57 protein-coding genes and 1 pseudogene (1 of these 58 only partly in view) are annotated in these 55,002 nt (G+C 65.9%); 24 read left to right on the top strand and 34 right to left on the bottom strand.

Annotation, left to right across the window (positions count from 1 at the left end; genetic code table 11):
* Window positions 1–567: the 5' portion of a HAMP domain-containing protein gene (locus RPC_RS01330; RefSeq protein WP_011470746.1), read on the bottom strand. Its footprint begins 213 nt before the window's first position; only the first 567 of its 780 coding nucleotides appear in the window; it begins with the start codon at window positions 565–567; its stop codon lies beyond the left edge, outside the window.
* A 797-nt stretch (window positions 568–1,364) separates the two neighbouring features.
* On the opposite strand from RPC_RS01330, the gene RPC_RS01325 reads away from it, so the two are divergent.
* Together RPC_RS01325 and RPC_RS01320 are read left to right on the top strand one after the other, a co-directional pair.
* A complete protein-coding gene (locus RPC_RS01325) occupies window positions 1,365–2,147 on the top strand; it encodes a photosynthesis regulator (protein WP_415914785.1) in 783 nt (260 codons plus the stop codon).
* A 296-nt stretch (window positions 2,148–2,443) separates the two neighbouring features.
* Entirely contained in the window at window positions 2,444–3,535 is a 1,092-nt protein-coding gene (locus RPC_RS01320) for a hypothetical protein (RefSeq protein WP_011470744.1), read from the top strand.
* Between the two features lie 323 nt (window positions 3,536–3,858).
* Here RPC_RS01320 and RPC_RS01315 read toward each other — a convergent pair whose 3' ends face one another.
* A complete protein-coding gene (locus RPC_RS01315) occupies window positions 3,859–5,112 on the bottom strand; it encodes an Hsp70 family protein (RefSeq protein ID WP_011470743.1) in 1,254 nt (417 codons plus the stop codon).
* A gap of 229 nt (window positions 5,113–5,341) precedes the next feature.
* Here RPC_RS01315 and RPC_RS01310 point away from each other — a divergent pair, with 229 nt between their 5' ends.
* From RPC_RS01310 to RPC_RS01280, 7 genes are all read left to right on the top strand, one after another.
* A complete protein-coding gene (locus tag RPC_RS01310) occupies window positions 5,342–7,690 on the top strand; it encodes a Tex family protein (RefSeq protein WP_011470742.1) in 2,349 nt (782 codons plus the stop codon).
* 291 nt (window positions 7,691–7,981) lie between these two features.
* The gene (locus RPC_RS01305) at window positions 7,982–8,971 is read left to right on the top strand and encodes an alpha/beta fold hydrolase (RefSeq protein WP_011470741.1); all 990 of its coding nucleotides are present in this window, start codon (window positions 7,982–7,984) and stop codon (window positions 8,969–8,971) included.
* Between the two features lie 170 nt (window positions 8,972–9,141).
* Complete coding sequence (locus RPC_RS01300) at window positions 9,142–10,290, top strand: hypothetical protein (protein WP_011470740.1); 1,149 nt, start codon at window positions 9,142–9,144, stop codon at window positions 10,288–10,290.
* Window positions 10,280–11,386 (top strand): AAA family ATPase, encoded by a 1,107-nt coding sequence (locus RPC_RS01295; RefSeq protein ID WP_011470739.1) that lies wholly within the window; start codon window positions 10,280–10,282, stop codon window positions 11,384–11,386. The genes RPC_RS01300 and RPC_RS01295 overlap by 11 nt, the downstream gene beginning before the upstream one ends.
* Window positions 11,379–12,749: a DUF2201 family putative metallopeptidase gene (locus RPC_RS01290; protein ID WP_011470738.1), complete on the top strand. Its 1,371-nt coding sequence runs from the start codon at window positions 11,379–11,381 to the stop codon at window positions 12,747–12,749. The genes RPC_RS01295 and RPC_RS01290 overlap by 8 nt, the downstream gene beginning before the upstream one ends.
* Before the next feature lie 194 nt (window positions 12,750–12,943).
* Window positions 12,944–14,443, top strand: coding sequence for an acetyl-CoA hydrolase/transferase family protein (locus RPC_RS01285; protein ID WP_011470737.1), 1,500 nt, complete (start codon window positions 12,944–12,946; stop codon window positions 14,441–14,443).
* Window positions 14,444–14,551: 108 nt separating this feature from the next.
* Complete coding sequence (locus RPC_RS01280) at window positions 14,552–14,863, top strand: hypothetical protein (protein ID WP_011470736.1); 312 nt, start codon at window positions 14,552–14,554, stop codon at window positions 14,861–14,863.
* A 111-nt stretch (window positions 14,864–14,974) separates the two neighbouring features.
* On the opposite strand, the gene RPC_RS01275 is transcribed toward RPC_RS01280, so the two are convergent.
* From RPC_RS01275 to RPC_RS01240, 8 genes and pseudogenes are all read right to left on the bottom strand, one after another.
* Entirely contained in the window at window positions 14,975–16,276 is a 1,302-nt protein-coding gene (locus tag RPC_RS01275; RefSeq protein ID WP_011470735.1) for a RuBisCO large subunit C-terminal-like domain-containing protein, read from the bottom strand.
* A gap of 3 nt (window positions 16,277–16,279) precedes the next feature.
* Window positions 16,280–16,708, bottom strand: coding sequence for a secondary thiamine-phosphate synthase enzyme YjbQ (locus RPC_RS01270; protein WP_011470734.1), 429 nt, complete (start codon window positions 16,706–16,708; stop codon window positions 16,280–16,282).
* 161 nt (window positions 16,709–16,869) lie between these two features.
* A pseudogene (locus RPC_RS01265) lies at window positions 16,870–17,193 on the bottom strand (hypothetical protein); the annotation flags it as partial.
* 29 nt (window positions 17,194–17,222) lie between these two features.
* Window positions 17,223–18,068: an ABC transporter permease gene (locus RPC_RS01260; RefSeq protein ID WP_011470732.1), complete on the bottom strand. Its 846-nt coding sequence runs from the start codon at window positions 18,066–18,068 to the stop codon at window positions 17,223–17,225.
* Window positions 18,065–18,874 (bottom strand): ABC transporter ATP-binding protein, encoded by an 810-nt coding sequence (locus RPC_RS01255; RefSeq protein ID WP_011470731.1) that lies wholly within the window; start codon window positions 18,872–18,874, stop codon window positions 18,065–18,067. Before RPC_RS01255 ends, RPC_RS01260 begins: the two co-directional genes overlap by 4 nt.
* Complete coding sequence (locus tag RPC_RS26600) at window positions 18,871–19,491, bottom strand: YncE family protein (protein WP_041801257.1); 621 nt, start codon at window positions 19,489–19,491, stop codon at window positions 18,871–18,873. Before RPC_RS26600 ends, RPC_RS01255 begins: the two co-directional genes overlap by 4 nt.
* 263 nt (window positions 19,492–19,754) lie before the next feature.
* Window positions 19,755–20,561 carry an SDR family oxidoreductase gene (locus RPC_RS01245; RefSeq protein ID WP_011470729.1) on the bottom strand — a complete coding sequence of 269 codons (807 nt, stop codon included), beginning with the start codon at window positions 20,559–20,561 and terminating at the stop codon, window positions 19,755–19,757.
* Between the two features lie 94 nt (window positions 20,562–20,655).
* On the bottom strand, window positions 20,656–22,170 hold the full coding sequence (locus tag RPC_RS01240; protein ID WP_011470728.1) for a malonate--CoA ligase: 1,515 nt from the start codon (window positions 22,168–22,170) through the stop codon (window positions 20,656–20,658).
* A gap of 484 nt (window positions 22,171–22,654) precedes the next feature.
* Here RPC_RS01240 and RPC_RS01235 point away from each other — a divergent pair, with 484 nt between their 5' ends.
* The 3 genes from RPC_RS01235 to RPC_RS01225 all read left to right on the top strand — a co-directional run bounded on the left by RPC_RS01235 (window position 22,655) and on the right by RPC_RS01225 (window position 24,887).
* On the top strand, window positions 22,655–23,242 hold the full coding sequence (locus RPC_RS01235; protein ID WP_011470727.1) for a fasciclin domain-containing protein: 588 nt from the start codon (window positions 22,655–22,657) through the stop codon (window positions 23,240–23,242).
* Between the two features lie 223 nt (window positions 23,243–23,465).
* Window positions 23,466–24,095 carry a cytochrome b/b6 domain-containing protein gene (locus RPC_RS01230; protein WP_011470726.1) on the top strand — a complete coding sequence of 210 codons (630 nt, stop codon included), beginning with the start codon at window positions 23,466–23,468 and terminating at the stop codon, window positions 24,093–24,095.
* 12 nt (window positions 24,096–24,107) lie between these two features.
* On the top strand, window positions 24,108–24,887 hold the full coding sequence (locus RPC_RS01225; protein WP_011470725.1) for a molybdopterin-dependent oxidoreductase: 780 nt from the start codon (window positions 24,108–24,110) through the stop codon (window positions 24,885–24,887).
* A gap of 120 nt (window positions 24,888–25,007) precedes the next feature.
* On the opposite strand, the gene RPC_RS01220 is transcribed toward RPC_RS01225, so the two are convergent.
* Window positions 25,008–26,189: a YbfB/YjiJ family MFS transporter gene (locus RPC_RS01220; protein WP_011470724.1), complete on the bottom strand. Its 1,182-nt coding sequence runs from the start codon at window positions 26,187–26,189 to the stop codon at window positions 25,008–25,010.
* Window positions 26,190–26,417: 228 nt separating this feature from the next.
* Here RPC_RS01220 and leuB point away from each other — a divergent pair, with 228 nt between their 5' ends.
* A complete protein-coding gene (gene leuB / locus RPC_RS01215; RefSeq protein ID WP_041802283.1) occupies window positions 26,418–27,530 on the top strand; it encodes a 3-isopropylmalate dehydrogenase in 1,113 nt (370 codons plus the stop codon).
* Between the two features lie 286 nt (window positions 27,531–27,816).
* Here leuB and RPC_RS01210 read toward each other — a convergent pair whose 3' ends face one another.
* Together RPC_RS01210 and RPC_RS01205 are read right to left on the bottom strand one after the other, a co-directional pair.
* Entirely contained in the window at window positions 27,817–28,191 is a 375-nt protein-coding gene (locus RPC_RS01210) for a hypothetical protein (RefSeq protein WP_011470722.1), read from the bottom strand.
* A gap of 166 nt (window positions 28,192–28,357) precedes the next feature.
* Window positions 28,358–29,170 (bottom strand): hypothetical protein, encoded by an 813-nt coding sequence (locus RPC_RS01205; RefSeq protein WP_011470721.1) that lies wholly within the window; start codon window positions 29,168–29,170, stop codon window positions 28,358–28,360.
* Window positions 29,171–29,294: 124 nt separating this feature from the next.
* Between RPC_RS01205 and RPC_RS01200 the strand changes: the two genes are divergently transcribed.
* Both RPC_RS01200 and RPC_RS01195 read left to right on the top strand, forming a co-directional pair.
* Entirely contained in the window at window positions 29,295–30,329 is a 1,035-nt protein-coding gene (locus RPC_RS01200; RefSeq protein WP_011470720.1) for an aspartate-semialdehyde dehydrogenase, read from the top strand.
* A 231-nt stretch (window positions 30,330–30,560) separates the two neighbouring features.
* On the top strand, window positions 30,561–31,115 hold the full coding sequence (locus RPC_RS01195; RefSeq protein WP_011470719.1) for a TIGR00645 family protein: 555 nt from the start codon (window positions 30,561–30,563) through the stop codon (window positions 31,113–31,115).
* 14 nt (window positions 31,116–31,129) lie between these two features.
* Here the strand turns inward: RPC_RS01195 and RPC_RS01190 are convergent, their stop codons facing one another.
* Window positions 31,130–31,345, bottom strand: a complete 216-nt coding sequence (locus RPC_RS01190) for a DUF3072 domain-containing protein (protein WP_011470718.1) — start codon at window positions 31,343–31,345, stop codon at window positions 31,130–31,132.
* A 90-nt stretch (window positions 31,346–31,435) separates the two neighbouring features.
* Window positions 31,436–32,086, bottom strand: coding sequence for a carbonic anhydrase (locus RPC_RS01185; protein ID WP_011470717.1), 651 nt, complete (start codon window positions 32,084–32,086; stop codon window positions 31,436–31,438).
* Window positions 32,087–32,205: 119 nt separating this feature from the next.
* Here RPC_RS01185 and RPC_RS01180 point away from each other — a divergent pair, with 119 nt between their 5' ends.
* From RPC_RS01180 to RPC_RS01170, 3 genes are all read left to right on the top strand, one after another.
* Window positions 32,206–33,084, top strand: coding sequence for an HpcH/HpaI aldolase/citrate lyase family protein (locus RPC_RS01180; RefSeq protein WP_011470716.1), 879 nt, complete (start codon window positions 32,206–32,208; stop codon window positions 33,082–33,084).
* Window positions 33,085–33,163: 79 nt separating this feature from the next.
* On the top strand, window positions 33,164–33,505 hold the full coding sequence (locus tag RPC_RS01175) for a type II toxin-antitoxin system HigB family toxin (protein ID WP_011470715.1): 342 nt from the start codon (window positions 33,164–33,166) through the stop codon (window positions 33,503–33,505).
* Window positions 33,495–33,875, top strand: coding sequence for a helix-turn-helix domain-containing protein (locus RPC_RS01170; RefSeq protein ID WP_011470714.1), 381 nt, complete (start codon window positions 33,495–33,497; stop codon window positions 33,873–33,875). The genes RPC_RS01175 and RPC_RS01170 overlap by 11 nt, the downstream gene beginning before the upstream one ends.
* A 90-nt stretch (window positions 33,876–33,965) precedes the next feature.
* Here the strand turns inward: RPC_RS01170 and leuD are convergent, their stop codons facing one another.
* A complete protein-coding gene (leuD, locus tag RPC_RS01165; RefSeq protein ID WP_011470713.1) occupies window positions 33,966–34,571 on the bottom strand; it encodes a 3-isopropylmalate dehydratase small subunit in 606 nt (201 codons plus the stop codon).
* Window positions 34,572–34,645: 74 nt separating this feature from the next.
* Complete coding sequence (locus RPC_RS01160; protein ID WP_011470712.1) at window positions 34,646–35,047, bottom strand: metallopeptidase family protein; 402 nt, start codon at window positions 35,045–35,047, stop codon at window positions 34,646–34,648.
* A gap of 113 nt (window positions 35,048–35,160) precedes the next feature.
* On the opposite strand from RPC_RS01160, the gene RPC_RS01155 reads away from it, so the two are divergent.
* The gene (locus RPC_RS01155; protein WP_041802281.1) at window positions 35,161–35,493 is read left to right on the top strand and encodes a hypothetical protein; all 333 of its coding nucleotides are present in this window, start codon (window positions 35,161–35,163) and stop codon (window positions 35,491–35,493) included.
* 276 nt (window positions 35,494–35,769) lie between these two features.
* Here RPC_RS01155 and leuC read toward each other — a convergent pair whose 3' ends face one another.
* The 8 genes from leuC to pufB all read right to left on the bottom strand — a co-directional run bounded on the left by leuC (window position 35,770) and on the right by pufB (window position 42,762).
* Window positions 35,770–37,191, bottom strand: a complete 1,422-nt coding sequence (gene leuC, locus RPC_RS01150; RefSeq protein WP_011470710.1) for a 3-isopropylmalate dehydratase large subunit — start codon at window positions 37,189–37,191, stop codon at window positions 35,770–35,772.
* 457 nt (window positions 37,192–37,648) lie between these two features.
* Window positions 37,649–38,044: a 50S ribosomal protein L19 gene (gene rplS / locus RPC_RS01145; RefSeq protein WP_011470708.1), complete on the bottom strand. Its 396-nt coding sequence runs from the start codon at window positions 38,042–38,044 to the stop codon at window positions 37,649–37,651.
* Window positions 38,045–38,157: 113 nt separating this feature from the next.
* Entirely contained in the window at window positions 38,158–38,913 is a 756-nt protein-coding gene (gene trmD, locus RPC_RS01140; protein WP_011470707.1) for a tRNA (guanosine(37)-N1)-methyltransferase TrmD, read from the bottom strand.
* A gap of 197 nt (window positions 38,914–39,110) precedes the next feature.
* A complete protein-coding gene (gene rimM, locus RPC_RS01135) occupies window positions 39,111–39,641 on the bottom strand; it encodes a ribosome maturation factor RimM (RefSeq protein ID WP_011470706.1) in 531 nt (176 codons plus the stop codon).
* Window positions 39,642–39,882: 241 nt separating this feature from the next.
* Entirely contained in the window at window positions 39,883–40,215 is a 333-nt protein-coding gene (rpsP, locus tag RPC_RS01130) for a 30S ribosomal protein S16 (RefSeq protein ID WP_011470705.1), read from the bottom strand.
* A gap of 110 nt (window positions 40,216–40,325) precedes the next feature.
* On the bottom strand, window positions 40,326–41,870 hold the full coding sequence (ffh, locus tag RPC_RS01125) for a signal recognition particle protein (protein ID WP_011470704.1): 1,545 nt from the start codon (window positions 41,868–41,870) through the stop codon (window positions 40,326–40,328).
* A gap of 516 nt (window positions 41,871–42,386) precedes the next feature.
* Entirely contained in the window at window positions 42,387–42,590 is a 204-nt protein-coding gene (locus tag RPC_RS01120) for a light-harvesting protein (protein ID WP_011470703.1), read from the bottom strand.
* 16 nt (window positions 42,591–42,606) lie between these two features.
* A complete protein-coding gene (gene pufB / locus RPC_RS01115) occupies window positions 42,607–42,762 on the bottom strand; it encodes a light-harvesting antenna LH1, beta subunit (RefSeq protein WP_011470702.1) in 156 nt (51 codons plus the stop codon).
* 431 nt (window positions 42,763–43,193) lie between these two features.
* On the opposite strand from pufB, the gene RPC_RS01110 reads away from it, so the two are divergent.
* Entirely contained in the window at window positions 43,194–44,249 is a 1,056-nt protein-coding gene (locus RPC_RS01110; protein WP_011470701.1) for an MBL fold metallo-hydrolase, read from the top strand.
* Window positions 44,250–44,486: 237 nt separating this feature from the next.
* Here RPC_RS01110 and RPC_RS01105 read toward each other — a convergent pair whose 3' ends face one another.
* Together RPC_RS01105 and RPC_RS01100 are read right to left on the bottom strand one after the other, a co-directional pair.
* Window positions 44,487–45,200, bottom strand: coding sequence for an SIMPL domain-containing protein (locus RPC_RS01105; protein ID WP_011470700.1), 714 nt, complete (start codon window positions 45,198–45,200; stop codon window positions 44,487–44,489).
* Window positions 45,197–45,955 (bottom strand): GyrI-like domain-containing protein, encoded by a 759-nt coding sequence (locus RPC_RS01100; protein ID WP_011470699.1) that lies wholly within the window; start codon window positions 45,953–45,955, stop codon window positions 45,197–45,199. The genes RPC_RS01105 and RPC_RS01100 overlap by 4 nt, the downstream gene beginning before the upstream one ends.
* Window positions 45,956–46,181: 226 nt before the next feature.
* Between RPC_RS01100 and dapF the strand changes: the two genes are divergently transcribed.
* The gene (dapF, locus tag RPC_RS01095; RefSeq protein WP_011470698.1) at window positions 46,182–47,048 is read left to right on the top strand and encodes a diaminopimelate epimerase; all 867 of its coding nucleotides are present in this window, start codon (window positions 46,182–46,184) and stop codon (window positions 47,046–47,048) included.
* Complete coding sequence (gene mtaB / locus RPC_RS01090) at window positions 47,045–48,307, top strand: tRNA (N(6)-L-threonylcarbamoyladenosine(37)-C(2))-methylthiotransferase MtaB (RefSeq protein ID WP_011470697.1); 1,263 nt, start codon at window positions 47,045–47,047, stop codon at window positions 48,305–48,307. The genes dapF and mtaB overlap by 4 nt, the downstream gene beginning before the upstream one ends.
* A gap of 207 nt (window positions 48,308–48,514) precedes the next feature.
* On the opposite strand, the gene RPC_RS01085 is transcribed toward mtaB, so the two are convergent.
* Window positions 48,515–49,237 (bottom strand): RluA family pseudouridine synthase, encoded by a 723-nt coding sequence (locus RPC_RS01085; RefSeq protein ID WP_011470696.1) that lies wholly within the window; start codon window positions 49,235–49,237, stop codon window positions 48,515–48,517.
* 28 nt (window positions 49,238–49,265) lie between these two features.
* Here RPC_RS01085 and ftsY point away from each other — a divergent pair, with 28 nt between their 5' ends.
* Together ftsY and RPC_RS01075 are read left to right on the top strand one after the other, a co-directional pair.
* Complete coding sequence (ftsY, locus tag RPC_RS01080) at window positions 49,266–50,216, top strand: signal recognition particle-docking protein FtsY (RefSeq protein ID WP_011470695.1); 951 nt, start codon at window positions 49,266–49,268, stop codon at window positions 50,214–50,216.
* A 7-nt stretch (window positions 50,217–50,223) separates the two neighbouring features.
* Complete coding sequence (locus RPC_RS01075; protein ID WP_011470694.1) at window positions 50,224–50,844, top strand: septation protein A; 621 nt, start codon at window positions 50,224–50,226, stop codon at window positions 50,842–50,844.
* A 221-nt stretch (window positions 50,845–51,065) separates the two neighbouring features.
* On the opposite strand, the gene RPC_RS01070 is transcribed toward RPC_RS01075, so the two are convergent.
* From RPC_RS01070 to ccmA, 6 genes are all read right to left on the bottom strand, one after another.
* Window positions 51,066–51,437, bottom strand: a complete 372-nt coding sequence (locus RPC_RS01070; protein WP_011470693.1) for a ComEA family DNA-binding protein — start codon at window positions 51,435–51,437, stop codon at window positions 51,066–51,068.
* 249 nt (window positions 51,438–51,686) lie between these two features.
* Complete coding sequence (locus RPC_RS01065; protein ID WP_011470692.1) at window positions 51,687–52,280, bottom strand: DsbE family thiol:disulfide interchange protein; 594 nt, start codon at window positions 52,278–52,280, stop codon at window positions 51,687–51,689.
* Window positions 52,277–52,456: a heme exporter protein CcmD gene (gene ccmD / locus RPC_RS01060; protein ID WP_041801252.1), complete on the bottom strand. Its 180-nt coding sequence runs from the start codon at window positions 52,454–52,456 to the stop codon at window positions 52,277–52,279. Before ccmD ends, RPC_RS01065 begins: the two co-directional genes overlap by 4 nt.
* Window positions 52,456–53,208, bottom strand: coding sequence for a heme ABC transporter permease (locus RPC_RS01055; protein ID WP_011470690.1), 753 nt, complete (start codon window positions 53,206–53,208; stop codon window positions 52,456–52,458). The genes ccmD and RPC_RS01055 overlap by 1 nt, the downstream gene beginning before the upstream one ends.
* Before the next feature lie 106 nt (window positions 53,209–53,314).
* A complete protein-coding gene (gene ccmB, locus RPC_RS01050; RefSeq protein WP_011470689.1) occupies window positions 53,315–53,983 on the bottom strand; it encodes a heme exporter protein CcmB in 669 nt (222 codons plus the stop codon).
* A 313-nt stretch (window positions 53,984–54,296) separates the two neighbouring features.
* Window positions 54,297–54,899 (bottom strand): heme ABC exporter ATP-binding protein CcmA, encoded by a 603-nt coding sequence (gene ccmA, locus RPC_RS01045; protein ID WP_041802278.1) that lies wholly within the window; start codon window positions 54,897–54,899, stop codon window positions 54,297–54,299.
* Between the last annotated feature and the right edge of the window lie 103 nt (window positions 54,900–55,002).

Genomic DNA, 55,002 nt, shown 5'->3' with positions numbered 1-55,002 from the left:
CGATTCCTGGATCTTGGCGATCGAACGGGCAATCCGGCCGATCTCGTCGGTGCGGCTCAGGGCGTGCAGGCGAACCTGGGTGTTGCCCTTGGCCAACTGGTCGATGTCCTTTTCAAGCTGGCCGAGCGGCTCGAGCAGGCCACGGGCGATCCGGGTTCCGACGAAACCGACGATCGCAAACACCGCGATGCCGGCCAGCAGCAGCAGCGTGTTCGCCGCACCGAGGCCGTATTGCGGATCGGAGGTCACCACCGAATCGGCGGTCTGGATCACCATGCTGCCGTCAAACGACGCCGGCATCACCGCGGCGCCGGCATCCTTGCTCATCACCAGCATGCCGACGACCCTTCCATCGGCGCCCGTGACGGGCGATAGCACCGCGCCGCCCTGGTCCACCAACCGGCCGAGCGAGGCGACGCTGTTCGAGTTCTTCGCTTTCTCGGCGCTGACCTTCTGCAACGCCATTTGACCAACGCCGCTGATCGTCAGCGTTACGAACAGAGTGATACCCAAAACCAGAATTGAGATCTTTTGGGCGAGGCTGCGATTTGAGAGATCGAAATTCATCGTCTTTCTCCAACTTTCTTCGATTTGCGGGCGGCTTGCCCCTCTAAGGTGACAGGCGTGATTTGACGCATAGCCTTCATGGTTAATTAAAAGGTTAACTTCGGCATAAACTTTTCGTTAAAAACGCCGAATACACATCACACGCCACATAGCGAACACGACGCAGTTGTGAGCAAGCAGGACTCGTCCACCGAATCACTCAGAGCCAAAACACGACTAAGTTGTTCTTCAACCTAGATTTGTCGCCCCAGCAAAGGTCGGTCGCCGATTCAATCTTGCGCTGATTCGCACACTAGTAAACATACTACGCGGTTTCTCCCGAGATTTGATCCAAAACAAAGACGCCACAAGGGTTTGTCGCTCTCCGGATACCGTCGCGGGGAGCGACGCGGCGGTGTTTGCGAATGCGCGGAGTAAGCGCGCGCACCGCCGAAGTACCGTCCGCCGGACTGCAGCCCGACGCCATCAGCCGGGCGTCGCCGGTTCCGGTGCCAGGGGGCCGACGCGGCATGGATCGCGCGGTCGCGGTGCCATCGCTTTGGCGGTATCAATATACGCCGCGCGTAGTCCGGCCGTTGCAAAATTTACCGCACCGCAGCCGACGGTTTGATCCAGAGCAAAGACTCCTCGCGCGATTGGCGTTTCCTTGCCCTACTGCCCCGCAAACTGAAAACTTCGCTACGGCTTTCTTGAGGCGGAACCGGATGATCGTCGCTGATCACCCTCCGATAGCCTTGATACCGACGCACCCGACGCATGTCCCCCTTGACCAAGGGCAACCTGATCGTGCTGGCATCGTGAATATCGAAAACATCGTTCCGACCATCATCCCGCGGCTGTTCGTCAAGCCATCGGCAGCGCGGCTGGCGGCGTCCAGAGAAACCAACCCGCGCGCCGCCGAACTGGCGCGGCTGCTGCTCTCGCCGCAGCCCGACGACGCCCTGGCTTTGCTCGATCAGAGCTTCGCCCTGGAAAAATCGCCGAGCCAGCTGTTCACCTCGCTGTTCGAACCGGCCGCGCGTTGCCTCGGCGATCTGTGGAGCGCCGATCATTGCAGCGAATTCGAAGTGACGATCGCGCTGTGCCATCTGCAGAGCGCGATGCGGCGCATCAGCTTCGATCGGATGGCGCCTCCGGTGGCCAACGCCGCGCAACGCGCCGTATTGGTGGTGCCGCAACCCGGCGAGCCGCATCTGTTCTGCGCGGCGCTGAACGCCGAATTGCTGCGGCAGGCCGGTTGGGCCGCCACCTGCGAGTTTCCGGACTCCGATCAGGCGCTGAAGCAATTGGTCGCCCAGAGCTGGTTCGACGCCATCGATCTGTCGCTCAGTCCGGCCTTGCGCCGCGAACATTGGCTGCCGCGGCTGACCGAAACCGTGCGGCAGGCCCGCCGGGCCTCGCGCAATCCGGCGATCACCATCATCGTCAGCGGGCGGGTGTTCGCCGAGCGTCCCGAGATCGGCGAACAGGTCGGCGCCGATGCGGCATGCGAGTCCGCCGTGCAGATCGAACAATTGATCCAACGCCTGTTGCTGGCGCGCTATGCGTCGCGGCGTCCGGCAAATCTGGCCTGGATCTGAGCCGGCGATCCGAGTAGCCCCCGGCGGCTGCAACTGCCAACGCCAGGCGCTGCCGCGCGCCCGCCGCGCCGCCGAACGGCGCGTCATCAACAGTCTTGACGCGTCCGATTTGACGCACGTCAATGCGATGAATCGCGTTCAGACCTCGCATTGCGCCCGCTGCGTCAAACGCGGCGGTGGGCGGCGCGTTCAGCGGACAGGAACCGCACGCCATTGTACGACGTGACATAGCCCCACCACATCCATCATATTGTGTGTGCTGAACGGCACCCGCTTGGATTCAAAAGGGGCGACGAATGCGATCCGAAGCAAAATCCTATCAGTTCGACCAACTTCCGGTCATCGACTACGACAAGCACCCCGCCTATGGCCGGGTGTTGCCGATGGCCCAGCTCGGCTCCCGCCTCAAGGCGGTGACGTATTTTGCTTACGGGTTGGTGCTGGCCACCGCGCGGCGGCTGATCGATGTCGAGAATCTGCCGCGTCCGGCCGCCGGCGAGCCGAAGCTCGGCTCGGTGCTGCGCCATCTGCCGGTCTATCTGCGGCTGATCATGCTGCAGCGGCTGAGCCGGCTCGCCGCCGGCAACGCCTATCAGCCGAAGACCGAGCGCGGCGACAATCTGCTGGCGCCGCTGCAGCGCGACGGCGTCGCCGGCGTCCGGCTGCCGCCCGACAAGCTCTTTGAAATCCGCAACCTCCTGGCGCCGCAGCTCAAGATCCTGGAACAGCAGCTGGCGTTGAAGCCGGCGCTTTCCGCCGACGCCGAAGAAACCCGGCTCTGGCTCGATCCCGCAACCAATGCCGAGATTTACAAGGCCTTCAACCAGACCGCCGCCGATCTCGGCGTGCTGGAGGCGGCGAGCGCCTATCTGAAGCGCCCGGTCGGGGTCGGTCAGCTGGCGGTGCAGATCAACGATCCCGTCGAAGGCCCTTCGGAATTCGCCGATGTCGGGGTGGATTCCTCGGCCACCAAGCATTTCCACATCGACACCAGCGGCAACCTCTTAAAGCTCGTGATCTATCTCGGCGACGTCGGCCCCGCCAACGGGCCGCTCGCTTACGTGCCCGGCAGCCAGCGCGCCGCCAAGGGGATCTGGGACGGGCTGGTCCGCCGCGCCAACGACCTCGCCGGCCTGTCGTCGACCACGCCGAGCTCGCGCGAACTGTTCTTCGCGTTGCCGGAGGGTTGGCGGCGCAAGGCTTCGTTCGGCGCCGATCTGGTGGTCGAAAACGACTACGCCCGCTCGATCCTCGACGACCAGTGGCGCGTCACCAGCGACGACGAAACCGCGGTGCTGTACGATCCCAACGGCATCCATCGCGACGGCATCGTCAGCACCGGGCGCCGCGTCGCGGTCGTGCTCAAGCTGACCGAACTGCCGCGCTGACTCGTTCGACACTGCATTTCAGCGACAACGGACAGGCCGCCGGCCTGTCCGTTTTTTTGTCTTCGCGCGCGGCGCAAATAAAACCACCGGATGCGGCATAAGAGAGGTTTCGAGCGCGATTGATGCGCTTCAAGCATCCGAGGCCGTCATTCCGGGGCGCACGCCGCGTCAGCGGCGCGCGACCCCGGAATCTCACAACATGCGGCGGAGTCTCGCGCCCGCGTCAGATTCCGGGTTCGCTCGTTCTGCCGAACTCGCGCCCCGGAATGACGACATAGTATGCATGAGGCGCAGCGCCACGATGCGTCTTCGATCGAGCAAAGCTAACCCGGCCCGTAGCGCCGCCCCGCCTCGATGGTCAGCCCCTTGCCGACCGCGCCGAAGGTGTCGCCCTCGACGATGCGGGCGTCCGGCAGCACCTTGGTCATCGCCTTGCGGACATGGGCGAGCCGCACCGAGCCGCCGGTGAGGAACACCGCGTCGATCGCGCTCGCATCGAGCTGCGCGTGCGATAGGCACAGCTTGATCCGCGAGGCGATCCGCTCCGCCAGCAATCTTGTGTGCTGCACCAGCTGCGGCCGGCCGATTGCGACATTGAGATCCGGCTCGACCCATTGCAGCGGAATTTCGGCCTGCGTCGCGCCCGCTAACGCGATCTTGGCGGCCTCGACCTCCATCGCCAAAGTATGGCCGCGCTGCTCGTCGACCACCCGCATCAGCCGATCCAGCAGCTCCGGCTGTTTGGCCTCGCGGCGGATCTGCCGCAGTTCGGTCAGCACCTTCGGATCGTACATCTTGTTGATGTCGGACCAGGTCGACAGCTCGTGAAAATAGCGCGACGGCACGTCGAGCCCGGCGCGCAGCATCGGGCTGCGATAGCCGAACAGCGGCATGATCACGCCGAGCGACAGCTGGCGATCGAAATCGGTGCCGCCGATCCGCACGCCATCATTGGCCAGAATGTCCGCCTTGCGGTCGGTCTTCAGGTGGCGCTGCGGGCTCAGTCGCACGATCGAAAAATCCGAGGTGCCGCCGCCGATGTCGGCGATCAGCGCGATCTGTTCGCCCGTCACCTGGCGTTCGTAATCCAGCGCCGCGGCGATCGGTTCGAACTGGAAGGTGACGTCGTCGAAGCCGAGTTCGCGGGCGATGTCGCGCAAGGTGGCCTCGGCGCGGCGATCGGCGTCGGGCGAATTGTCGACGAAATGCACCGGGCGGCCGTGCACCAGGTTGCGCAGATTGCGGCCGGTGGCCTGTTCGGCGCGCCGCTTCACCGCGCCGAGATAGTAGCCGATGACGTCGCGGAAACTGCGGCGCTGCCGGCCCACCATGGTGGTCTCGTCGATCAGCGAAGTGCCGAGCACGGACTTCAGGCTGCGCATCAGCCGGCCGTGCGTGCCCTCCACATAGGCGTCGATCGCGCGGCGTCCGATCAGCACGCTGCGGTCGCTGCCATAGAAGATCGCGCTCGGAATCGTGGTGTGGTCGGCTTCCAGCGCGCAGAGCACCGGAACCTGGTCGATCATGGTGCCGAGCGTCGTGTTCGACGTTCCAAAGTCAAGTCCGCACGCCGACATCACCGCTCCTGAAAAGGAACGTCCGTCTACACAGTTCGGCCGCGTCGATCTAGCATTATCTTTTGCCGCAATGCTGCGATCATCGCGTGATCAAATCGCGGGCATGCCGCGCGCGGCGTCGCGCCGTCCACAGCGGGCGGGACGACGCGGCGGCATGGCTTGAAGTCAGAACCGGCCTCGGTCCATAAGCGGCCCCTGGCAAACGACCCTCTCGAAGAAAGATTCGCCCGTGGCAAATATCAGTCGACAGATCGCGGAAGAGCTCGGCGTGCGCGAGCAGCAAGTGCAGGCCGCGGTCGACCTGCTCGACGGCGGCGCCACCGTGCCGTTCGTCGCGCGCTATCGCAAGGAAGCCACCGGCGCGCTCGACGACGCGCAATTGCGCACGCTTGAGGAACGGCTGAACTATCTGCGCGAATTGGAAGAACGCCGAAGTGCTATTCTCAATTCGGTGCGCGAACAGGGCAAGCTCGACGCGACGCTCGAAGCCGCGATCATGGCCGCCGACAGCAAGGGCCGGCTCGAAGATATCTATCTGCCGTTCAAGCCGAAGCGCCGCACCAAGGCCGAGATCGCCCGCGAGGCTGGCCTCGCGCCGCTCGCCGAGATGCTGCTGACGCAGCCGGACAATGATCCGCAGGCTGTTGCCGCGCCGTTCGTCGACGCCGACAAGCAGGTCGCCGATGTCGCAGCCGCGCTTGACGGCGCGCGCGCGATTCTGGTCGAGCGCTTCGCCGAAGACGCCGACCTGATCGGCTCGTTGCGCGAGCTGATGTGGTCGAACGGCGTGATGCTGTCGAAGCAGCGCGACAACAAGAAGGACGACGGCGCGAAATTCTCCGATTACTTCGATTTCTCCGAGCCGTTGCACAAATTGCCGTCGCACCGGATTCTGGCGATGTTCCGCGGCGAAAAGGAAGAAGTGCTCGACCTCTCGATCCAGCCCGAGGTGGTGCCCGCGGGGACCGCGCCGGCGCCGGTCGGCTCTTACGAACTACGCATCATGAATCGATTCGCGGTGAGCGATCGCGGCCGCCCCGGCGACCGCTGGCTGATCGACACCGTGCGCTGGGCCTGGCGCACCAAGATTCAGGTGCATCTCAACATCGACCTGCGGATGCGGCTGTGGACCGCCGCCGAGCAGGAAGCGGTGCGGGTGTTCGCCTCCAATCTGCGCGATCTGTTGCTGGCGGCGCCGGCCGGCGCGCGTACCACGATGGGGCTCGATCCGGGCTTCCGCACCGGCGTCAAGGTCGCGGTGGTCGACGCCACCGGCAAGGTGGTGGCTACCACGGCGATCTTCCCGCACGAGCCGCAGCGACGTTGGGACGAAGCCTTGGCGATCCTCGGCAAGCTCGCCCGCGAGCACCGCGTCGAACTGATCTCGATCGGCAACGGCACCGCCTCGCGCGAGACCGACAAGCTCGCCACCGAACTGGTGAAGCTCTTGCCGGAACTGAAAATGTCCAAGATCGTGGTGTCGGAAGCCGGCGCCTCGGTGTATTCGGCCTCCGCCTTTGCCTCGGAGGAATTGCCCGAGCTCGACGTCACGCTGCGCGGCGCGGTGTCGATCGCCCGCCGGCTGCAGGATCCGCTCGCTGAACTCGTCAAGATCGATCCGAAGTCGATCGGGGTGGGCCAATATCAGCACGACCTCGGCGAGGCGAAACTGTCGCGCTCGCTGGATGCCGTGGTGGAAGACTGCGTCAACGCGGTCGGCGTCGACGCCAACACCGCCTCGGCGCCGCTGCTGGCGCGCGTCTCGGGCATCGGTGCCGGATTGGCGCAATCCATCGTGCAGCATCGCGACGCCAACGGCCCGTTCGATTCGCGCAGCGCCTTGAAGAAGGTGCCGCGGCTCGGCCCGAAGGCGTTCGAGCAATGCGCGGGCTTCCTGCGCATTCAGAATGGCAAGGACCCGCTCGATGCGTCGGGCGTGCATCCGGAGGCCTATCCGGTGGTGCGCAAGATTCTCGAAGCCACCAAGAGCGACATCAAGGCGCTGATCGGCAACGCCGAGGCGCTGCGCCAGGTGCAGCCGAAGAACTTCGTCGACGAGCATTTCGGCCTGCCGACGGTGACCGACATTTTGCGCGAATTGGAAAAGCCCGGCCGCGATCCGCGTCCGGCGTTCAAGGCCGCGGTGTTCATGGAAGGCGTCGAGACCCTGAAGGACCTGAAGCCCGGCATGGTGCTGGAAGGTGCTGTCACCAACGTCGCGGCGTTCGGCGCCTTCGTCGACATCGGCGTGCACCAGGATGGTCTCGTCCACATCTCGGCAATGTCGCGCAGCTTCATCAAGGATCCGCGCGAGGTGGTGAAGCCCGGCGACATCGTCAAGGTCAAGGTGCTCGAGGTCGACGTCGCGCGCAAGCGCATCGCGCTCAGCCTGCGGCTCGACGACGAGGTCGGCGCCAAGGCCGACCGCGTCCAGGCGGCACCGCGCGGGCCCAGCCGCTCCACAGTGGCCGCCTATGCGCCGAAGAAACAGCAGCCGTCCACCGGCGGCGGCGCGTTCGCCGAAGCCTTTGCGCGCGCCAACGAGAAGGGCAAGCCCGACAAGCCGGGGCGGCGCTAACGGATCTGCGACTCGTCGCGAAACCAACGACAGGCAGGGCCGTATTTCTACGGGCTTCTGCCGGCGTCGTTTCGACAGGGCGCGTGTCGCTGTCACGCGAAACTGACGGAATGAGCGGCGCGGTGTTGTCGGCGCCTGACACTTGCGCGCGCGATCCTGTTAGTTAGCCTGCGGCTCGCTGTAAGGTGATACCAAAACGACGAAACCAGCAAAAGACTCGTTCCTGCTTGGGAACTGTTGCGGCCTTTGCGCCATTTGTGATCATTGGTTTTGTTCGGAGAGGATCGCAAGATGTCGGAGACAACAGCACTTCGTGAAGCCGGAGCGGCGAAGACCGGCCACACGGGACCCAACTTGGCTAATCCGCTGTCGGGTCTGCGCACCGACATCGTCAGCGTGGCGGGACGCATCGCCACATACGCCGCGGGTCCAGAGGGCGACGGCGACAGTGCCACGCCGCTGTTGCTGATCCACAGCATCAACGCCGCGGGCTCGGCGTTTGAAGTCAAGCCGCTGTATGATTTCTATGCCGGCAGACGGCGAGTGTACGCGCTCGATCTGCCCGGCTTCGGTCAGTCCGAGCGCAGCGATCACGACTACACCGCGCGCACCATGACCGACGCCATTCACGCCGCGGTCGAGAAGTTGCGCGACAGCCACGGCGGCGCGCCGGTCGACGCCTTGGCGTTGTCGTTGTCGTGCGAATTCCTCGCCCGGGCCGCGGTGGAAACGCCGGACGCGTTCCGCTCGCTGGGCTTCATCAGCCCGACCGGCTTCGAAGGCAAGGCCCGCGATGACGCCACGCACAGCACGCTGGGCAAGCGCTGGTTGCTCGACGGCTTGAAGGCGACCTCGTGGAAACGCGGGGTGTTCGGACTTCTTACGCTGCGCCCGGTGATGCGCAAGTTTCTGGAAAGCGCCTGGGGCTCGAAGAAGATCGACGAGCCGCTGCTCGACTACGACTACATCACCGCGCACCAGCCGGGCGCCGAACACGCCGCCTTCTACTTCGTCGCCGGCTACATGTTCAGCAAGGACATCCTGCGGATCTACCAGGCCTTGAAGGTCCCGGTGTGGATGTCGCACGGCACCAAGGGCAGCTTCACCGACTATCGCCACAAGAAGCGCGTCACCAACCGGCTGAACTGGACCATCGATATTTTCGAGACCGGGGCTTTCCCGCATTTCGAAGTACTGGGCCAGGTCACCGACGCCTACGACGCCTTCCTCGCCAAGCTCGGCCAGGTGTCACGACGCGTTGTCGTTCCATCCGCGATATGACGCAAATGTGAAGGCGAAGGTTACTATTTGCTCATCGGCAGCTACACCGATCGGCGTTGCTGCGAGTAACGTTGCGGACGGCGCAGTGCTAGAGAATCTTGGAATCGACTTGCATCAGGCGGAGTTTGCCAACCAGCAGACTCCATTGCAATGGGGTTCGGTGAACGGGAATGAGCTTAGCAAATCTACTGACCGGCGGAACGCGCTTCGACAAGCCGACGCATCCTCTGACACATCACGAGATCCTCGGCCTAATGGCGCCGTTCACAAGGCGCCAGCGCCACCTCGATCTCGCAGCCAGCGATCGATCGAATCGCCGGTTGGTGTTCAAGCCGATCACGCACAGCGGTGACGACGAAGCGGTGCTGACCGAAGCCTGCGAAACCCTGCTGCTCGAAAACCCACGCATCGGCAGCTTTCGTCTGACCCGAACCGTCACCTTGGCCTCCGGGCTGAAAGCCACGCTCACCACCGAGGGCGCCGACCCCGGCGATTTGCTGGCGCGGATCGAAACCGTGCCGCCGCAGCGGCAGTTTCGCTGCGGCGACGAGGGTGTGATCGCGCAGAGCTACCGGCTCGTTCCAGCCGATTCCGCGTGGTCGCGCGGCGAGCCGGATGTGCGCATGGAATTGACCCGCGGCGAGGCCGAGTTCGAGGGCCTGACGTTGATCCTGCACGCGCCTACCGTGAAGGGTTATCCCGCCGACATCGATCTGGTGCCGAAGTCCCCCGGCTGCGAATTGCCGGAGGATCTGCTGGCGGTGATCGGCTGGGCCTGGGGGCCGCTGCGCAAGACCCAGCTCGGATGGAACGGCAAGCTCAAGGTGCGCGGCAGCGAGCCGCATCTGAGCGAGAAGGTCGAGGCCAGGCTGCAGCGCACCGTCGCGCATCTCAGCAAGACGCTGGCGCATCCGCCCTGTGTGTTCCACGACACGCTGCGCCGGGCGCGCTGGGGTGTGACGCTGCGCCGCGCGCTCCCGCTGTTGTTCTTCGCCGCATTGATCGCCGGCGCCGCCGGGCTCACTTTTGTCGAGATCCCGAAGGACTCCATGGTCAACCTGCTGATCATGGGGGCGCCGCCGCTGTTGTTGTTCGCCGCCTTCGGCATGCGCGACACCCCACCGTTGGAAATCCCGCCGCTGCCGCGGCGCTCCAAGGCCGCGGCCTGGTTGCCGTCGCACCCCGCACCGGCGACCGCCGCAACGAACGCTCCGGCGACCTTGCCCGCGCCGCCGACCGCCCCTACCGCCCCGACCGCTGCAATGCCGTCGCCGAAGCCAAAGCCCACCGAACCGGAGGTCCTGCTCGATGCTCAGTAATCCGATGAACATTCCTCCGATCTCGATCGCCGGCGCCAAGGCGGCCTTAGTCGAGCAATACGGCGATCCCGTTCTGCGCCGCCGCGCCTCGATGCTGTGGGGCACCCGCGGGGTCGGAAAGTCGTCGATCGTGCGCCAGGTGGCGGAGCATTTCGGCATCCCGCTGGTCGATCTGCGGCTGACCACGATCGAACCGGTCGACATCCGCGGCGCAATCTATGCCGACGACACGCTCGCCAAGACGGTGTGGTTTCCGCCGGAATTCCTGCCCGCGCCGGATCAGCACGACGGCATCCTGTTTCTTGACGAATTGACCGCCGCCGACCAGCGGCTGCAGATCTCGGCCTATTCGCTGATCCTCGACCGCCGCGTCGGCAACTACCAACTGCCGGACGGCTGGCAGGTGGTCGCCGCCGGCAACGCCTCGTTCCACGGCGCGATCAGCCACGACATGGGCACCGCGCTCGCCGACCGCATGTTCCACTTCAACGTGCAGACCGTGATCGACGCCTTCCTGGCCCACGCGCTGGAGCGCAATTTCGCCCCCGAGGTGATGGCCTATCTGAAGATCCGCCCGGACAAGCTCGACGACACCCAGGCGCAGCTCGCCGGCGAGCACCTGATCGGCGCGTCCCCACGCGGCTGGGAGGATATTTCCAACGTGCTGAAGTCGAGCCTGTCCGACGCCACCAAGCGGATCTTCGTGCAGGGCCGCATCGGCGCCGCCAACGCGGCGGAGTTCTTCGGCGTGTTGCGCGAGATCCAGGCCGGCACCGACGTGATCCGGCTGTTGGCGGCGCGCCCCGGTCCGGAGACTGCGGCGCTGCTGCCGAAGAGCCTCGACGGGCTGTACGGCATGACCTACGGGCTGCTCGCCGCCTGCGTCGACGACCGCACGCTGGCCCGCGCGCTGGAAATCGTCGAGCAACTGCCCGACATCCGCGGCGTGCCGCTGCCGATCCGCGAGATCCAGACCCTGGCAATGGAGCTGTTGATGCAGCGCGCGCTGTCCAGCGGGCTCGAGGCCGCGATCCTGGAGAGCCCGTCCTATCATCGCTATGACGAGCACCGCCGCCGGGAAAGCCAGAATGCCTGACCTCAACGTGCTGTATCAGCACCGCGGCACCCGCGCGATCCAGCGCATGGTGGAGTTCGCGCCCTCCACCGGAGGGTTGGCGTTGTGGGTCAAGCATCAGGATCTGCCGGTCGACGCCGAGTCGCCGGCGGTGCTGACCGACGGCAACACGGTGTTCTACGGCGTCGAGTTCGAGGTGCTGCCGCTCTCCGATCAGGTCGGGCTGGTGGCGCATGAGGTGATGCACATCGCGCTGCGGCATCCGCAGCGTTTCCTCGATCTGCGTCGGCAGATCGGCGACGTCGACCTGCAACTGTTCAACATCTGCGCCGACGCCATCGTCAATTCGACGCTCGGGCACCTGACCTGGCTGCGGCTGCCGGCGTCCTCGGTGTTTCTCGATCAATTGCTCAGCCGGGTGTTGGCGCAGAAGCAGGACGTCGAAGCGGCGTTGCTGGAATGGGACGTCGAGAAGTTGTATCGGGCGATCGACGATCGCCAGGAACAGCAGCAAAATGGCCGCCAGCAGAAGCCCGGCAGCCGCAGCCAATCCGGCGGCGAGGCTTCCGAGGGCGGTGCAAAGGGCGACGGTGCGCCGAAAGACGATGGCGCCCAGGAGCGTCCGAGTTCGCGCCAGGACGGCCCGAAGTCCTCCAAGGTGCGCGAACTCGGCGGCCAGACCCAGCAGGATCTGGCGCCGAGCGAAGAGGCGCAGGGCGCGCCGGAGGCCGAGGCCGACGCGGCGCGGGAATGGAGCGAACGGATTTTGCGCGGCCACGCCGGCGACGGCGCGTTCTCGATGCTGCGCACCTTGATCGCCGACCTGCCGAAGACCCGCACACCGTGGGAGCAGATGCTGCGCACCCAATTGGCGCGGGCACTGGCGCGCAAGCCGGACATCTCCTGGTCGCGGCCGTCGCGCTCCTACATCGCCAATCAGGGCCGCGCCGGCCCGAACCGCCGGCTGCCGTTCGAGCCCGGCTTCAGCCCGACCAAGAACGTGCCGCGGCTGGCGGTGATCGTCGACGTTTCCGGCTCGATCGCCGACGAGCTGATGGAGCGATTCGCCCGCGAGATCGAGTCGATCAGCCGCAGGCTGGAGGCCGGCTCGATCCTGATCATCGGCGACGACAAGGTGCGTAGCGTGACGCTGTTCGAACCGGGCAAGATCAATCTGCGCGAGATCGGGTTTACCGGCGGCGGCGGCACCGATTTCACGCCTTTGCTCGAGGAGGCGGGAAAGCACCGCCCCGACATCGCCGTGGTGCTGACCGACCTCGAAGGCCCGGCGAATTTCAGGCCGCGCTTCCCGGTCATTTGGGCGGTGCCGGAAGCCCATACGGCGGCGGTGCAGCCGTTCGGGCGCAAGCTGACGCTGAGCTGAGAGCGCGACCGCGGGCGACCGCGGGCGGCGCGGCATCGCCAAGCCTATTCGGCAGCGACGGCTGTTAATTTGGCAAGTCCACCCTCTAATGGCAACATTGTTGCCGCATCAGGCCCTCCTTTGGTGGGATTGTTGCGTCTGTCCAGGCTTGATACCTCACCCGGAGATGCAACCTTCACAACATTGGATTTGCCATGCCGAGCCATGATTCCCGGGTGATGTCTGCCGCGCTTCGCTCCAAGATCATGTCCGCCGAAGACGCCGCAGCGCTGGTGAAGCACGGCGACAATGTCGGGATGAGCGGGTTTACCGGCTCCGGCTATCCCAAGGAGATCCCGCTGGCGCTGGCGCGGCATATCGAAGCCGCGCATGGCCGCGGCGAGCCGTTCCGCATCGGGGTGTGGACCGGCGCCTCCACCGCCCCCGAACTCGACGGCGCGCTGGCCAAGGTCGACGGCATCGAGCTGCGGCTGCCCTATCAGTCCGACCCGGTGACCCGCGAACGCATCAACGCCGGAACGATGGATTACATCGACATCCATCTCAGCCACGTCGCGCAGTTCGTCTGGTTCGGCTTCCTCGGCCATCTCGACGTCGCGGTGGTCGAAGTCGCCGGAATCCTGCCCGACGGCAGCCTGGTGCCGACCACCTCGGTCGGCAACAACAAGACTTGGCTGGATCGCGCCGACCGCATCATCCTCGAGGTCAATTCCTGGCACAATCCGGCGCTACAGGGCATGCACGACATCTATTACGGCACTCAACTGCCGCCCTACCGGCAGCCGATCCCGATCGTGACGCCGGGCGACCGCATCGGCGAAACCACCTTCCGCTGCGATACCAGCAAGGTGATCGCGGTGGTCGAAACCCACGCGCCGGATCGCAACAACACCTTCTCGCCGCCCGACCAAACCTCGCAGGCGATCGCCGGGCATATCCTGGATTTCCTCGGTCACGAGGTGCGCCGTGGCCGGCTGCCGCCGGAACTGCTGCCGCTGCAATCCGGCGTCGGCAACGTCGCCAATGCGGTGATGGCCGGGCTGGAGAGCGGCCCGTTCGAGCAGCTCACCGCCTATACCGAGGTGCTGCAGGACGGCATGCTCGACCTGATCCGCTCCGGCAAGATGACCTTCGCCTCCGCCACCGCGCTGTCGTTCAGCGCCGAAAAGGCCGAGATCTTCAATCGCGACACCGCCCAGCACAAAAACCGCGTGGTGCTGCGGCCGCAGGAGATCTCCAACCATCCGGAGGTGATTCGACGGCTCGGGGTGATCTCGATGAACGGCATGATCGAGGCCGACATCTACGGCAACGTCAATTCCACCCATATCCGCGGCAGCCGGATCATGAACGGCATCGGCGGCTCCGGCGACTTCGCCCGCAACGCCTATCTGTCGATCTTCATGACGCCGTCGACCGCCAAGAACGGCACGCTGTCGTCGATCGTGCCGATGGTCACCCATGTCGACCACACCGAGCACGACGTCCAGGTGCTGGTCACCGAGCAGGGCCTGGCCGATCTGCGCGGCCTGGCGCCGCGGCAACGCGCCAAGGTGATCATCGAAAACACCGCGCATCCGAGCTTCAAGCCGGTGCTGCAGGATTATTTCGACCGGGCGCGCCGCGGCTCCGCCGCCCAGCACACCCCGCATCTGCTCGACGAGGCGTTGCGCGCGATCCATCCGGTGAGCTGACCGCGGATCGCCGCGCGCGACGATTCGCGGCCAGACTTTGGGCGTCATTACGGTTATGCTGGAGCGATCCGCCGCATTCTGCGTGATCGGCCAGCAAGGACGCCGTCGATGAGCGACCCAACACCAAAGCCGCAGGCCGAGCAGCCGCGCGTCGAGCCGGAGATCATTCCGCCCGGCGCCGGCTACGATCCGGCGCGCAACCGCAACTTTTTCCACGAGAGCTTCAGCGAGCGGATCTACGTCACCAAGATCGGCCCGCTCGGCATGATCGGGCTGGTGCTGACGATCGGCGTGGTGTTCGCGGTGATCCTGGTGCTGCTGCTCGGCGCCTTCCTGCTGTGGATCCCGATCGTCGGGCTGTTGGTCGCGTTCGGCCTGGTCGCCGGCATCCTGCGGCCCTATCTGCGGCGACGCGGGTAGCGGTCCGCAATCCGTAGGGTGGGTTAGGCGCTCTTGCGCCGTAACCCACCGCTCCGCATCGTGCGCATGATGGTGGGTTACGGCGCTACGCGCCTAACCCACCCTACGAGCTTACTTCTTCGCGCCGAACGCCTGCAACGCCGCAGCCAGCTCCGGATGCGTCTTGGCATGGTCGGCGACCGCAATGCCTGACGCGATGGCGTCCCAGGCCTGGCGGATCGAGGCGGCGCCGGCCGCCGGCCCCATCGGATGGCCGAACACGCCGCGGCCCGGCACGAAGCCGAAATCGGTGCTGCCGACCTTGCGATAGACGCCTTCCAGCGTCGCCGCCGAATCGCTGCCGCCGGGCACCGGCAGGCATGGCTTGATCGGTCCCATCGGCTCCAGACAGGCGCGCACGCAATCAAGGACTTCGTGCTCCGGCGTCATCATCCGCGGCCCGAAGCCCGGCATGATCACCACGTCGAATCCGGCCAAGCGCTGCAGCCTGGTGAACACCCGGGAATGGATGCCGTAGGCGGCGAGACGGCTGAACGCCGCGATGAACGGAAAATGCGCGATCAGCGGCACGGTGGCGTGTTTGCGCAGCATCCGCACCGCGGACAGCCCGACCGGCATGGCGTTGACTAGCAGCGCATTGGCGCCGTTCGCCACCGCGAGATCGTGCAGCGGAACGAGCCGATCGACCTCGTCGGTGATATTGGCGAGATAGATCTTTGGCACGCCGGTCTCGCGCTCGGCGCGAAGTCTCGCCTCGCCGAGTGCGGCGGCGCGCTCGCTGAGCGGGCACCAGTCGACGTCGGCCAGCATCTCGTCGTCCTTGGCGATGTCGAGCCCGCCTTTCCAGCTCTGGTAGCCGAGCTCGGCGAAGGGGGCTGCCGGCAAGCCGATATTCGGCTTGATGACGCCGAAGAAGATCGGCCGCTCGAACGCCTGCAGTCGATCGCGCAAACCCTGCACGCCGAATTGCGGGCCCTGGAACGCGGCGAGGTAGCCATCCGGAAAGCGGATGTCCTCGAGCCGGATCAGCGGAATCCCAGGCGAGAAGAACACCCCCTCGCCGCACACCGCCGACAACAGGTTCGGCAGCTTGGGGCCGAAATTGCCGTGCGGATGCGCGATGGTGACGCGCACCGCATGCACCGGGCCGGTCGCGGCGCATTCCACCGCGATGCTGAAGCCGGAGGGCCGCGGCATGGCCTCGAGCGACAGCACCTTGGCGGCGAAGCGCGGCCGAAAATCCTCGTCGACGCCGACCCTGCGCCACTGCGCGGTGGATTGCTCGCTGCACAGATGCGCCGCGGCCTCGCGCGGATCGCCGGCGCATTCGAAAGTGAAATCGAGTTCGATGTAGTCGTCGAGGTTGAGGTCGCCGCGTTCGGCGTAGAAGCCCGCGATATCGTCCGGGGTCATGCGTTAGTCCGTTCCGAGCAGTTGCAGTTCGATGCCGCGGGTTTCGCGCGGGCCGTCGAGCTCGACGAAGAAGATCGATTGCCAGCCGCCCAGCACCGGCGCGCCGGCGGCAACCGGGATGGTTTCCGAGGAGTTCATGAACAGGCCGAGCAGATGCGAATGCGCGTTGTCGCGGCCGTCGATCGGATCGAGATTGTGCAGATAGTCGCCGTCGCGCGGCACCAGCCGCTTCAGGTAGGTGATCATGTCGCGCTCGAGCTGGGCCTCGCGCTCGTTGACGTTGATCCGCGCGGTGGTGTGCAGCGAACTCACCGTCACGAGGCCGTCCTGGATGCCGGTCGAGGCGACCCAGTCGCGGACTTGGCCGGTGACGTCGATGATCTGGATCGGCGCGGTGGTTTCGAGCTCAATCCGATGTCGCAGGATTTTCATGAGATCACCCCGGAGGCGCGAGGCCATCCCGGCCCGCCGCGCGGGTCTATCCGCCTGTTTCCCGAAAAAATCAACCGTTGCGGGCAGGGGCGGCGCCGGGTTGCCGCGGATCGCACTGCGCGGGCTCGACCTGGTTAATTTCGACTGCCGTCAGGCAAGGCAACCGAGCCGCGCTCGGCATTCAGGGTGTCGAACAGCCCGGCGAAGATCAGCGTGCCGGCGGCGCTCTTGTCGGTGCCGGCCTGCCTGAGAAACTCCGTGACCAGCTTCTCCGCCTCCTCGAGCGGGGTGCGGCGCGCCGAAGGCCGCGCCACCAGCGCGCTGATCTGGGCGTCGTCCTTGCATTTGGCGCCGGCTTCGTCGAGCGGCGGTCCGGCCCACACCGCGCTCAGCGAAATCTCCGGCACCTTGGCCTGCACGCAGGGCCAATCCGGATAGCGCGGATCGACGGCGTGGGCCGCGTCGATCGCGCCGACCAGCATCATCCCGGCAGCGGCTAATCGCGAAAACAGTCTCACGTATCGCCTCCTGCGGCGCCGCGGTGGCCGAGGCCACGCGACGGATTATACGCCAGCATCGCGCCGATCAGGAACGCCGCGGTAGAGCCGCCGACCACCGCCAGCGACAGCCAGTTGATCTGGCCATACAACGCAAAGCGGATCAGCTCGATGGCGTGGGTGAACGGGTTGAACTGACACAGATAGTAAAGCGCCGGGCTGCCTTGCAGCACCCGCCACAGCGGGTAGAGCGCCGACGACGCAAAGAACATCGGAAAGATCACGAAGTTCATCACGCCGGCGAAACTCTCCAATTGCTTGATGCCGGAGGAAATCAGCATGCCGAGCGCGCCCAGCATCAGCCCGCTCAGCGCCAGCGCCGGCAGCACGGTGAGATAGCCGATGTGCGGCGGTTCGATGTCCCAGAACCAGGCAATCAGAAGGAACGCATAGACCTGCAGGATCGACACCGCGGTGCCGGCAAGAAGCTTGCAGCTGAGCAAGTACCAGCGCGGCAGCGGACTGACCAAGAGCGTGCGCATATTGCCCATCTCGCGGTCGTAGACCATCGAGAGCGACGACTGCATGCCGTTGAACAGCTGGATCATCGCCATCAATCCGGGCGTGATGTAGACTTCATAGAGGATGTAGGTCTCGTAGGGCGGGATGATGGAAATCCCCAGCACCTGGCGAAAGCCGGCGGCGAAGATGAACAGCCACACCAAAGGCCGCACCAGCGCCGAGACGAAGCGCTCGCGCTGATGCAGAAAGCGCAAGCCCTCGCGCCAGACGATGCCGTTGAGGCAGATCAGATACTGCGCCGGTGAAAATCCGCTCGGGCGTTCGAGCGTCGGCGCAGTCATAACCCGCCTCCCAGATGGTCGGCGCCGGTGAGCTGCCGGAACGCGGCGTGCAGATCGGCGGTGCCGGTCTCGGTTGCGATCCGCGCGATGGCGCCGCGCGCCAGCACCTGGCCGTGGTGCAGGATCACCAGATCGTCGGAAGCTTCGATCTCGTCGAACAGATGCGTGGTCCATAATACGCTCACGCCGTCGTCGATCACCAGCCGGCGGACGTGGCCGATGAGGTCGGCGCGCGCCTTGACGTCGAGCCCGACGGTGGCTTCATCGAGCAGCAACAGCCGCGGCCGGTGCAGCAAGGCGCGGGCAATCTCCAGCCGCCGCATCTGGCCGCCGGAGAGATCGCGCACCTTGCTGCCGGCGCGATCGGCGAGGCCGATCCGCGTCAGCAGCGCGTCGGCGCGACTGCGCGCCTCGCCGCGGCCGATGCCGTGCAGCGCGGCGTGATATTGCAGGTTCTGCATCACCGACAGATCGAGATCGAGCGTGCGCGGCTGGAACACCACGCCAATCTGCCGCAGCGCTTCTCCAGGCGCGCTGGTGATGTCGTCGCCAAAAATGCTGATCCGTCCCGCCTGCAGTCCGAACAGCCGGGTGATCAGCGCCACCAACGTCGACTTGCCGGCGCCGTTGAGGCCGAGCAGCGCGGTGAAACTCGCCGGCTGCACGGCGAACGACACATCGTGCAATGCGCGGCGGGCGCCATAACTGTAGGAGACGCCCTCTATCGATAAGGCCGCGACCGCGGCGGAGCTGCGCGGCGCAGCGGCGCTGTCGATTCCGGCCCTGGGCAGCTCCGCCACCGTCATTTCGGCGCGACGGTGATGCCCCAGGGCAATTCACCGACCTGGATGGTTTTGAAGACCTTTTGCGCGGCGACGTCGATCAGCTCGATGGTGTCGTCATCGCCGACCGCGACCAGCACGAATTTGCCGTCGCGGGTGAATTCGATGCCGCGCGGCCGCTGCCCGACCTTGATGGTGGCGGTCACTGACCAAATATTGGTGTCGATCACCGAGACGGTGTTGCTCTCTTCGTTGGAGATATAGGCGATGGAAGCCGCGGCGGGCGTCGCGGCAATGAGCGAGAGCAGGGCGGCTGCGACGATGACTCCGCGAGTCATTGCGCGTCCGGCTTCGATCCGATGACCGCCTTCGGCAATGCAATCGTGCCCCGGACGCAGCGCAGCGCGTCGCTCTTGCGGCGTGGTGCGCTGCAGAGCCGGGGCTGTTACGGACCGCAGCGCTTGGAACGGTCCCGGGTCTGCGGAGCAGCGCTTCGCGCTGCGCCGCGCCCGGGACACGAGCTTCGAATTGCGCGACCCGTTTCTCATCGCCAGCCCGTCCTTACTGCAGCTTGCATTTGGTTTCCGGGCGATCGACGCCCAGCGTGTGGCCAGCGCACAGAGCAGCAGCGCCGCGGCCATCGCTCGGATCATGACGTCTCCCTGCTGGGCCGCTTCGTTTGGAACCGTTGAGCGACCTTGTAGCTTGAAGGATGGCGGAACCGGGCGACGTTGCAAGTAACAATTTGCCCACGGGCCGAATACGGATCTCGCTGATGCGAAACGCTGGCTGGCTCGGCGGGATGTTGTTGCTGGGTCCGCGCGGTCAGCTTCCTGCTGCGCAACCGGCTGCTGGCGCCGGACTACGTCGCCCGCAGCCGCAATAGCCGCGGGCGACGTCGCGCTCAGTCCCAGCCCTCGCCCTGGAAGCCCGGATTGGCGTAGACGATGCCGCCGTCGACCGCGAGCGTGGCGCCGACCACGTAGTCGCCGGCGCGCGAGGCGAGATAGATCGCCGCCCCCGCCATGTCCTCGTCGCTGCCGATGCGCCCCGCCGGCACCCGCGCCGCCACCGCGTCGGCGTTGTCGCGCGCCGCCTTGTTCATGTCGGAGGAAAACGGCCCCGGCGCGATCGCGGTGACCACGACGTGGTCCTTGATCAGGCGCACCGCCATCCGCCGCGTCAGATGGATCAGCCCGGCCTTGCTGGCGGCGTAGGGATAGGTCTCCAGCGGGTTGACGAAGATGCCGTCGATCGAGGCGATGTTGATCACCTTGCCGGGCCGCTCGCGGCTGGCGGCGGCGCGCAGCGGCGCGTGCAGCGCCTTGGTGAGAAAGAACGGCGTCTTCAGGTTGAGGTCGACCACCTTGTCCCAGCCGCTTTCCGGAAACTCGTCGAAATCGGCGCCCCAGGCCGCGCCGGCGTTGTTGACCAGGATGTCGAGCCTCGGCTCGCGCTTGGCGATTTCGGCGGCCAACAGCGCGATGCCGGCCAGGGTGGAAATGTCGATCGGCAGCGCGATGCACTCGCCTTGATATTGCGCGGTGAGTTCTTGCGCGGTGGCCTCGCAGGGTGCGGCCTTGCGCGCGGTGATATAGACGCGCGCCGCACCCTGAGCGAGAAAGCCGGCGGCGATCATCTTGCCGATGCCGCGCGAACCGCCGGTGATCAGCGCCACCCGGCCCTGCAACGAAAACAGATCCTTGAACATGCACCCTCCGTTATTTTTCCGGAGGTTTGCGGGCACGCGGCGCCGCTGTCAAGCAACGGCTAAGGACCGGGCGGTGCGGCGCAGCGATCGCCGGTTACTTGGCGTAGAGATTGGCATAGGTCTCGCGCAGCAGGTTCTTCTGCACTTTGCCCATGGTGTTGCGCGGCAGCTCGTCGACGAACATCACCCGCTTCGGCATCTTGAATTTGGCGATCTGTCCCTCGAGCGCGCCGAGCACCGTCGCCTCGCTGCAATCGGCGCCCTGCTCGCGCACCACAATCGCGGTGACGCCCTCGCCGAGATCGGCATGCGGCACGCCGATCACCGCGGATTCCAGCACGCCCGGCAGCGCGTCGATCTCGCTTTCGACTTCTTTCGGATAGACGTTGAAGCCGCCGGTGATCACCAGATCCTTGCCGCGACCGAGGATGGAGACGTAGCCGTTGTCGTCGATCGTGCCGAGATCGCCGGTGATGAAGTAGCCGTCGTGACGGAATTCGGCGTTGGTCTTTTCCGGCAGCCGCCAATAGCCCTTGAACACGTTGGGGCCTTTGACCTCGATCATGCCGATCTCGCCGCGCGGCAGCTCGACACCGCTGACCGCGTCGACCACCCGCGCATCGACGCCGGGCAGCGCCGGGCCGACCGAGCCCGGCAGCCGGACGCCCTCATAGGGGTTGGACGTATTCATGTTGGTCTCGGTCATGCCGTAGCGCTCCAGCACGGCGTGGCCGGTGCGCGCCGCCCATTCGCGATGGGTGTCGGCGAGGAGAGGCGCCGAGCCGGAGATGAACAGCCGCATGTGGCCGGTCGCCTCCCGGGTCAGTCGCTCGCTCCGCAACATCCGGGTATAGAAGGTCGGCACCCCCATCAGCACGGTGGCGCGCGCCATCAAGGTGATGATCCGCTCCGGATCGAGCTTCGGCAGGAAGATCATCGATGCGCGGGCGAACAGCGTGACGTTGCTGGCCACGAACAGCCCGTGGGTGTGATAGATCGGCAGCGCGTGGATCAGCACGTCCTTGTCGGTGAAGTGCCAATAATCCACCAGCGTTTTCGAATTCGAGGCCAGATTGTCGTGCGTCAGCATCGCGCCCTTGGAGCGCCCGGTCGTTCCTGAAGTGTAGAGGATCGCCGCGAGATCACCGCCGGCGCGCTTGACGGTCTCGAACGCCGGCGCGGCGGCGGCCGATGCCTCGGTCAGCGAGCCTTCGCCGTCGGCGCCGAGCGTCTCCACCGCCGCGCCGACCTTGGCGGCGATCGCCGCGATGCCATCCCGCTTCGCCGGATCGCACACCACCAGCGACGGCTCGGCGTCGGTGATGAAATAATCCAGTTCGTTGAGCGTGTACGCGGTATTGAGCGGCAGATAGACCGCGCCGATGCGCACGGTGGCGAGATACAGCACCAGCGCTGCCACGGACTTTTCGGTTTGCGCCGCGACGCGGTCTTCGATCTTGACGCCGCGCGCGACCAGCACGTTGGCCACCCGCCCGGCGCGGCTCATCAGATCGCCATAGCTGATCCGGCCGCCATCCTCGGTCTCGATCGCGAGCCTTGCCGGATCCTCGAGGCCGTCGAACAGTTGGGCGAACAGATTAGCGTTCATGAAGTGGTCCTGGCAGGATCGAGTATCTGGGCGGGCACTCTTCGCAGGGTGATAGCAAGAACGCGCGCGGCAAGGCAAGCTGGTGCGGCCCATCCTTCGAGACGTCCGGCTTCGTCCTACGGACTTCGCCGGCCTCCTCAGGATGACGCCGGGGGGTGGCGATGTCGCAAGTGCGATCATGTCTTCTTCGCGAGTCACGACGCCATCGGCTGCGTCAATCGCAGCCGTCATCCTGAGGTGGTACCCGAGCAACCCGAGGGCCTCGAAGGATGCGGCAGCGAGTTCCGCGCCCCGACCGCCACGTGACACCGCGCGATTAGTTTCAGCCTGCGACAAAAAAATACTTTCTGAAACTGACCCAAACCGCACGCGTAACTCCGCCGACGACGACGTAAAATTCTCGCGTAGCAGCGGCGTCGTCGTGCTGTGCATTCCATCGCGTCCGCGGAACTCCGCGGCATTCAAAACCAAACGGGAGAAACACATGTCCAAGCGCATTGCCTTGCTGTCCGCCGCCGCCTTTGGCGCGCTCGCACTCAGCGCCAGCGTCATCGCGCCCGCCAGCGCCGAAGACAAGAAGATGATGAAGAGCGAAATGAGCGGCGAGAAGACCGTGATGGTCGGCGGCGCCGCCATGTTCCCCTCGAAGAACATCGTCCAGAACGCGGTCAATTCCAAGGATCACACCACGCTGGTCGCCGCGGTGAAGGCCGCCGGCCTGGTCGAGACGTTGGAAAGCAAGGGACCGTTCACCGTGTTCGCGCCGACCAACGCGGCGTTCGCCAAGCTTCCCGCCGGCACCGTGGACAATCTGATCAAGCCGGCGAACAAGGCGACGCTGAGCAAGATCCTGACCTATCACGTGGTACCCGGGAAGCTGGAAGCCGCCGATCTCACCGACGGCAAGAAGCTGACCACGGTGGAAGGCGAAACCCTGACGGTGAAGGCCGCCGGCGGCAAGGTGATGCTGACCGACGCCAAGGGCGGAACCTCGACGGTGACGATCGCCAACGTCAACCAGTCGAACGGCGTGATCCACGTCGTCGACACCGTGCTGATGCCCGCGTCGTAACCTCGCGCAAGTCCCACCGCATCCTGTCGTCGTCCCCCGCAGGATGCGGTGCGCGCGCCCGGAAATGGCTGCGCAGCGAGCCGGGGCAACCCGGCTCGCTTTTTCGTGATTGCGCCACCATGGCATTGCGAAACCAATGGTGTAAGCCGCAGTAACGAACCGCGGGCGAGGTCCGTAGAGACGATATGAACCCGTCATGAACCCGTCGGGATGGAACGAGACGATGTCGAGCATCACGGTCAGCGACGATCAGGCGACGCGCCGCGCCGGCAAGGCGATCCAGCCGGCCTGGGTGCGGCTGCTGCACTGGATCAACGCCGCGGCGGTGATCATGATGATCATGTCGGGCTGGCAGATCTACAACGCCTCGCCGCTGTTCGATTTCACCTTTTCGCGCAGCATCACGCTGGGCGGCTGGCTCGGCGGCGCGCTGCAGTGGCATTTTGCCGCGATGTGGCTGCTGATGGTCAACGGCCTGGTCTATCTGGCGCTCGGCGTCGCCACCGGACGCTTCCGCGACAAATTGCTGCCGATCACCCCCTCCGGCGTGTTGACCGACACCAAGGCGGCGCTAACCGGACGATTGTCGCACGCCGACCTCACCACCTACAATTATGTGCAGCGGTTGCTCTACCTCGGCATCATCGCGGTCGGCATCGTCATCGTGCTGTCCGGGCTTTCGATTTGGAAGCCGGTGCAGCTGCAATGGCTGACCGCGCTGTTCGGCGGCTACGACGTCGCGCGCTACGTGCACTTCGCCGCGATGGCGGCGATCTGCGGGTTTCTGGTCATCCACGTCGCGCTGTCGTTGCTGGTGCCGAAAGCGCTGCGCGCGATGATCATCGGACGGTGAGGAGATCGAGTGATGCGCCGCTTCAAATCCCTGCTGATCCCCGGCGTCGACAAGAAGCTCTTGGTGCGCGATGCCGCCAAATTGCTGCCGGAACCGTCGCGGCGGCGCTTCATCGCCGGCGGCGCCAGCCTCGGCGCGCTGACGCTGCTGACCGGATGCGACGTCTCGGATTCGTTCTCAGCGGAATCGATGCTGACGCAGATCTCGAAGTTCAACGACGCGGTGCAGGCGAAAATCTTCAATCCCAACGTGCTGGCGCCGACCTATGGCGAACAGGACATCAAGCGGCCGTTCCCGTTCAACGCGTTCTACAGCGAGGACGAAGCGCCAAAGATCGACGGTCAGACCTGGCAGCTCGAGGTCTCCGGCCTGGTCGACAACAAGAAATCCTGGACCCTGGCGGAGCTGCATCAGCTGCCGGAAGTCAAGCAGATCACCCGCCACATTTGTGTGGAGGGTTGGAGTGCGATCGGCTCGTGGTCCGGCACGCCTTTGCGCGATTTCCTCAAATTGGTCGGCGCCGACAGCCACGCGAAATGGGTGCATTTCCGCTGCGCGGAAGATTACGCGAGCTCGCTCGACATGCCGACCGCGCTGCATCCGCAAACCCAGATGACCTTCAAGTTCGACGACAAGATCTTGCCGCGGGCCTATGGCTATCCGATGAAGATCCGGGTGCCGACCAAGCTCGGCTTCAAGAACCCGAAATACGTGGTCGCGATGGAGGTCACCAACGACTACAAGGGCGGCTATTGGGAAGACCAGGGCTACAATGATTTCAGCGGCAGCTGAGCGGCGCTTGGTCGCAGCGCCCGTCGCGCCTCGGCGGCGTTGCGGGCGACGCGGCTCGTGCCCCGGAATGACAGCCAAATTGGCTAAAGCGCATCAACCCACTTCGTTCGGTTTTCCCGCTCACCCCACCGGCCGCTGAAACGCCGCCAGCACGGCGCCCAGTGCCAGCGCCGCGGCGGAGACGTTGAGCGCGGAGCTGAGGCTGCCCATCGCGTCGGTGATGGCGCCGGTGGCGATCGGGCCGATGGTCTGGCCGATCCCGAACACGATGGTCATCGCCGCGATCGCGCTCGGCCACGCTTCGGGCGGATAGTTGAAGCGCACGAACGCCGTAGTGGTGGTGACCACCGCGAAGAACGCCACCCCGAACACCGCGGCCGACACCGCCAGCATCCAGGGCGACGGCGACAGCAGCGGCAGCGCCGCGCCGAGCGCGTTGACGCCGAGGATGATCGCCGTGGTGACGCCGCTCTTGCCGCGCGCGATCAGCCGCCGCCACACCCAGGGCGAGGCGAACGCGCCGGCGCCGATCAGGCACCAGAACCCGCTCTGCGCCAGCGCGCCGCCGCCGGCGTCGCGCACATAGGCGATCATGAAGGTCATGTAGGCGATGTAGCCGGCGCCGAACAGAAAGTAGCTGATCAGATAGATCGCCACCGGGCGGATCGTGAATGGCGCCGGCTTGGCCGCGGACAGCGCCGCGCGCGCCTCGATCGGCCGCAGCACCAGCGGCAAGGTCAGCGCTCCCGCCAGCAGCGCCAGCACCAGCCAGACCGCCCACCACGATCCCGGCCCGAGCCGATCGAGCAGCAACGGCGCCAGCAGCCCCGACAGCAGGATGCCGAGCCCGGGGCCGGCATAGAACAGGCTGAGCAGGAAACTCGAGCGCGAAGGCTCGGTCTGCGCCAGCGTCGCCGCCAGCGCGCCGCCGGCGACGAAGGAGACCGCGGCCCCCAGTCCCGCCACCAGCCGCGCCAGTCCGAGCAGCGCGAAATTGCCCGACAGCCCGCACAATACCAGCGAGGCGACGCAGGCCAGCGTGCCGGCCTGCACCACCCGGAACAGGCCGAACCGCTTGACCAGGGAGGCGGCCACCAGCGCGCCGCCGAGATAGCCCGCGGCATTGACGGTGTTCATGAATCCCGCGGCGGAATACGACCAGCCGAGCGCGTCGCGCATGTCGGGCAGCACCAGCGAATAGGCGAAACGACCGATGCCGAGGCTGATGGTCGGCGACAGCGCCAGCATCAGGATGAGCTGGGCGGGGCGCGGCTGGGCCGTGGTGCGATCGATCAGGGTCAAGCGTTTCTCCGTCGCCTTCCCTGCATTCTTGCCGGGTTCGGCGCGGCGGTGCAACGCCGGCGGCCGGAACGGTGTCTTGCCAATCGCGCAACGCCGTTTTAGCACTCCGCCGCATCCATTCACTCGTCGTGCCCGGCCGCGCCGGGCATCCGCGCCTTCCTCATCACGAGCGGGCCACCGTGGATGGCCGGGACGGACCCGGCCATGACGCATCTCGAGGAATTGACCATGGCGACCCACAAACTGCTGCTTCTTCCCGGCGACGGCATCGGCACCGAAGTGATGGCGGAGGTGAAGCGGCTGATCGATTGGCTCAACGCCCAGGGCATCGCGCATTTCGAAACCGAAGACGGGCTGGTCGGCGGCGCCGCTTACGACGCCGACAAGGTGGCGATCACCGACGCCACCATGGCCAAGGCGCAGGCCTCCGACGCGGTGATCTTCGGCGCGGTCGGCGGCGCGAAATGGGACGGCGTGCCCTATGAGGCGCGCCCGGAAGCCGGCCTGCTGCGGCTGCGCAAAGACCTCGGGCTGTTCGCCAATCTGCGCCCCGCGGTATGCTACCCGGCGCTGGCGGATTCTTCGAGCCTGAAGCGCGAGGTGGTCGAAGGCCTCGACATCATGATCGTGCGCGAACTCACCGGTGGGGTGTATTTCGGCGAGCCGAAGACCATCACCGACCTCGGCAACGGCCAGAAGCGCGCCATCGATACGCAAGTCTACGACAGCTACGAGATTGACCGCATCGCTCGTGTTGCGTTCGACCTTGCGCGCAAGCGCCGCAACAAGGTGACGTCGATGGAAAAGCGCAACGTCATGAAGTCCGGGGTGTTGTGGAACGAGGTGGTCACCCGAGTGCACGCCGAGGACTACAAGGACGTGCAGCTCGAGCATCAGCTGGCGGATTCCGGCGGCATGAACCTGGTGAAATGGCCGAAGCAGTTCGACGTCATCGTCACCGACAACCTGTTCGGCGACATCCTCAGCGACATCGCCGCGATGCTGACCGGCTCGCTCGGCATGCTGCCGTCGGCCTCGCTCGGCGCGGTCGACGCCAACACCGGCAAGCGCAAGTCGATGTACGAGCCGGTGCACGGCTCGGCCCCCGACATCGCCGGCAAGGGCTTGGCCAATCCGGTGGCGATGCTGGCGTCGTTCGGCATGGCGCTGCGCTATTCGCTCGACATGGGCGAATTGGCCGACAAGCTCGACGCCGCGATCGCAGCGGTGTTGGCCAAGGGCCTGCGCACCGCCGACATCAAGTCGGAAGGCTCAACGGTGATCTCGACCTCGCAGATGGGCGAAGCGATCCTGAAAGAAATGCAGGCGCTGCACGCCTAAGCGCGGCTCCACGCAGTCGACGTCATCCTGAGGAGCCCGGCGAAGTCCGAAGGACGAAGCCGGGCGTCTCGAAGGATGGCCGCGCGGGGAGCGCATCAATCCGGAGCCGCATCCTTCGAGGCCCTCGCGTTGCTCGGGCACCTCAGGATGACGGCGCAGGGGTTGATGCAATCGCCGCTTTCAACGCCAGCCCGTTAGGATGGCGGCATCCACGAACCAACAAAAATGCCCGGCGCGAGCCGGGCATTTTCGTATGGCCTTGATGTCTCGCGCCAGCGGCAGCGAATCAGTACAGCGGGAAGCGTTCCGGATAGCCGCCGAGATCGGACGCCGGGTTGAGCGGCTGGCGGTCCAGCGGGCGGTTGAGATTCTCCATGCCGAAGGAACGGCCGGGCGGGTAGGCATAATCGGTGAACTTGCGCTCGCCCGGCAGCACTTCGGTGCCGGCGTCGAGCCATGACCGCTTGGTGACGTAAATGCGGGTCCGCGGCCCGGCCTGATAGGACGAATTCGGTCCGCGCGGCCCGTAGGCGGTGCTGGAGCGATCATAATACTTCCGCTTCGCCGCATTGGCGTCGGAGCTGTTGAAGCCGATTGCGATAACGGCGACCGCCGCGAGCAGCACCGTGAGTTTCCTCGCGGCAGAGAATTTCAAGGTCATCATGTCCTCATGGCAGTCAGGCAGGTAGGGCATCGTCCGATTCAATCGCATTTTAGCTGCCGGGAGCGTCGCGCCACAAGCTCATTCGGGCCACACCGCCGGACAATAATGCCTGCTGACGCAAAATGTTGCACGCCGAGTAAGCTCCGCAACGGCCACGCTCGCCTCAAAGACTGCCGCGCAGCCGCGGGTTCTGCGCCCCCATCACCCAATCGGCCGTCGGGCCGGCCTGCGCCGCGCAGCCGGAGCGGCGCAATTCCGCGTGGGCGAACAGCTCGGCAAGCTTGGGATCGTTGCCGGCGCTGAGCAGCACCAGCCGGTCGAGCATGCAGGAAATCGCCGCGCGGCGCGCAGGCAGCGTTTCGCCCTGGCACGCCCAACCGGAGATCCGCAGGCTGGGTCGATCGAGCTTCTTCAGAAAACCGAGACAAGCGCGGGGCAGCCCTGCGTCAGCGCCACCGAGCGAAAACAGCCTCACCGCGCCGAATTTGCTGTCGATCAGGCCGGCGGCCTCGATCGCCCGCACCCCGTCCGGGTCGATCCGCGCGGCGATCTCGGCGGCCGGCGGCAGCGCCTGGCTGGGCTCGCCGCCGGGCCGATAGATTTCCAGCTCGGCGATCGGCGCCTCGCCCGGCGCGGCCCAGCGCAGGATATCTTTGCGGCCGCCATCGGGATGCCGAAGGACTTCATAACTCTCTATTTTACCCGGTGAATCGAACTGGCTGAGGGCGAATGCCGGCGCTGATCGCGGGGCGCTGACAAAGCCGGGCTTGGCCGTCTGATCGGGGTCGGCGGCGTCGCGCATCGCCTCGGCGAACGGCTGGACGGCGTACAGCCCGACCGCGGCGACGAACGCCAGCGCGCCGAAATAGGCCAGCACCCGCACCAGGACGTCGCGGCATTCGCCGGCACAGCTTCGCAGGGCCGGGTGGATCCGGGGCGGCTCCCGGTCAGCGCGGACGGCCGAAATCGTTCGCATCGAGGGGCTCTGGTAGGCTAGTAGGAGGGGCTTTATTGTGTCGGAGGCGTTTCTCGCATAGAAGCGCTGCCGCTTCCCTTCCGCTGCTGGCGGCGGCGAAGCCTTTTTCTTCGGAGAGTCAACGATGGGTTACAAAGTCGCGGTGGTCGGGGCGACCGGCAATGTCGGGCGGGAAATGCTCAACATCCTGGACGAACGCAAATTCCCTGCCGACGAGGTGGTGGCGCTGGCGTCGCGCCGCAGCATGGGCGTCGAAGTGTCCTACGGCGACAAGACTCTCAAGGTGAAAGCGCTGGAAAATTACGACTTCTCGGACGTCGACATCTGCCTGATGTCGGCCGGCGGCGCGGTGTCCAAGGAATGGTCGCCGAAGATCGGCGCGCAGGGCGTGGTGGTGATCGACAACTCATCGACCTGGCGGATGGACCCCGACGTGCCGCTGGTGGTGCCGGAAGTCAACGCCGACGCGGTCGCGGGCTTTGCCAAGAAGAACATCATCGCCAACCCGAACTGCTCGACCGCGCAGCTCGTCGTGGCGTTGAAGCCGCTGCATGACAAGGCGGTGATCAAGCGCGTGGTGGTGTCGACCTATCAGTCGGTGTCCGGCGCCGGCAAGGACGCGATGGACGAACTGTTCTCGCAGACCAAGGCGGTGTTCACCGTCGAGGAAGTCCACTCCAAGAAATTTCCGAAGCGGATCGCCTTCAACGTCATCCCCGAGATCGACGTGTTCATGGAAGACGGCTTCACCAAGGAAGAGTGGAAGATGATGATGGAGACCAAGAAGATTCTTGATCCCAAAATCAAGCTGGTGGCGACCTGCGTGCGGGTGCCGGTGTTCGTCGGCCATTCCGAATCCGTCAACATCGAGTTCGAGAACCCGATTTCGGCGGACGAGGCGCGCAACATCCTGCGCACCGCGCCGGGCTGCCTGGTGATCGACAAGCACGAGCCCGGCGGCTACGTCACGCCCTATGAGGCGGCCGGCGAAGACGCCACCTATATCAGCCGGATCCGCGAGGATGCGACGGTGGAGAACGGCCTGGTGCTGTGGTGCGTGTCCGACAATCTGCGCAAGGGTGCGGCGCTGAACGCGATCCAGATCGCCGAATGCCTGATCAACCGCAAGCTGATCACCGCCAAGAAAAAGGCGGCGTAGCCGACCAACGTGCCCCGGACGCAGTGCAGCGCGCCGCTCTTGCGGCGTGGTGCGCTGCAGAGCCGGGGCCGTTACGGAACGCGGTATTTGGTACGGTCCCGGTTCTGCGGGGCAGCGCTAAGCGCGCTGCTCCGCGCCCGGGACACGAGCTGGTAGCTGGTCGGGTGGGCATGCTTCGCTTTGCCCACCCGACACAACGTCGGAGTGGAAGCTGAAGCTTCGGGGGGCGTGATGACGGACCTGCCAGCGAAACGCCGCACCAATCCGGTCGAACGGGGGCTGGAGGCGCTGCTGTTCAACAGCCGCTGGCTGATGGCGCCGTTCTATCTCGGCCTGGTCGTCAGCCTGGTGGTGCTGCTGTACAAATTCGGCCTGCTGCTTTGGGAATTCATCCTGCACGCCCCGGCGGCGAAGGAGTCCGACATCATCCTCGGGGTGCTGTCGCTGATCGACGTGTCGCTGACCGGCAATCTGATCCTGATCGTGGTGTTCTCCGGCTACGAGAACTTCGTCTCGCGGATCGACCCGCGCAACCATCCGGATTGGCCGGCTTGGATGACCAAGGTCGATTTCGCCGGCCTGAAGCAGAAACTGCTGGCCTCGATCGTGGCGATCTCGGCGATCCAGGTGTTGAAGGCGTTCATGAACATCGACGCGGCGTTCGACGCGCAGAAGCTCGGCTGGCTGGTCGGCGTGCATTTGGTGTTCGTGGTCACGACGCTGCTGTTGGCGCTATCGGACCGCTGGGGAAGCGATCACGGCGGCGGCGATGGCGCCGCGCATTGACCACTCCGCGACGCTCACCCTGCGACGCCCGCCGCTTGGCGTAATTCATCGATCAGCTTGGAGGCCTCGGCCTTGGTCAGCGTCTCGCTGAACGCGCCGGGCCGTTTGGCCTGCTCGCACAGCGTTTTCAGGTAGGAGGCCTGCGCCCCGGTCATCGGATCGTCGCCGGAGACCCATTCGTCGGGGTCTTTCTCGGTGTTCGAATTGAGGTCGGTTTTGGGATTGTTCATCGCTGCCTCCGTCGCGCGATTCAACGCAACGGTTCTCGATCCGTTCCCAAGCCTTCGGCGGCTCAAGCGTCGTCAGCGCAAGCCGCTCGGTCAGCTGATAGCGAGTTCGCTGGCGGCGTGGAACTGGCCGCTCTGCGCATCCCACACCGCGAGCGAGCCTTCTGCCACGCCGAAATAGGCGCCGTGCAACTGCAATTTGCCGCGCTCGGCGAGGATCTTGATGCAGGGGAAGGTCATCAGGTTGTCCAGGCTGCGCTTCACCGCGGCCTGCTCCAGCCGGGTGATGAACTCCTGCATCGACTCCTGGTCGCGTTGTTCGACGGTCTCGGCCGCGCGCGCGAACATCGCCATCCATTTGCCGATGAAATCGCCGGGCGACAGCGGCGCGGTCTTGTCGACGAAGGCGCGGATGCCGCCGCATTGGGCGTGGCCGAGCACCACGATGTGCTTCACCCGCAGCACCTGCACGGCGTATTCCAAAGCCGCCGAGACGCCGTGCACGGCGCCGTCGGGCGCATAGACCGGCACCAGATTGGCGACGTTGCGCAGCACGAACAATTCGCCCGGCCCGGCGTCGAAGATCACTTCCGGCGACACCCGGGAATCGCAACAGCCGATCACCATCACCTCCGGCGCTTGGCCGCGCTCGGACAACTCGCGATAGCGCGATTGTTCGGTCGGCAGCCGCTGGGTGGTGAAGTTCCGGTAGCCTTTGAGCAGATGTTGCGGAAACGATGCCATCGGTGCGCGCCTCGCAGGGGTCCGCTCGGGATAACCATAGGATGCGTTCTGGAACAAGCCTTTCAGCGCGCCTCGTGAAATGTTATCGGCTGCGAATTGTGCAACCGAGGGGTGAAGTCATGATCCGTCCGCGCCGCAGCCTGCTGTTCATGCCGGGGTCGAACGCCCGCGCGCTGGAAAAGGCCCGGCTGCTGCATGCCGACGGCCTCATCCTCGACCTCGAGGATTCGGTGGCGCCGGACGCCAAGGCCACCGCGCGGGCGCAGATCGCCAAGGCGGTTGGCGACAAGGGTTTTGGCAAGCGCGAGGTGCTGATCCGGATCAACAGTCTGGACTCGCCGTGGTGGATCGACGACCTCAATATGGCCGGCAAGGCCAAACCGGACGGCATCCTGGTGCCGAAGGTTTCCAGCGTCGCCGAGCTCAGCGCGATCGCCGACCGGCTGACCGACGTCGGCGCCGAGATCGCCATCAAGGTCTGGATCATGATCGAGACCGCGCGCGGCGTGCTGCACGCCGAGGAACTGGCGGCGGCATCGCAGGACTCCGAGATGCGGCTGGCCGGCTTCGTGTTCGGGCCGAACGATATTTCGCGCGAAACCGGCATTCGCATGCTGCCCGGCCGTTCGGCGATGGTGCCGATGATGACGCATTGCGTGCTGGCGGCGCGCAGCCACGGCTTGGCGATCCTCGACGGCCCTTACAGCGACATCGGCAATATCGAAGGCTTTGCGCATGAATGCGCGCAGGCGCGCGATCTCGGCTTCGACGGCAAGACGCTGATCCATCCCGGCCAGATCGACGCCTGCAACGCCGCCTTCACGCCGCCGGCCGAGGACGTCGCCTACGCCCGCAAGGTGATCGCGGCGTTTGCTGAGCCCGAAAACGCCGCGCGCGGCGCGATCCAGCTCGACGGCCGCATGGTGGAACGGCTGCATGTCGACATGGCGAAAAAGACCATCGCGATCGCCGACGCGATCGCGGCGATGGGATCATGAGAATCGGGTGAAGGCCCTGTAGGGCGGCGGTTGCAGGGCGAGGAACAATAGGCAGAAACCTTGCTCCCATAATGGGACCATGGTTCAATCGCCGCCGATGAGGATCATCGCGCGCCGCACCCTACGAGAGTTTGTCGCCAGCCTGGCCGGAACAAAGGATCAGCGGGCGGTAAAGGCAGCGCTCGACGCCTGGTTCGACGAAGTCAGCAAAGCGGCCTGGGCCACCACTGCAGAGGTCAAGCGGCGCTATGCGACGGCGAGCATCGTCAGCGCGGAACGGATCGTCTTCAATATCAAGGGCAATGACTATCGTCTGGTCGTCGCTGTTGATTTCGACAAGGCCATCGTCTGGATCAAATGGATCGGGACCCACACTGCCTACGACCGGCTCGACGTGAGGAAGGTGCAACATGGCGACTGAACTGAAGCCGATTCGCACCGAGGCGGATTATCAGAACGCGCTGGTCGAAGTCGAGCAGCTTTGGGGCGCCAAGAGTGGGACACCCAAAGGCGACCGGCTCGACGTGCTGGCGACGCTGATCGACGCCTATGAGGCCCGGCACGATCCGATGGACCCGCCCGACCCGATCGAGGCGATTCAATTTCGGATGGAGCAGCAGGGCCTCAGTCGCAAAGATCTCGAACCGTTGATCGGGACCCGCGCCCGCGTCGCCGAGGTGATGAATCGCCGGCGCAGCCTGTCAATCGAGATGATACGCCGGCTGCATGAGCACCTCGGCATCTCGGCGGAGGTGCTGATCCGCCCGACCCGCGGCGACGAGGCGGCGTGAGGCGGGTTGATCTGTGATGGCGTTGCGGCAACGGCAACGCGTGCTTCCCTCGCCCCGCAAGCGGGGCGAGGGAAGAGGCGCGCGCTTAACTTACGCCCAGGCGCGTTCGGTCTTGGCCTTGTCCTCGTAGCTGTCGATCGAGGCTTTCTTTTCCAGCGTCAGCCCGATGTCGTCGAGGCCGTTCATCAGGCAGTGCTTGCGGAACGGGTCGATGTCGAACTTCACCGTGCCGCCGTCCGGCCCGCGGATTTCCTGCTTGCCGAGGTCGATGGTGATGGTGGCGTTGGCGCCGCGCTCGGCGTCGTCGAACAGCTTGTCGAGGTCGGCCTGCGTCACCCGGATCGGCAGCACGCCGTTCTTGAAGCAGTTGTTGTAGAAGATGTCGCCGAACGAGGTCGAGATCACGCAGCGAATGCCGAAGTCGAGCAGCGCCCAGGGGGCGTGCTCGCGGCTCGAGCCGCAGCCGAAATTGTCACCGGCGACCAGGATCTTGGCGTTGCGATAGGCCGGCTTGTTGAGGATGAAATCCGGATTCTCGCTGCCGTCGTCCTTGTAGCGCTGCTCCGAGAACAGCCCCTTGCCGAGCCCGGTGCGCTTGATGGTCTTCAGGAACTGCTTGGGGATGATCATGTCGGTATCGACATTGATGATCTTCAGCGGCGCCGCGACGCCTTCCAGCGTGGTGAACTTGTCCATGTCGATTTATCCCTGAATGAAGCCAAGATTTTAGCCCGATCGCGCGACGGCTCCAAGGGCAATCTGCGGCAACCCTAGTCGGCCACCTCGGCCTCGATGGCTTCCATGTCGTCGTCCGACAGCCCGAAATGGTGGCCGATCTCGTGCACCAGCACGTGGCGGACGACATGGCCGAGGCTTTCGTCGTGTTCGGCCCAGTAATCCAGGATCGGGCGTCGGTACAGCCAGATCATATTGGGCAGCGGGGCGATGTCGTCATGGCTTTGATGCGGCAGCCCGACGCCTTGGAACAGGCCGAGCAGGTCGAATTCGCTTTCGGCCTGCATCTCCTCCAGCACCTCGTCGGTGGGAAAATCCTCGACGCGGATGATCACGCCGGCGCAGAGGTCGCGAAACCCCTTCGGCAGCTGGCTGAACATGTCGTGCGCCATGACTTCCATTTCGGCGAGCGACGGCGATTTTGCGGACGACCACATGGCGCTGTCTTAGACAATCGGAACCGTTTCCGCAAAGCCCGCCGCGGCTGCGGTTGACGCCGGCACGGCAATCGGAGAGCGTAGCGGCGGGGATCTTGATGCGGGAGCGGGTGATGAGGGACAGGACCATAGCGATCGGGCTCGCGCTGCTGACGATCGGTTTCTCCGCGCCGCAAATGGCCGCCGCGCAGAGCGGTCAGGGCGCGCCGCAGGCGTCTTCCGGGGTCGCCGCGTCGGATCTCTCGGCGCAGCGCCGCGCCACGCGGTGGCCGCCGACCCGGCTGCGAGTCTATCCGATCTACCGCTCCGACTCCTACGGCGTCATTCCGCGTTACAATCCCGGTCCGAACGCGGTGCGCGACTGCACCGCCACCTATGTCGAGGAATATCGCCCGAGCGGCACCGTGATCACCCCGCGGATGAATTGCTTCTGGCGGCCCGGCTAATTCGATCCGCACTGCCGCGGGAAACTGTGCAGGGGATGCCCGTTACCGTCCACGACAGGTCGACGGGAGGTGTCGCGATCAGGTCATGGTTCGGAGCTCGCGGCGCATGGTGGCGCATCCGACGTACTGCGCCGCAGAACCGGGACCGTTGCATCGGAAACGTCTCAATCGCTTCGTTGCGTCATGGCCCCGGATCTGCAGCGCACCACGCCGCAAGGGCGGCGCGTTGCGCAGCGTCCGGGGCGCGCGTCGTTCGTGCGCGCGGGATTGGCCTCCTCAGCGCCAGTCGCGGATATCGACGAAGTGGCCGGCGATCGCCGCCGCCGCCGCCATCGCCGGCGACACCAGATGGGTGCGGCCCTTGAAGCCCTGGCGGCCTTCGAAATTGCGGTTCGAGGTCGAGGCGCAGCGCTCGTCCGGCGCCAGCTTGTCGGGGTTCATCGCCAGGCACATCGAGCAGCCCGGCTCGCGCCATTCGAAGCCCGCCGCAATGAAGATCTTGTCGAGCCCTTCGGCTTCCGCCTGTTCCTTCACCAGGCCGGAGCCCGGCACGATGATGGCGTTGACGTTGCCGTTGACGGTCTTGCCCTCGGCGACTTTCGCCGCGGCGCGCAGATCCTCGATCCGGCCGTTGGTGCAGGAGCCGATGAAGGCGCGGTCGATCTTGATGTCGGTGATCTTGGTGCCGGCAGTGAGGCCCATATAGGCCAGCGCGCGCTCCTTGGAGAGCCGCTTGGCCTCGTCGGCGATGTCGGCCGGGTTCGGCACGCTGCCCAAGATCGAGATCACGTCTTCGGGCGAGGTGCCCCAGGTGACGATCGGCGGCAGTGCGGCCGCATCGAGCCGGAGCTCGTGGTCGAAATGCGCGCCTTCGTCGGAGCGTAGCGTTTCCCAATAGCGCATCGCGGCGTCCCAATTGGCGCCGGTCGGCGCCATCGGCCGGCCCTTCAAGTACGCATAGGCTTTTTCGTCCGGTGCGATCAGGCCGGCGCGGGCGCCGCCTTCGATCGACATGTTGCACACCGTCATGCGGCCTTCCATCGACAGCGCGCGGATCGCACTGCCGGCATATTCCAGCACGTAGCCGGTGCCGCCCGCGGTGCCGATCTCGCCGATGATCGCCAGGATGATATCTTTCGCGGTGACGCCGTCCGGCAATGCGCCGTCAACGGTGACGCGCATGTTCTTGGCCTTCTTCTGGATCAGCGTCTGCGTCGCCAGCACGTGCTCGACCTCGGAGGTGCCGATGCCGTGCGCCAGCGCGCCGAACGCGCCATGCGTCGAGGTGTGGCTGTCACCGCAGACGATGGTGGTGCCGGGCAGCGTGAAGCCCTGCTCCGGGCCGATGACGTGGACCACGCCCTGCCGCTTGTCGAATTCGTTGTAGTAGGTGACGCCGAATTCGCGGGCGTTCTCGGCCAAGGCCGCGATCTGGTCGGCGCTTTCCGGATCCGGATTGGGTTTTGAGCGATCGGTGGTCGGCACGTTGTGATCGACCACCGCCAGCGTCTTCTCCGGCGCATGGACTTTGCGGCCGGCGGTGCGCAGCCCTTCGAACGCCTGCGGCGACGTCACCTCGTGCACCAGGTGGCGATCGATATAGAGCAGGCAGGTGCCGTCGTCGGCCTCGTGCACCAGATGGTCGTTCCAGATCTTGTCGTACAGGGTGGTCGGGGCGGCGGATTTTGAATCGGTCATGAGATTTCAACCTTGTCGAAACTGAAAGAGGGCAACGGCGAGCTCCGCGAAGCGGCGGGCGGGCTCAAGCCGTGAGCGCGGCCGTGGTCAGCCGTCCGAAGAACCGCCAAGGCAGGCGGCTGCGGTCGTCGAGCACGATGCGTGCTGCAAGCGGACGGATTGGAAACATTCCACTCATATAGCACGATGCGACGACGCGACAACGCTTGGCCTGCGATGGCGCCGCCGGTTCCGTGTGCGGGGGTCGATCGGCGTGCGTGCCCCGGACGCGATGCAATACGAAGTATTGCGCCGCAGAGCCGGGGCCTTTGCGGAACGCGGCATCTGTAACGGTCCCGGCTCGCGGTGCGGCGCTGGCGCGCCACACCGCGTCCGGGACACGGGGGCTGCTGTCGCATACGAAAAAAGCGCGGGCAAAAACCCGCGCTTTCTCGAAACCAGATTGAAGCGTCGAAGATTACTCGGCGGCGCCGGCCACGACCTTGGCCGGGCGGTCCTGCTTCTTCTCGACGATGCGGGCCGATTTGCCGCGCAGGTCGCGCAGGTAATACAGTTTGGCGCGACGCACCTTGCCGCGGCGCACCACCTTGATCGAATCGATCATCGGGGACAGCAGCGGGAACACGCGCTCGACGCCCTCGCCGTAGGAAATCTTGCGCACGGTGAAGCTCTCGTTGATGCCGCCGCCGGAACGGCCGATGCAGACGCCTTCATAGGCCTGCACGCGGGAGCGCTCGCCTTCGACCACCTTCACATTGACGATCACGGTATCGCCGGGACCGAACTCCGGAATCACCTTGCCGGCGGACAATTTGTCGAACTGCTCTTTTTCGAGCTCTTGAATGAGGTTCATTGCAATTCTCCATCGGCGGCGCGCCCAGCCATCCCGGCGCGGGCTGCGCGACTATCTATTTATCCTGCCAGTGCGCGGATTTGGCGGTGCTATACGGCAAAGACGAAGCTTTGTCACCCGTCCGTCGTGTTTTTTGGCGGTTTTTGGCGATTCGGTTGCGGTCGCGTGGCGAACAGGTCCGGTCGGCGGGCTCGGGTGAGCTTTTCCGCCTCGGCGCGGCGCCAGGCCGCGACCTTGGCGTGATCGCCAGAGGTCAAAATCTCCGGGATCGGCCGTTCCTCGAACAGTTGCGGCCGGGTGTATTGCGGATATTCCAACAGGCCGTCGGAAAAACTCTCCTCCAGCGCCGAGCCCTGCTTGCCCATCACCCCCGGCAACAGCCGCACGCAGGCATCGAGCAGCGCCAATGCGGCGATCTCGCCGCCGGACAGCACATAGTCGCCGATCGACACTTCTTCGAGATCGCGGGCGTCGATCACCCGCTGGTCGATCCCCTCAAAACGGCCGCAGACGATCAGCGGCCCCGGCCCGGCCGCGAGCTCCGCGACCTTCGCTTGGGTGAGCGGCCGGCCGCGCGGGCTCATCACCAGCCGCGGACGGGTTTCGCCGGCGTCAGCCGCATCGATCGCCGCCGCCAGCACGTCGGCGCGCAGCACCATGCCGGGGCCGCCGCCGGCCGGGGTGTCGTCGACGCTGCGGTGCTTGTCGGTGGCGCTGTCGCGGATGTCGCGGACTTCCAGCGCCCACAAGCCGGTCGCCAGCGCGCGGCCGGCCAGGCTGACGCCGAGCGGGCCGGGAAACATCTCGGGAAACAGCGTCAGCACGGTGGCGCGCCAGGGGGTCGGTTCGCAGCTCATGGCTTTGCTCATGGCTTTCCTTGGCGCGCCGGACCCGCGCCGTCAAACCGGATGATGAGTGAATTACGGAATGAAGCGCCGTGCCCCGGACGCGATGCAATACGCAGTATTGCGTCGCGAGCCGGGGCCGTTACGGACGCTGCCTTCGTAACGGTCCCGGGTCTGCGGAGCAGCGCTGCGCGCTGCACCGCGCCCGGGACACGATGAACTCAGATATCCGCCTGCGCCGGGTCGTCGCCCTCGATTTCGGCGGGCAGTTCGATCACGACGCGGCCGCTCGCGATGTCGACGGTCGGCACCACCGCATTGGTGAACGGCAACAGCAGCGTCGGGCCGGACGGCGGCGCGATTTCGATGATGTCGCCGGCGCCGAAATTATGGATCGCCAGCACCTTGCCGATCGGCGCGCCCGCGGCGTCGACCGCAGCCAGCCCGATCAGGTCGGCGTGGTAGTACTCGCCCTCTTCGGGCGGTGGCAATTGAGCGCGATCGATGTAGAGCTCAACGCCGTTCAGCCGCTCGGCGTCCTCGCGGCTGACGACGCCCTGCAGCGTCGCCACCAGATGGCCCTTGGCCTCTCGCGCGGTTTCGACCTCGAAGCTGCGCTTGCCGTCTTTGGTGGAGAGCGGACCATAATCGAGCACGGCCAACGGATCGGCGGTGAACGGCCACAGCTTCACCGCGCCGCGCACGCCATGCGGCGCGCCGATCCGGGCGACGCAGATTTTGTCGGCGGGCATCAGCGCGCATTCCCCGAGACGCGGGCAACGCCGCGCGCGGCTATCGGCATCCTCTCCGCGTCATGGCCGGGCTTGTCCCGGCCATCCACGAAGAAACCTGGAAAGCTTCGCCTATGGGCGTGGATGGCCGGGACGAGCCCGGCCATGACGTGATGGGCCAACGACCTGCTGACCTCATGCCGAGCAGCACGGCGGGAGCCGGGCGTCGCCAAGCATGAGGAAAGCGGCACGCGAGAAGTCCTTACTTCTTGGCGGCGGCTTCAGCGGCGGCCTTGCGCTCCTTGCGGGGCACGGCCTTTTCCGGATTGTTGCGGGCTTCGCGCTTCTTGACGCCGGCGGCGTCGAGGAAACGGGCGACGCGATCCGACGGCTGCGCGCCCTTGGCGACCCAGGCCTTGACCTTGTCGAGGTCGAGCTTCAGGCGGGCTTCGCTATCCTTCGGCAGCAGCGGATTGAAATGGCCGAGCCGCTCGATGAAGCGACCGTCACGGGGGAAGCGCGAGTCGGCGACGACGACGTGATAGACCGGGCGCTTCTTGGTGCCGGCGCGGGCGAGGCGGATAACGACTGACATGATGTCTCCTTTGAGGTGTCTCGTACGTGTTTCAAAAAATCGGTGAACCGTGGAAGCCGCTCGGTCAGGCGCGCAGCGCGCGCCTTAAGTGATCGGGTCGGCCAAATCTCTCATTTCTTTTTCCCGAAGCCCGGGAAGCCGCCGAGGCCCGGCAGCGTCGGCTTGCCGCTTAAGCCCGTGAGGCCGGGAAGTTTCGGCAGTCCGCCGCGCAGGCTCGGCGGCAGATCCTTCGGCAACTCCGGCAATCCGCCGCCGCCCTGGGCCTGCTGCTCCTGCATCGCCTTGATCTGTTCCGGCGAGGGCATGCCGCCGCCGAACCCCATGGCCTGCGCGAGACCGGCCATCGGGCCGCCCTTGCCGCGTCCCACGGCCTTCATCATGTCGGCCATGTTGCGGTGCATTTTCAGCAGCTTGTTGACCTCTTCGACCTTCAGCCCGGCGCCCGCGGCGATCCGCTTCTTGCGGCTGGCCTTGAGGATGTCGGGGTTCTTGCGCTCCTGCCGGGTCATCGAATCGATGATCGCGATCTGCCGGCTCAGCACCTTGTCGTCGATCCGCGAGGCGGCGATCTGGCTCTTCATCTTGGCGATGCCGGGCATCAGCCCCATCAGCCCGCCGATGCCGCCCATCTTGGTCATCTGCAGCAATTGTTCGCGCATGTCGGAGAGGTCGAATTGCCCCTTGCGCATCTTCTCGGCGACGGCGGCGGCCTTCTCGGCGTCGAGATGCGAGGCGGCCTTCTCGACCAGCGACACCACGTCGCCCATGCCGAGGATCCGGCCGGCGATCCGGCTCGGATGAAAATCTTCCAGCGCGTCGGTCTTTTCGCCGGTGCCCATCAGCTTGATCGGCTTGCCGGTGACGGCGCGCATCGACAGCGCGGCGCCGCCGCGGCCGTCGCCGTCGACGCGCGTCAGCACGATGCCGGTGAGGCCGACCTGGGTGTCGAAGGCGCGCGCCAGATTGACGGCGTCCTGGCCGGTGAGCGAGTCGGCGACCAGCAGCACTTCGTGCGGGCTGGCGACGGCTTTGATCTCGGCGGCTTCCGCCATCATCTCGTCGTCGAGCGTGGTGCGGCCGGCGGTGTCGAGCAGCACCACGTCGTAGCCGCCGAGCTTGGCGGCCTCGATGGCGCGGCGCGCGATCTGCGCCGGCTTCTGGCCGTCGACGATCGGCAGCGTGTCGATCTCGAGATCGCGGCCGAGGATTGCTAACTGCTCCATCGCCGCCGGGCGATAGACGTCGAGCGAGGCCATCAGCACACGGCGCTTGTCGCGCTGGGTGAGGCGGCGGGCGAGCTTGGCGGTGGTGGTGGTTTTGCCGGAGCCCTGCAGACCGACCATCATGATCGGCACCGGCGGCACGGCGTTGAGGTCGATGATCTGGGCGTCGGAGCCGAGCGTGGCGACCAGCTCGTCATGGACGATCTTGACCACCATCTGGCCGGGCGTCACCGACTTCACCACGGTGGCGCCGATCGCCTGCTCGCGGACCTTGTCGGTGAAGCTCTTCACCACGTCGAGCGAGACGTCGGCCTCGAGCAGCGCGCGGCGCACTTCGCGCATCGCGGCGTCGACGTCGGCCTCGGTCAGCGACCCGCGGCGGGTCAGCCGATTGAGAATGCCACCAAGCTTTTCCGACAGATTGTCGAACACGGTCGTTATCCTTGCAGCCCATCCTTCGAGACGCCGCTTCGCGGCCCCTCAGGATGAGGTCGTTGCCGGTTTCCCCTGCGCCCGCCAAAGCCGGCGAAGGAAAAGAATTCCAAACACTTATGGCGCCCGAGGGCGCACAGCGCTGTCGGGCGTTGACCTCCGGTCTCCGGGACCGGGCGGCGGGTCGAAAAGCGATACTTTTCGAGAAGTGGGGCGGATTTACAGGGGGAAGGCTTGGAAAGTCAAGAAACTCGCGGCGGCCGAACCGCGGCGGGGCGCAATCTCTGCAAAAACCCGCCGGAACCTAAGGGCATTCGGGCCACTGCGCTGCGATCCGGCCGGCCGTGCCACGGCTGTTGCGACGATCCTTGCCGAGGTTACTTGCCAAGATTCTTTGCCAAGATTCTTTGCCAAGATTCCTTGTCGAGAATCCCTGAATAATCCCTGCCACCGAAAATCCCCCGTTGCCAGGGGATCTCCGGTGGGTCTCTAGGAATTCAGCTTGCGAACAGGCTGTTACTTCTTCGCCGGAGCGACGACCGGGGCCACGGCCGGCGCGGCAGTGGCGGTCTTGGCGGCGCCATTCCAGTAGCCCGAGAACCAGGTGGTGTTCTCGAGAACGGCGAAGTGCACCAGAATCGCGATCACGGTGACGCTGCCGAGCAGCAGCGGCAGGCCGACGGTCGGGTTAACGACGGTCCAGACACGAGCTTGATTCATGTTCGATCCCCCTTACTTACTTCAGCCACGGCGAATAGACGTACGCCAGAAAGTGAGCGACGATCGCGATCGCGCCGAACACGCGGGTGCCGTCGATCACATGCTTATGGAGCTCTTCGGACTCCGCGATTGTCAGACCCGTCGGCCAGACCTTGTTCAGATCCTCTGCCATAACTTAACCTCCTGAGAGACTACGACCAATTTCGTGCTGAACCCGCACGTGGGTATTCCTGCTGCTATGCCGAACCAAAGGTTCGCCCGGTCCAGCTACGGTGTTCGGTGGATCGCCACGCCCGCGCCGCCCACTCCGTGTCAGCAACGCACGCCGATGCAATTCTCCGCCTTGATCGCAAAATCGCCTGTCCGGCTTTTCACGATCAAGTGATGCATGATTATCCTGACAGGAATTTTTGTCAATCCAACATGACATTCAGTTCTGTCAATCTTCTATGACACTGGCCATCGGCCGAATTTCCCGCACGGCCTTAAGTCGCAGGGGTGGTGCTATTGTACGGCTGAGGCTGGCGTTGCTCGGCAAACCACCTAGATAGGCCAGGCCTCGCCGTCATCCGGCCATCTCCTCTCAAGCCCGATGGTTGAGCCTTGCCGCTGACCCGCCGCTCATTGCTGACCTTGCTCGCCGGCGGCGCCGCTGCGGCCCTTTCATCATTCTGGATCTCCCGCATGCCCAACTACCAAGGTCCGCTGTCCGATCATTTCGACGGCACGCGGTTTTTCGATCCCGACGGCGCGCCGCCGCGCAGCCTCGTCGATGTGCTGCGCTGGCAGTTCAAGCGAACCCAGGCGAAATGGCCGGACTGGGCGCCGAGCCCGTTCGCCGATACGCCGCCGCGGCGCGTCGACGGCGACAAAGTGCGGCTGTCGTTCGTCGGTCACGTCAGCTGGCTGATCCAGACCGCGGGGCTGAACATTCTGGTCGACCCGTTGTGGTCGGAGCGCGCTTCACCGGTGAGCTTTGCCGGGCCGAAGCGCCACAACGCCCCGGGCATCGGCTTCGAGGCCTTGCCGCCGATCGACGTCGTGCTGGTCTCGCATGGCCACTACGACCATCTCGATCTGCCGACGCTGTCGAAGCTTGCTGCAAAGCATTCGCCGCGGGTGATCACCCCGCTCGGCAACGACCTCACCATGACCTCGCACGACAAGGCGATCCGCGCCGAGGCCTTCGATTGGCACGATCGCGTCGAGCTCGGCGACGGGGTCGCGGTGACGCTGGTGCCGACCAGGCACTGGACCGCGCGCGGCTTGTTCGACCGCAACAAGGCGCTGTGGGCGAGCTTCGTGCTGCATACCCCGGCCGGCAACATCTACATCGTCTGCGATTCCGGCTATGGCGACGGCAAGCACTTTCGCCGCGTCGGCGCGGCGCACGGCCCGCTGCGGCTGGCGCTGCTGCCGATCGGCGCCTACGAGCCGCGCTGGTTCATGCAAGACCAGCACATGAATCCGGCCGACGCGGTCAAGGCGCTGGCCGATTGCGGCGCCGCGCAGGCGGTGGCGCATCATCACGGCACCTTCCAGCTCACCGACGAGGCGATCGACGCTCCCGTTGAGGATCTGCGCGCGGCGCTCGATGCGGCAGGGACGCCGCGCGAAAAATTCGCGGTGCTCGAGCCCGGACAGGTGATGGAGATTTGAGCGGACGCACCCCGGGCGGCAACGCCATGCGCACGTTGCAGCCGAAGCCCTCGCGCTGCGCGCCTGACCGGACACTGCAGGCTTATCGAGACGTCACCACCTCTCCGCGTCTTGGCCGGGCTTGTCCCGGCCATCCACGGAAACAGGCACCGCATCGCTCGTGGGCGTGGATGGCCGCGACGAGCGCGGCCATGACGTGTTGAGCTTAAGTGCCTAATCGGCTTCGCCGCATTTGACCTACGGCGTCGCCGGCTTGATCGCGAACGACACGCTGACCGAGACCCGCAGCGTCTCTTCGCCCGGCGCCACCGGGGCGGAGGCGGCGCGGTCCAACATCATCTTGCGCATCGGCATCGGGCCGGGCGCGCTGTCTTCGGAAATGCTGAGCGGTGCGCCGAGCGCGACGCCGGCGGCGCGCGCGTAGATCTCCGCCTTGCGGCGGGCGTCGGCGAACGCCTGGTCGCGCGCCTCGTCGAGCAGCTTGGAGGCGGCGGCGACCGCGAAATCGATGCCGCCGACCTCGTTGGCGCCGGATGACACCAGCGTATCGATCACACTGGCGACCTTGCTGACGTCGCGCAGCCGGATGGTGATCCGGTTGGTGGCGCGATAGCCGACCACGACGTTGGGGCCCGGCCGGTTCTGGTTGGCATATTGCGGCTGTAGCGACAGCCGCGAGGTCTGCAGGTCCTTGTCCTCGAGGCCGGCGCCCTTCAACGCCAGCAACACCTTGCCCATCGCGACGTTGTTGGCGTCAGACGCCTCGCGCGCGGTCTTGGCCTCGGTGGTGACGCCGCCATCGACGCTCGCCAGATCCGGCGGCACCGACACGCTGGCTTCGCCGGTCACGGAAACCGCCGGCGGCGGAATGCTATCCGCCAACGCGGGGACGGTCAGCGCGGCGAGGGCGGTCAGCCCGATCAGAGCCTTGCGGCAGTCGAGGCTGTTCATTTCAGCGGCACGTAGACGTTGATCACCAGCTTGTCCTCCGCGGTCTTCAATGGATCGGTGATGTATTCCTCGACGAAGGTGTCCTTGGCTTCCAGCTTCTTGTCGTCGAGGTGATTGGTGATCGCCTCGTAGGTGTTGTCCATATTGTCGTAGGAGCCGCGATGCACGAATTTCAGCGCCTTGCCGTCGGGTGATTTGCCGAGGCTCATGTTCTTCGCAAGATCCTTCGGCTCCTGCTCGACCGGGATCTCCGCCTGAAAGGTGAAGCCGGTATCGTCGGTCGAGGTATAGACGATCATCACATTGCCGGCCGGCTTGATGGCCTGCTTGTCGAGCAGCGCGGTCAGCGTCTTGAACGACTCGACCAGGGTCTCGAACGCCGAATCCCAATTGGCGCTGCCCTTCAGTACCACTACGCTCTTGCCGGCGAGCGTGATCTCCTCGCCGAACGGATCGGCGGTCTGCACCGGCGCGGCCGGCGCAGGCGTCCCCGGCGCCGGGGTCACCGGGGCCTCGGCGGCCGCCGGCGGAGGGGTCGGCGGCGTCGCCGCGGCCGGATTGGCGGGATCGGCGGGTTTGGCCGGCGCCGCGGCCGGCTTGGCCGGCTCTTCGGCAGCGGATTTGGTGGGTTCCGAAGCCGTCGGCGCGGGGACCGCGGGCGGCGATTGCGCAAGCGCTCCGGTGACGCCGATCAGAATTCCGGCTGTCGCCAGCGGCGCAGCCACGGCCAGGCGAAAACAACGCGCAACGTCCATTCTCATGATCTCCCCAAGGTCATGCCCGAACTCGCGCCCGGCGACCGCAGCCTGCAAACCCGCGATATACGCGACCATCCGCAGCCATGCTAACACGCGGCGGCGGATTTCGTCCCCTGCCAGATCGGCGGCGGGCTGCGCCCTTGGTTCATTCCGCTCCGACACAGTTCTGCCGCACTGGTCAAGCCGGCGTCGTTCGCCATATAACTCCGGCAGGATCATGGTCATGAACGAATTGGCAAACCGCAGCTTCAGCAAGATGAACGGCATCGGCAACGAAATCGTCGTGCTCGATCTACGCGACCACCCGGTCGCGGTCAGCGCCGCCGATGCCCGCGCGATCGCCTCGGAGGTGCCGTACGATCAGCTGATGGTGTTGCAGCCGCCGCGCACCCCCGGCACCGAGGCCTTCGTGCGGATCTACAACAATGACGGCTCGGAATCCTCGGCCTGCGGCAACGGCATGCGCTGCGTCGCGCGGCAGGTGTTCGCGACCTCGGCCAGCGACGCGCTGACCTTCGAGACCCGGGCCGGCTTGTTGAATTGCTGGCGTCCGGCGCCCAATCTTTACACCGTCGACATGGGGCCGCCGAAGCTCGGCTGGAAAGACATCCCGCTGGCGGAAGAATTTCGCGACACCCGGTCGATCGAATTGCAGATCGGTCCGATCGACGCGCCGGTGCTGCACACCCCGTCGGTGGTCAGCATGGGCAATCCGCACGCCATCTTCTGGGTCGACGACGTCAATGCCCACGATCTCGCGCGTTTCGGGCCGCTGCTGGAGAACCACCCGATCTTTCCGGAGCGCGCCAACATCACGCTGGCGCAGATCGTCGATCGCGACCACATCGTGATCCGCACCTGGGAGCGCGGCGTCGGCTTGACCAAAGCCTGCGGCTCGGCGGCCTGCGCCACCGCGGTCGCCGCGGCCCGGCTGCGGCGCGTCAACCGCGTCGTGCACATCACGCTGCCCGGCGGCGAACTCGGCATCGAATGGCGCGCAAGCGACGACCACGTGCTGATGACCGGCCCGGCGGCGTTCGAATTCGAAGGCCGCTTCGATCCGGCGGTGTTCGCCGCTGCTGCTTCGTGAGCGTCGAGGTCGTCACCTTCGGCTGCCGGCTCAACGCCTTCGAATCCGAACTGATCCGGCGCCAGGCGGAAGCCGCCGGCTGCACCGACACCATCGTGGTGAATTCCTGCGCGGTGACCAACGAGGCGGTGGCGCAGGCGCGGCAATCGATCCGCCGGCTGAAGCGCGAACGGCCAAGCGCGCGCATCGTCGTCACCGGCTGCGCCGCGCAGACCCAGGCGGCGATGTTCGCCGACATGGTCGAAGTCGATCGCGTGCTCGGCAATGACGACAAGATGCGCGGCACCGCCTGGCGCGCAGCGCAAACCGCCTTCGCGGCGGGCCCTGTTCCGGGCGCGGAAAAGATCGCGGTCGCCGACATCATGGCGGTGCGCGAGATGGCGCCGCATCTTTTGGACGGCTACCAGAGCGGGCTGCCGCGGGTGTTCGTGCAGGTGCAAAACGGTTGCGACCATCGCTGCACCTTCTGCATCATCCCGTTCGGCCGGGGCAATTCGCGCTCGGTGCCGCTGGCCGCGGCGGTCGAGCAGGTCCGCGCGCTCACGGAGCGCGGCCATGCCGAGATCGTGCTGACCGGGGTCGATCTGACCAGCTACGGCGCCGACCTCGCCGGCGCGCCGACGCTCGGGTTGCTCACCAAGCAGATCCTGCGCGAAGTGCCGGAACTGCAGCGGCTGCGGATCTCCTCGATCGATTCGATCGAGGCGGATGCCGACCTGCTGGACGTCGTGGCCAATGAGCCGCGGCTGATGCCGCATCTGCACCTGTCGCTGCAGTCCGGCGACGATCTGATCCTGAAGCGGATGAAGCGGCGGCATTGCCGCGCCCAGGCGATCGAATTCTGCGCGCAGCTGCGCCGGCTGCGGCCGGACATCGCGCTCGGCGCCGACCTGATCGCCGGGTTTCCGACCGAGACCGACGAGATGTTCGCCCGCTCGCTGGATCTGGTCGAGGCCTGCGACCTCAGCTTGCTGCACGTGTTTCCGTACTCGCCGCGGCCCGGCACCGCGGCGGCGAAGATGCCGCAAGTCGATGGCAATGCCGTCAAGCAGCGCGCCAAGCGGCTGCGCGAGGCCGGCGACGCGGCGCTGCTGCGGCGGCTCGATGCTGAGATCGGCGCGGCGCGCGAGGTTTTGATCGAAAGCCCGAGCCAGGGCCGCACCGAGCATTTTCTGCCCGTGGCGATCGCCGGCGACACCCCCGGCGCAGTGCGGCGGCTGACGATCACGGGGCATGACGGGGCAAGATTGACGGTGTGACTGGCTGAGCATCCTTCACCGTTTCCGGGCGGCGATCATTCCAGCGAGCACCCCACCTCTCCACGTCATGCCCGGGCTTGTCCCGGGCATCCACGCCCGCTTGCGCCGCAGTGTCTGTTTCCGTGGATGGCCGGGACAAGCCCGGCCATGACGCTGATAGCGCCTTGATCGTCCTCGAAGGCCGTCAAACCGGCGACGTGGAAGCCGTTACTCCCCGTTCCACCCACACCCGCGCAGCCGCGCATGCAGATGCACCGGCGCTGGTGCTGTGACCACGATCGGCGGCTTGTTGCGCGAGATTGGGATCACGATTTCGCTGGCGTGCAGATGCAGCGTCGGTTCGCCGAACCGCGGGCCGTTGCCATAGATATTGTCGCCGACGATCGGCCAGCCCATCGCGGCGCTATGCACCCGCAGCTGATGCGTCCGCCCGGTCACCGGCTGCAGCGCCAGCCAGGTGAGGCCGTCGCCGCGGCCCAGCACCCGCCATTTGGTGGTGGCGGGCTGGCCCTCCGGATCGATCTTCTGCCACCAGCCGCGCTCGGCGTTGAGCCGGCCGATCGGCAATTCAATGGTGCCTTCGTCCTCGATCGGGCCGCCTTCGACCACTGCCCAATAGGTCTTGGAAATCCGCCCGTGCTTGAACAACAACCCCAGCGACGCGGTGGCCTTGCGGTGGCGCCCCAGCACCAGGCAGCCCGAGGTGTCGCGGTCCAGCCGATGCGCCAACACCGGCGGCCGCGGCAGCCCGTAGCGCAGGAACTCGAACGAGGATTCTAGGTTGGCGCCGCCCTTCGGGCCGCGGTGCACCGGCAGCCCGGCGGGCTTGTCGATCACCAGCATCAGCCCGTCGCGGTACAGCACCCGCGCCAGGATCTCCTCCGCGGTCAGTTCCGGCATAGCCGTTGGTTCAGGGTGACTTTCGCTCATGGCGCGAAACCGCTAACACAGCCTCATCATGAACGACACGACTGAAACCAAAAAACCGAGTTGGTGGCGCCGGCTGTCCAGCGGCCTGAAGCGGACCTCGAGTTCGATCGGCACCGCGCTCGCCGAATTCGTCACCAAGCGCAAGCTCGACCGGGCGATGCTCGATGAGATCGAGGACGTGCTGCTGCGCGCCGATCTCGGCACCGAGGTCTCGGCCCGGATCGCCGCCGCGGTCGGCGTCGGCCGCTACGACAAGATGATTTCGGCGGGCGACGTCAAGACCATCGTCGCCGCCGAGGTCGAGAAGGTGCTGGCGCCGGTGGCGCAGCCGCTGGTGATCGACGCGGCGCACAAGCCGTTCGTGATCCTGATGGTCGGCGTCAACGGTTCCGGCAAGACCACCACGATCGGCAAGCTCGCGGCGAAATTCGCAGCCGAGGGCCGCAAGGTGATGCTGGCGGCGGGCGATACGTTCCGCGCCGCGGCGATCGAGCAGCTGAAAGTCTGGGGCGAGCGCACCGGCGCGCCGGTGATCTCCGGCACGCAAGGATCGGACTCCGCGGGGCTCGCCTTCACCGCGCTGACCGCGGCGAAGGACGACCGTCGCGACGTGCTCTTGATCGACACCGCGGGCCGGCTGCAGAACAAGGCCGAACTCATGAACGAGCTCGAAAAGGTGGTGCGGGTGATCAAGAAGGTCGACGCCACCGCGCCGCATGCGGTGTTGCTTGTGCTCGACGCCACGGTGGGGCAAAATGCGCTCTCGCAGGTCGAAGCTTTTTCACGTACCGCTGGGGTCACCGGCCTGGTGATGACCAAGCTGGACGGCACGGCGCGCGGCGGCATTCTGGTGGCGCTGGCGGAGAAATACAAACTGCCGGTGCATTTCGTCGGCGTCGGCGAAAGCGTCGAGGATCTGGCGCCGTTCACCGCGGCGGATTTCGCCAAGGCGATCGCCGGCACCGACAGCGGGAGCTGATCACACGATGGAAAAGCCCGAGCTACTCGCGACCAACCGGCCGCATCCGTTGTTCAAGCTCGCCACCGAGCTCGGGCCGCTGCTGATTTTCTTTTTCGTCAATTCGAAATTCAATCTGTTCGTCGCCACCGGCGCCTTCATGGTCGCGGTGCTGATCGCGATCGCGGTGTCCTATGTGGTGACCAAGCACGTGCCGATCATGGCGATCGTCACCGCGGTGGTGGTGATCGTGTTCGGCACGCTGACCTTGGTGCTGCACGACGAGACCTTCATCAAGATGAAGCCGACCATCATCTATTGCCTGTTCGCCGCGATCCTCGGCGGCGGGCTGTTGTTCGGGCGTTCCTTCATCGCCATCATGTTCGATCAGATGTTCAATCTCACGCCGCCGGGCTGGCGCAAGCTGACGCTGCGCTGGGCGCTGTGGTTCTTCGCGATGGCGCTCGTCAACGAAGCGATCTGGCGCACCCAGTCGACCGATTTCTGGGTGGCGTTCAAGGTGTTCGGCATGGTGCCGTTGACCATGCTGTTTGCGCTGACGCAGATGCCGCTGATCAAGCGTTATCACTTGGAGCCGGTGACGCTGGAGACCAGCGAGGCCGACGCCGGCGACGTCAGCAAGGGCTGAAATTCCGGCTAAATTTTCTTGCGGAAAAGGTCAGGCAGCTTCGGCCGCAAGAATTTCGCAAGAGAAACGGGTGTCCCGGACGCGGCGCGGCGTCCTTCACGCCGCGCCGGCGAGCCGGGACCGTTACGAGTGCCGCGCTTGAGACGGCCCCGGACCAGACGCAGCGCTGCGCGCTGCGTCTGGTCCGGGGCACGGCTTCAAGTAACAAGCAGCGTCTCGCCTCAGCTCTTCTGCTTGGCGACGATCTTGTCCTTGATGCCGTCATAGGTCTTTTCCGGCACGATCTTCTTCTGCACCAATTCGTCCTTGCCCTTGTAGGGGCGGCCCTTGATGATCGCGGCGGAGTACGCCTTGCCGACGCCGGGCAGCGCGTCGAGCTGATCGACGGTGGCCGAGTTGATATCGAGCAGGTCGGTCTTGGTGGCCTCGGCTTTCGCCGGTGCCATCTTCGACTCCGACGGCTTGGTCATCGGCGCCATGTGATCCGATTTGTGATCGGTCGTGGCGGGCGCCTGCGCCATCGACGGCGCGGAAGCGAGCAGGCCGAGGGTGAGGGCGGCGGCGGTCAGCGAAGCAAGTTTGAAAGTGCGCATCATGTCCTCCTGGGACGTTGTTAGTAACGCGCAGTGAGTAGCGCTTGGAACCATGGCGGCGCCGTGGCCGGCAAATGAACGGCAGATAAAACCGGAAAAATATTATGCGAGGCGTTCAAGGCCGTCATTGCGAGGAGCTGTTGCGACGAAGCGATCCAGGGCCACCGCGCGCAGCCGCTGGATTGCATGCCTGTCGGACGGCGCGGTGCGCCGTCCTTGGCTCGCAATGACGGATAAAACTAAAGCCTGCTACGACCCCGCCGCCAGCGCCTTGTCGATCTGCGCTTTCAGCACCTTGTCGATATTGTCCGGCGTCACCGGGCCGACCAGCTTGTAGGCGATGGTGCCGTCGCGGCCGACCACGAAAGTCTCCGGCACGCCATAGACCCCCCATTCGATGCCGCCGCGGCCGTTGGGGTCGACGCCGACGATCGAAAACGGATTGCCGTAGCGGCCGAGGAAGCGTCGGGCGTTGTCGGCCGCGTCCTTGTAGTTGATGCCGACCAGCTGGATGCGCGGGTCCTTGGCGAGATCCATCAACAGCGGCGCCTCGTCGTGGCACGGCACGCACCACGACGCCCAGACGTTGACGACGCTGACCTTGCCCTTGAACGCCGCCGGATCGAGCCCCGGCACCGCGGCGCCGTCGCGGGCCAGCCCTGGCAACGCCGGCAGCGCGACTTGCGGCGCCGGGCGGCCGATCAAGGCCGAGGGAATTTTGGTGGTGTCGGCGCCGAGCCGCAGCCAGAACAGCCCCGCCAGCACGGTGAAGCCCAACAGCGGCAGCGCCATCAGCCAGGAGCGGCGTCCGGAGGGGGCGGGTTGAATCGGTTGGTCGCTCATGAGGCCTCCGCGGCGTTGCGCTTGGAGCGGCGGCTGACGCCGGCGGCGTCGAGCGCGCGCAGCTTGGCCTGTTGCCGGCGATAGTCCAGCGCCACCCAGACGATCAGGATCGCGACCACCAAAGCGGACACCGCGTAGGACAACACGATGAAAGAGGCGTAGGGACCGAGCGACATCACAGCGCCCCCGATCGCAGCTGACCCTGCTGCTCGCTGGCCTGCAGCATCTGCAGCGCCCGCACCCTGCGGCGCAAAATCTCGTTGCGCATCGCAGCGAGATGCAGCGTGATGAACAACAGCGAGAACGCGATCGCCATCACCAGCAGCGGCATCAGGAACGACTTGTCGAGCGCCGGCCCGCCAACCCGCAGCACCGAGGCCGGCTGATGCAGCGTATTCCACCAGTCCACCGAGAACTTGATGATCGGCAGATTGATCGCGCCGACCAGCGTGAAGATCGCCGCGGCCCGGGCGGCGCGGGAAGGATCCTCCACCGCGCGCCACAGCGCGATCAGCCCGAGATACATCAGGAACAGGATCAGCATCGAGGTGAGGCGGGCGTCCCATTCCCAATAGGTGCCCCACATCGGCCGGCCCCATAGCGAGCCGGTGACCAGCGCCAGAAAAGTGAAGGCGGCGCCGATCGGGGCGGCGGCTTTCGCCGCGACGTCCGCCAAGGGATGCCGCCACACCAGCGTGCCGAGCGCCGACAGGCTCATGATGCCCCAGACGAACATCGCCAGCCAGGCGTTGGGGACGTGGACGAACATGATCTTGACGGTGGCGCCCTGCTGATAATCGTCCGGCGCCAGCGCCGATTGGACGAGCCCGATCGCCAGCAGCAGCGCGGTCAGCCCCGTCAGCCAAGGCAGCACGCGCTCCGTCAGCTTCAGGAACCGGGTCGGATTGGCGAGATCGATCAGCGTCATGGGCTTCCTGATAGTCGGCGGCGGGGCTGCAAGCAATCGGTGTCGGTGTGGCCGATTGCGGCTCCGCGAGAGTTGATCGGGGTCAAGTCGGTCATCGGTTGCGCCCTCAATCCAGTCCTTGGCGCAGGCTGGCGGCGGCGGCGAACGGCCCGATCACCATGCTGGCGAGCGACAGCGCGCACAAGATCTGGAATGGGGTGCCGAACGACACCGGCCCGGTGATCGCGGCGCCGGCCGCGGCGACGCCGAAAATCAGCACCGGGATCGACAGCGGCAGCACCAGCACCGCCATCAACAGCCCGCCGCGGTGCAGCGTCACCGCCAGCGCGGCGCCGATCATGCCGGTGAAGGTCAGGGCCGGGGTGCCGACCAACAGCGTGGCGGCGATCGCCAGCGAGGCGGAGCCGTCGAGATTGAGCAGCAGGCCGAGCACCGGGGTCGCCACCACCAGCGGCAGGCCGGCCGCCAGCCAATGCGCCAAAGCCTTGGCGGCGCAGGCGAATTCCAGCGGGGTCCGGCTCATCGCGATGAGGTCGAGCGAGCCGTCCTCGTGGTCGGCCATGAACAGCCGGTCGAGCGTCAGGAGACTCGCGAGCAGCGCGCCGAGCCACAGCACCGCCGGACCGAGCCGCTGCAGCAGCGCCAGGTCCGGGCCGATCGCGAACGGCATCAGCACCACCACGGCGAGGAAGAACAGCACGCCGATCAAGGCGCCGCCGCCGACGCGTAGCGCGATTCTGATGTCGCGGCGGATCATCGCCAAGAGGGCGGTCATGAGCGAGCCTCTGCGGCGTTGGGGCTGCGCCGGGACGGCTGCGCGAGCCGATCGGGCCTCAGTGCCCGGAGACCCCCACCCCCGACCCCTCCCCGCAAGGGGGAGGGGAGCAGAGGGGCCGTGCCGCGATTTAGAAGTCTGTCGGCAAGGGAAAGCTCATGACTGGAAATGGCCTGAATGGAGCAAAAACTATCGCCGAGCAGGGCGCGCTCCCCTCCCCCTTGCGGGGAGGGGTCGGGGGTGGGGGGGCGGCAAAGCACAGCGCTCCGTCCGAGCGGACCAGCCCGGCGCGCGCAATCCCGGAGAGCCGCCATCACGCCGCGCCTCCGATCCGCAATTCGCGGGCGGCGATGCCGAGCGGGGTGTGGGTGGCGGCGACCAGCAGCCCGCCGCTTTCGAGGTGCGCAGTCATCAGGCGTGCGAACATCGCCTGGCCTTCGGCATCCAGCGCCGAGGTCGGCTCGTCGAGCAGCCACAACGGCCGGCGCACCGCGGTGAGCCGCGCCAATGACAGCCGCCGCCGCTGCCCGGCCGAGAGGTAGGCCGCCGGCAGATGCGCGATATGCCCGAGCCCGACCGCGGCGAGGCTGGCCTGCGCGTCGGCCGGCTCGCCGCCGAGGAACTGCTGCCAGAAGATCAAATTCTCGGCGACGCTGAGCGAGGGCTTCAGCGCGTCGCGGTGGCCGAGATAATGCGCCTGCTCGGCTAGCGTCAGTTCGCTATCGCCGCCTTCGAGCGCGATGGCGCCCCCGGCCAGCGCCAACAATCCGGCGATCAGCCGCAGCAGCGAGGTCTTGCCGGCGCCATTGGCGCCGACCACCGCCACCGCTTCGCCGGCCGCGGCGTCGACGTCGAGCCCGGCGAACACTTGCCGGCCGCCCCGCACACATCTCAGCCCGCGCCCTGTCAGCCGCATCATCGCCCCGCCCCGGCCCGCTGCCGCACGGATGCTCTGCGGGGTTGCAGACTCCATTGTCGGTGTGGCGGTGTCCCTGGAAAGATTCTATAAGCCGGAACTT

This window comes from Rhodopseudomonas palustris BisB18 (genome assembly GCF_000013745.1).
GTDB classification, from domain to species: domain Bacteria; phylum Pseudomonadota; class Alphaproteobacteria; order Rhizobiales; family Xanthobacteraceae; genus Rhodopseudomonas_A; species Rhodopseudomonas_A palustris_F.
This window is presented reverse-complemented; position numbering and strand designations above follow the sequence as displayed.

Bases quoted from the DNA above. Each gene is read 5' to 3' on its own strand.
- RPC_RS01320 (WP_011470744.1), top strand. From the start codon at position 2,444: ATGCGATCCGAAGCAAAATCCTATCAGTTCGACCAACTTCCGGTCATC.
- RPC_RS01315 (WP_011470743.1), bottom strand. From the start codon at position 5,112: ATGTCGGCGTGCGGACTTGACTTTGGAACGTCGAACACGACGCTCGGC.
- RPC_RS01305 (WP_011470741.1), top strand. From the start codon at position 7,982: ATGTCGGAGACAACAGCACTTCGTGAAGCCGGAGCGGCGAAGACCGGC.
- RPC_RS01300 (WP_011470740.1), top strand. From the start codon at position 9,142: ATGAGCTTAGCAAATCTACTGACCGGCGGAACGCGCTTCGACAAGCCG.
- RPC_RS01295 (WP_011470739.1), top strand. From the start codon at position 10,280: ATGCTCAGTAATCCGATGAACATTCCTCCGATCTCGATCGCCGGCGCC.
- RPC_RS01290 (WP_011470738.1), top strand. From the start codon at position 11,379: ATGCCTGACCTCAACGTGCTGTATCAGCACCGCGGCACCCGCGCGATC.
- RPC_RS01285 (WP_011470737.1), top strand. From the start codon at position 12,944: ATGCCGAGCCATGATTCCCGGGTGATGTCTGCCGCGCTTCGCTCCAAG.
- RPC_RS01280 (WP_011470736.1), top strand. From the start codon at position 14,552: ATGAGCGACCCAACACCAAAGCCGCAGGCCGAGCAGCCGCGCGTCGAG.
- RPC_RS01275 (WP_011470735.1), bottom strand. From the start codon at position 16,276: ATGACCCCGGACGATATCGCGGGCTTCTACGCCGAACGCGGCGACCTC.
- RPC_RS01270 (WP_011470734.1), bottom strand. From the start codon at position 16,708: ATGAAAATCCTGCGACATCGGATTGAGCTCGAAACCACCGCGCCGATC.
- RPC_RS01260 (WP_011470732.1), bottom strand. From the start codon at position 18,068: ATGACTGCGCCGACGCTCGAACGCCCGAGCGGATTTTCACCGGCGCAG.
- RPC_RS01255 (WP_011470731.1), bottom strand. From the start codon at position 18,874: ATGACGGTGGCGGAGCTGCCCAGGGCCGGAATCGACAGCGCCGCTGCG.
- RPC_RS26600 (WP_041801257.1), bottom strand. From the start codon at position 19,491: ATGGCCGCGGCGCTGCTGCTCTGTGCGCTGGCCACACGCTGGGCGTCG.
- RPC_RS01245 (WP_011470729.1), bottom strand. From the start codon at position 20,561: ATGTTCAAGGATCTGTTTTCGTTGCAGGGCCGGGTGGCGCTGATCACC.
- RPC_RS01240 (WP_011470728.1), bottom strand. From the start codon at position 22,170: ATGAACGCTAATCTGTTCGCCCAACTGTTCGACGGCCTCGAGGATCCG.
- RPC_RS01235 (WP_011470727.1), top strand. From the start codon at position 22,655: ATGTCCAAGCGCATTGCCTTGCTGTCCGCCGCCGCCTTTGGCGCGCTC.
- RPC_RS01230 (WP_011470726.1), top strand. From the start codon at position 23,466: ATGTCGAGCATCACGGTCAGCGACGATCAGGCGACGCGCCGCGCCGGC.
- RPC_RS01225 (WP_011470725.1), top strand. From the start codon at position 24,108: ATGCGCCGCTTCAAATCCCTGCTGATCCCCGGCGTCGACAAGAAGCTC.
- leuB (WP_041802283.1), top strand. From the start codon at position 26,418: ATGGCGACCCACAAACTGCTGCTTCTTCCCGGCGACGGCATCGGCACC.
- RPC_RS01210 (WP_011470722.1), bottom strand. From the start codon at position 28,191: ATGACCTTGAAATTCTCTGCCGCGAGGAAACTCACGGTGCTGCTCGCG.
- RPC_RS01205 (WP_011470721.1), bottom strand. From the start codon at position 29,170: ATGCGAACGATTTCGGCCGTCCGCGCTGACCGGGAGCCGCCCCGGATC.
- RPC_RS01200 (WP_011470720.1), top strand. From the start codon at position 29,295: ATGGGTTACAAAGTCGCGGTGGTCGGGGCGACCGGCAATGTCGGGCGG.
- RPC_RS01195 (WP_011470719.1), top strand. From the start codon at position 30,561: ATGACGGACCTGCCAGCGAAACGCCGCACCAATCCGGTCGAACGGGGG.
- RPC_RS01190 (WP_011470718.1), bottom strand. From the start codon at position 31,345: ATGAACAATCCCAAAACCGACCTCAATTCGAACACCGAGAAAGACCCC.
- RPC_RS01185 (WP_011470717.1), bottom strand. From the start codon at position 32,086: ATGGCATCGTTTCCGCAACATCTGCTCAAAGGCTACCGGAACTTCACC.
- RPC_RS01180 (WP_011470716.1), top strand. From the start codon at position 32,206: ATGATCCGTCCGCGCCGCAGCCTGCTGTTCATGCCGGGGTCGAACGCC.
- RPC_RS01175 (WP_011470715.1), top strand. From the start codon at position 33,164: ATGGTTCAATCGCCGCCGATGAGGATCATCGCGCGCCGCACCCTACGA.
- RPC_RS01170 (WP_011470714.1), top strand. From the start codon at position 33,495: ATGGCGACTGAACTGAAGCCGATTCGCACCGAGGCGGATTATCAGAAC.
- leuD (WP_011470713.1), bottom strand. From the start codon at position 34,571: ATGGACAAGTTCACCACGCTGGAAGGCGTCGCGGCGCCGCTGAAGATC.
- RPC_RS01160 (WP_011470712.1), bottom strand. From the start codon at position 35,047: ATGTGGTCGTCCGCAAAATCGCCGTCGCTCGCCGAAATGGAAGTCATG.
- RPC_RS01155 (WP_041802281.1), top strand. From the start codon at position 35,161: ATGAGGGACAGGACCATAGCGATCGGGCTCGCGCTGCTGACGATCGGT.
- leuC (WP_011470710.1), bottom strand. From the start codon at position 37,191: ATGACCGATTCAAAATCCGCCGCCCCGACCACCCTGTACGACAAGATC.
- rplS (WP_011470708.1), bottom strand. From the start codon at position 38,044: ATGAACCTCATTCAAGAGCTCGAAAAAGAGCAGTTCGACAAATTGTCC.
- trmD (WP_011470707.1), bottom strand. From the start codon at position 38,913: ATGAGCAAAGCCATGAGCTGCGAACCGACCCCCTGGCGCGCCACCGTG.
- rimM (WP_011470706.1), bottom strand. From the start codon at position 39,641: ATGCCCGCCGACAAAATCTGCGTCGCCCGGATCGGCGCGCCGCATGGC.
- rpsP (WP_011470705.1), bottom strand. From the start codon at position 40,215: ATGTCAGTCGTTATCCGCCTCGCCCGCGCCGGCACCAAGAAGCGCCCG.
- RPC_RS01120 (WP_011470703.1), bottom strand. From the start codon at position 42,590: ATGAATCAAGCTCGTGTCTGGACCGTCGTTAACCCGACCGTCGGCCTG.
- pufB (WP_011470702.1), bottom strand. From the start codon at position 42,762: ATGGCAGAGGATCTGAACAAGGTCTGGCCGACGGGTCTGACAATCGCG.
- RPC_RS01105 (WP_011470700.1), bottom strand. From the start codon at position 45,200: ATGAACAGCCTCGACTGCCGCAAGGCTCTGATCGGGCTGACCGCCCTC.
- RPC_RS01100 (WP_011470699.1), bottom strand. From the start codon at position 45,955: ATGGACGTTGCGCGTTGTTTTCGCCTGGCCGTGGCTGCGCCGCTGGCG.
- dapF (WP_011470698.1), top strand. From the start codon at position 46,182: ATGAACGAATTGGCAAACCGCAGCTTCAGCAAGATGAACGGCATCGGC.
- RPC_RS01085 (WP_011470696.1), bottom strand. From the start codon at position 49,237: ATGAGCGAAAGTCACCCTGAACCAACGGCTATGCCGGAACTGACCGCG.
- ftsY (WP_011470695.1), top strand. From the start codon at position 49,266: ATGAACGACACGACTGAAACCAAAAAACCGAGTTGGTGGCGCCGGCTG.
- RPC_RS01075 (WP_011470694.1), top strand. From the start codon at position 50,224: ATGGAAAAGCCCGAGCTACTCGCGACCAACCGGCCGCATCCGTTGTTC.
- RPC_RS01070 (WP_011470693.1), bottom strand. From the start codon at position 51,437: ATGCGCACTTTCAAACTTGCTTCGCTGACCGCCGCCGCCCTCACCCTC.
- RPC_RS01065 (WP_011470692.1), bottom strand. From the start codon at position 52,280: ATGAGCGACCAACCGATTCAACCCGCCCCCTCCGGACGCCGCTCCTGG.
- ccmD (WP_041801252.1), bottom strand. From the start codon at position 52,456: ATGTCGCTCGGTCCCTACGCCTCTTTCATCGTGTTGTCCTACGCGGTG.
- RPC_RS01055 (WP_011470690.1), bottom strand. From the start codon at position 53,208: ATGACGCTGATCGATCTCGCCAATCCGACCCGGTTCCTGAAGCTGACG.
- ccmB (WP_011470689.1), bottom strand. From the start codon at position 53,983: ATGACCGCCCTCTTGGCGATGATCCGCCGCGACATCAGAATCGCGCTA.
- ccmA (WP_041802278.1), bottom strand. From the start codon at position 54,899: ATGCGGCTGACAGGGCGCGGGCTGAGATGTGTGCGGGGCGGCCGGCAA.